This is a genomic window from Kocuria sp. JC486, assembly GCF_011602805.1.
Classification (GTDB): Bacteria; Actinomycetota; Actinomycetes; order Actinomycetales; family Micrococcaceae; genus Kocuria; species Kocuria soli.
Genome location: NZ_JAAOZS010000008.1, coordinates 57,672 through 113,339, shown reverse-complemented (window position 1 = coordinate 113,339; position 55,668 = coordinate 57,672). Strand labels below are relative to the sequence as shown.

General features: G+C 67.9%; 51 protein-coding genes and 1 rRNA gene (1 of these 52 cut by a window edge). 5 read left to right on the top strand and 47 right to left on the bottom strand.

Features of this window, described 5'->3' with window-relative positions; all coding sequences use genetic code 11:
- From GWK18_RS06300 to GWK18_RS06265, 8 genes are all read right to left on the bottom strand, one after another.
- Positions 1-67 (bottom strand): 16S ribosomal RNA (locus GWK18_RS06300); the annotation flags it as partial.
- A gap of 442 nt (positions 68-509) precedes the next feature.
- Positions 510-1,820 carry a tyrosine--tRNA ligase gene (gene tyrS / locus GWK18_RS06295; RefSeq protein ID WP_166833930.1) on the bottom strand — a complete coding sequence of 437 codons (1,311 nt, stop codon included), beginning with the start codon at positions 1,818-1,820 and terminating at the stop codon, positions 510-512.
- A gap of 94 nt (positions 1,821-1,914) precedes the next feature.
- Complete coding sequence (locus GWK18_RS06290; RefSeq protein ID WP_166833928.1) at positions 1,915-4,224, bottom strand: AAA family ATPase; 2,310 nt, start codon at positions 4,222-4,224, stop codon at positions 1,915-1,917.
- 100 nt (positions 4,225-4,324) lie between these two features.
- Positions 4,325-4,885: an adenine phosphoribosyltransferase gene (locus GWK18_RS06285; protein WP_123825732.1), complete on the bottom strand. Its 561-nt coding sequence runs from the start codon at positions 4,883-4,885 to the stop codon at positions 4,325-4,327.
- Positions 4,886-4,900: 15 nt separating this feature from the next.
- A complete protein-coding gene (locus GWK18_RS06280; RefSeq protein WP_166833926.1) occupies positions 4,901-5,605 on the bottom strand; it encodes a DNA-3-methyladenine glycosylase in 705 nt (234 codons plus the stop codon).
- Between the two features lie 8 nt (positions 5,606-5,613).
- On the bottom strand, positions 5,614-7,062 hold the full coding sequence (argH, locus tag GWK18_RS06275; RefSeq protein WP_166833924.1) for an argininosuccinate lyase: 1,449 nt from the start codon (positions 7,060-7,062) through the stop codon (positions 5,614-5,616).
- A 269-nt stretch (positions 7,063-7,331) separates the two neighbouring features.
- Entirely contained in the window at positions 7,332-8,543 is a 1,212-nt protein-coding gene (locus GWK18_RS06270) for an argininosuccinate synthase (RefSeq protein WP_348535854.1), read from the bottom strand.
- A gap of 62 nt (positions 8,544-8,605) precedes the next feature.
- Positions 8,606-10,123 carry a long-chain fatty acid--CoA ligase gene (locus tag GWK18_RS06265; protein ID WP_166833920.1) on the bottom strand — a complete coding sequence of 506 codons (1,518 nt, stop codon included), beginning with the start codon at positions 10,121-10,123 and terminating at the stop codon, positions 8,606-8,608.
- Positions 10,124-10,270: 147 nt separating this feature from the next.
- Between GWK18_RS06265 and GWK18_RS06260 the strand changes: the two genes are divergently transcribed.
- Positions 10,271-10,696: an ankyrin repeat domain-containing protein gene (locus GWK18_RS06260; protein WP_348535853.1), complete on the top strand. Its 426-nt coding sequence runs from the start codon at positions 10,271-10,273 to the stop codon at positions 10,694-10,696.
- Positions 10,697-10,738: 42 nt separating this feature from the next.
- Here GWK18_RS06260 and GWK18_RS06255 read toward each other — a convergent pair whose 3' ends face one another.
- The 7 genes from GWK18_RS06255 to argC all read right to left on the bottom strand — a co-directional run bounded on the left by GWK18_RS06255 (position 10,739) and on the right by argC (position 18,709).
- Positions 10,739-12,241 carry a long-chain fatty acid--CoA ligase gene (locus tag GWK18_RS06255; RefSeq protein ID WP_166833918.1) on the bottom strand — a complete coding sequence of 501 codons (1,503 nt, stop codon included), beginning with the start codon at positions 12,239-12,241 and terminating at the stop codon, positions 10,739-10,741.
- A 181-nt stretch (positions 12,242-12,422) separates the two neighbouring features.
- Positions 12,423-12,926, bottom strand: a complete 504-nt coding sequence (locus tag GWK18_RS06250; protein WP_166833916.1) for an arginine repressor — start codon at positions 12,924-12,926, stop codon at positions 12,423-12,425.
- Entirely contained in the window at positions 12,923-13,939 is a 1,017-nt protein-coding gene (argF, locus tag GWK18_RS06245; RefSeq protein WP_166833914.1) for an ornithine carbamoyltransferase, read from the bottom strand. The genes GWK18_RS06250 and argF overlap by 4 nt, the downstream gene beginning before the upstream one ends.
- A gap of 56 nt (positions 13,940-13,995) precedes the next feature.
- A complete protein-coding gene (locus GWK18_RS06240; protein WP_166833911.1) occupies positions 13,996-15,297 on the bottom strand; it encodes an acetylornithine transaminase in 1,302 nt (433 codons plus the stop codon).
- Entirely contained in the window at positions 15,294-16,313 is a 1,020-nt protein-coding gene (gene argB, locus GWK18_RS06235) for an acetylglutamate kinase (RefSeq protein WP_166833909.1), read from the bottom strand. Before argB ends, GWK18_RS06240 begins: the two co-directional genes overlap by 4 nt.
- A 111-nt stretch (positions 16,314-16,424) precedes the next feature.
- A complete protein-coding gene (gene argJ / locus GWK18_RS06230; RefSeq protein ID WP_348535858.1) occupies positions 16,425-17,606 on the bottom strand; it encodes a bifunctional glutamate N-acetyltransferase/amino-acid acetyltransferase ArgJ in 1,182 nt (393 codons plus the stop codon).
- Between the two features lie 50 nt (positions 17,607-17,656).
- Entirely contained in the window at positions 17,657-18,709 is a 1,053-nt protein-coding gene (gene argC / locus GWK18_RS06225) for an N-acetyl-gamma-glutamyl-phosphate reductase (RefSeq protein ID WP_166833907.1), read from the bottom strand.
- A 136-nt stretch (positions 18,710-18,845) separates the two neighbouring features.
- On the opposite strand from argC, the gene GWK18_RS06220 reads away from it, so the two are divergent.
- Entirely contained in the window at positions 18,846-19,805 is a 960-nt protein-coding gene (locus GWK18_RS06220; RefSeq protein ID WP_166833905.1) for a quinone oxidoreductase, read from the top strand.
- 74 nt (positions 19,806-19,879) lie between these two features.
- On the opposite strand, the gene GWK18_RS06215 is transcribed toward GWK18_RS06220, so the two are convergent.
- The 9 genes from GWK18_RS06215 to GWK18_RS06175 all read right to left on the bottom strand — a co-directional run bounded on the left by GWK18_RS06215 (position 19,880) and on the right by GWK18_RS06175 (position 29,464).
- Complete coding sequence (locus GWK18_RS06215) at positions 19,880-20,608, bottom strand: hypothetical protein (RefSeq protein ID WP_166833903.1); 729 nt, start codon at positions 20,606-20,608, stop codon at positions 19,880-19,882.
- A 139-nt stretch (positions 20,609-20,747) separates the two neighbouring features.
- Positions 20,748-23,327, bottom strand: coding sequence for a phenylalanine--tRNA ligase subunit beta (pheT, locus tag GWK18_RS06210; RefSeq protein WP_166833901.1), 2,580 nt, complete (start codon positions 23,325-23,327; stop codon positions 20,748-20,750).
- 1 nt (position 23,328) lies between these two features.
- Positions 23,329-24,447, bottom strand: a complete 1,119-nt coding sequence (gene pheS / locus GWK18_RS06205; RefSeq protein ID WP_166833899.1) for a phenylalanine--tRNA ligase subunit alpha — start codon at positions 24,445-24,447, stop codon at positions 23,329-23,331.
- 258 nt (positions 24,448-24,705) lie between these two features.
- Positions 24,706-25,188: an NUDIX domain-containing protein gene (locus GWK18_RS06200; RefSeq protein ID WP_348535852.1), complete on the bottom strand. Its 483-nt coding sequence runs from the start codon at positions 25,186-25,188 to the stop codon at positions 24,706-24,708.
- Positions 25,185-26,120: an RNA methyltransferase gene (locus tag GWK18_RS06195; protein ID WP_166833897.1), complete on the bottom strand. Its 936-nt coding sequence runs from the start codon at positions 26,118-26,120 to the stop codon at positions 25,185-25,187. Before GWK18_RS06195 ends, GWK18_RS06200 begins: the two co-directional genes overlap by 4 nt.
- Before the next feature lie 21 nt (positions 26,121-26,141).
- Positions 26,142-26,528 (bottom strand): 50S ribosomal protein L20, encoded by a 387-nt coding sequence (gene rplT / locus GWK18_RS06190; protein ID WP_123825717.1) that lies wholly within the window; start codon positions 26,526-26,528, stop codon positions 26,142-26,144.
- Positions 26,529-26,631: 103 nt separating this feature from the next.
- Positions 26,632-26,826, bottom strand: a complete 195-nt coding sequence (gene rpmI / locus GWK18_RS06185; RefSeq protein WP_047692783.1) for a 50S ribosomal protein L35 — start codon at positions 26,824-26,826, stop codon at positions 26,632-26,634.
- Between the two features lie 153 nt (positions 26,827-26,979).
- Positions 26,980-28,242: a translation initiation factor IF-3 gene (gene infC, locus GWK18_RS06180; protein ID WP_245192934.1), complete on the bottom strand. Its 1,263-nt coding sequence runs from the start codon at positions 28,240-28,242 to the stop codon at positions 26,980-26,982.
- A 301-nt stretch (positions 28,243-28,543) separates the two neighbouring features.
- Complete coding sequence (locus GWK18_RS06175; protein ID WP_245192932.1) at positions 28,544-29,464, bottom strand: SDR family NAD(P)-dependent oxidoreductase; 921 nt, start codon at positions 29,462-29,464, stop codon at positions 28,544-28,546.
- A 158-nt stretch (positions 29,465-29,622) separates the two neighbouring features.
- Between GWK18_RS06175 and GWK18_RS06170 the strand changes: the two genes are divergently transcribed.
- Positions 29,623-30,057, top strand: coding sequence for a DUF1844 domain-containing protein (locus GWK18_RS06170; RefSeq protein ID WP_166833891.1), 435 nt, complete (start codon positions 29,623-29,625; stop codon positions 30,055-30,057).
- On the opposite strand, the gene GWK18_RS06165 is transcribed toward GWK18_RS06170, so the two are convergent.
- From GWK18_RS06165 to GWK18_RS06135, 7 genes are all read right to left on the bottom strand, one after another.
- Positions 30,048-30,917, bottom strand: coding sequence for an SseB family protein (locus GWK18_RS06165; protein WP_123825714.1), 870 nt, complete (start codon positions 30,915-30,917; stop codon positions 30,048-30,050). The two genes, GWK18_RS06170 and GWK18_RS06165, sit on opposite strands and share 10 nt — an antisense overlap.
- On the bottom strand, positions 30,917-31,705 hold the full coding sequence (gene priA / locus GWK18_RS06160) for a bifunctional 1-(5-phosphoribosyl)-5-((5-phosphoribosylamino)methylideneamino)imidazole-4-carboxamide isomerase/phosphoribosylanthranilate isomerase PriA (protein WP_166833890.1): 789 nt from the start codon (positions 31,703-31,705) through the stop codon (positions 30,917-30,919). The genes GWK18_RS06165 and priA overlap by 1 nt, the downstream gene beginning before the upstream one ends.
- A gap of 102 nt (positions 31,706-31,807) precedes the next feature.
- The gene (locus tag GWK18_RS06155; RefSeq protein WP_166833888.1) at positions 31,808-31,975 is read right to left on the bottom strand and encodes a hypothetical protein; all 168 of its coding nucleotides are present in this window, start codon (positions 31,973-31,975) and stop codon (positions 31,808-31,810) included.
- A complete protein-coding gene (gene hisH / locus GWK18_RS06150) occupies positions 31,972-32,802 on the bottom strand; it encodes an imidazole glycerol phosphate synthase subunit HisH (RefSeq protein WP_166833886.1) in 831 nt (276 codons plus the stop codon). The genes GWK18_RS06155 and hisH overlap by 4 nt, the downstream gene beginning before the upstream one ends.
- On the bottom strand, positions 32,802-33,452 hold the full coding sequence (hisB, locus tag GWK18_RS06145) for an imidazoleglycerol-phosphate dehydratase HisB (protein WP_166833884.1): 651 nt from the start codon (positions 33,450-33,452) through the stop codon (positions 32,802-32,804). Before hisB ends, hisH begins: the two co-directional genes overlap by 1 nt.
- Positions 33,449-34,591, bottom strand: coding sequence for a histidinol-phosphate transaminase (locus GWK18_RS06140; protein ID WP_123825707.1), 1,143 nt, complete (start codon positions 34,589-34,591; stop codon positions 33,449-33,451). The genes hisB and GWK18_RS06140 overlap by 4 nt, the downstream gene beginning before the upstream one ends.
- Positions 34,592-34,701: 110 nt before the next feature.
- Entirely contained in the window at positions 34,702-35,196 is a 495-nt protein-coding gene (locus GWK18_RS06135; RefSeq protein WP_245192931.1) for a LysM peptidoglycan-binding domain-containing protein, read from the bottom strand.
- Positions 35,197-35,579: 383 nt separating this feature from the next.
- Between GWK18_RS06135 and lexA the strand changes: the two genes are divergently transcribed.
- A complete protein-coding gene (lexA, locus tag GWK18_RS06130) occupies positions 35,580-36,395 on the top strand; it encodes a transcriptional repressor LexA (RefSeq protein WP_166833882.1) in 816 nt (271 codons plus the stop codon).
- A gap of 97 nt (positions 36,396-36,492) precedes the next feature.
- Here lexA and GWK18_RS06125 read toward each other — a convergent pair whose 3' ends face one another.
- From GWK18_RS06125 to hflX, 5 genes are all read right to left on the bottom strand, one after another.
- Complete coding sequence (locus GWK18_RS06125) at positions 36,493-37,296, bottom strand: carboxymuconolactone decarboxylase family protein (RefSeq protein WP_166833880.1); 804 nt, start codon at positions 37,294-37,296, stop codon at positions 36,493-36,495.
- The gene (locus tag GWK18_RS06120; RefSeq protein ID WP_123825699.1) at positions 37,293-37,721 is read right to left on the bottom strand and encodes a cupin domain-containing protein; all 429 of its coding nucleotides are present in this window, start codon (positions 37,719-37,721) and stop codon (positions 37,293-37,295) included. The genes GWK18_RS06125 and GWK18_RS06120 overlap by 4 nt, the downstream gene beginning before the upstream one ends.
- Positions 37,722-37,747: 26 nt before the next feature.
- A complete protein-coding gene (locus GWK18_RS06115) occupies positions 37,748-38,770 on the bottom strand; it encodes a zinc-dependent alcohol dehydrogenase family protein (RefSeq protein WP_166833878.1) in 1,023 nt (340 codons plus the stop codon).
- A gap of 155 nt (positions 38,771-38,925) precedes the next feature.
- Positions 38,926-41,022 carry an ATP-dependent DNA helicase gene (locus GWK18_RS06110; RefSeq protein ID WP_123825695.1) on the bottom strand — a complete coding sequence of 699 codons (2,097 nt, stop codon included), beginning with the start codon at positions 41,020-41,022 and terminating at the stop codon, positions 38,926-38,928.
- A gap of 11 nt (positions 41,023-41,033) precedes the next feature.
- Positions 41,034-42,692: a GTPase HflX gene (gene hflX / locus GWK18_RS06105; RefSeq protein ID WP_123825693.1), complete on the bottom strand. Its 1,659-nt coding sequence runs from the start codon at positions 42,690-42,692 to the stop codon at positions 41,034-41,036.
- A 125-nt stretch (positions 42,693-42,817) separates the two neighbouring features.
- Between hflX and GWK18_RS06100 the strand changes: the two genes are divergently transcribed.
- Complete coding sequence (locus GWK18_RS06100; protein WP_233568824.1) at positions 42,818-43,456, top strand: methyltransferase; 639 nt, start codon at positions 42,818-42,820, stop codon at positions 43,454-43,456.
- Here GWK18_RS06100 and dapF read toward each other — a convergent pair.
- From dapF to GWK18_RS06045, 11 genes are all read right to left on the bottom strand, one after another.
- Positions 43,437-44,363: a diaminopimelate epimerase gene (gene dapF, locus GWK18_RS06095; RefSeq protein ID WP_166833951.1), complete on the bottom strand. Its 927-nt coding sequence runs from the start codon at positions 44,361-44,363 to the stop codon at positions 43,437-43,439. The genes GWK18_RS06100 and dapF overlap by 20 nt on opposite strands.
- 180 nt (positions 44,364-44,543) lie before the next feature.
- Entirely contained in the window at positions 44,544-45,497 is a 954-nt protein-coding gene (gene miaA, locus GWK18_RS06090; protein ID WP_348535857.1) for a tRNA (adenosine(37)-N6)-dimethylallyltransferase MiaA, read from the bottom strand.
- Between the two features lie 4 nt (positions 45,498-45,501).
- The gene (gene miaB, locus GWK18_RS06085) at positions 45,502-47,037 is read right to left on the bottom strand and encodes a tRNA (N6-isopentenyl adenosine(37)-C2)-methylthiotransferase MiaB (protein ID WP_123825748.1); all 1,536 of its coding nucleotides are present in this window, start codon (positions 47,035-47,037) and stop codon (positions 45,502-45,504) included.
- Positions 47,038-47,244: 207 nt separating this feature from the next.
- Positions 47,245-47,892: a regulatory protein RecX gene (locus tag GWK18_RS06080; protein WP_348535851.1), complete on the bottom strand. Its 648-nt coding sequence runs from the start codon at positions 47,890-47,892 to the stop codon at positions 47,245-47,247.
- A gap of 80 nt (positions 47,893-47,972) precedes the next feature.
- The gene (gene recA, locus GWK18_RS06075; RefSeq protein ID WP_123825689.1) at positions 47,973-49,073 is read right to left on the bottom strand and encodes a recombinase RecA; all 1,101 of its coding nucleotides are present in this window, start codon (positions 49,071-49,073) and stop codon (positions 47,973-47,975) included.
- Positions 49,074-49,351: 278 nt separating this feature from the next.
- Positions 49,352-49,573 (bottom strand): DUF3046 domain-containing protein, encoded by a 222-nt coding sequence (locus GWK18_RS06070; protein WP_166833872.1) that lies wholly within the window; start codon positions 49,571-49,573, stop codon positions 49,352-49,354.
- A 126-nt stretch (positions 49,574-49,699) separates the two neighbouring features.
- Positions 49,700-50,137 carry a helix-turn-helix transcriptional regulator gene (locus GWK18_RS06065; protein ID WP_166833870.1) on the bottom strand — a complete coding sequence of 146 codons (438 nt, stop codon included), beginning with the start codon at positions 50,135-50,137 and terminating at the stop codon, positions 49,700-49,702.
- Positions 50,138-50,249: 112 nt separating this feature from the next.
- The gene (locus tag GWK18_RS06060) at positions 50,250-50,768 is read right to left on the bottom strand and encodes a CinA family protein (RefSeq protein ID WP_166833868.1); all 519 of its coding nucleotides are present in this window, start codon (positions 50,766-50,768) and stop codon (positions 50,250-50,252) included.
- 4 nt (positions 50,769-50,772) lie between these two features.
- Complete coding sequence (gene pgsA / locus GWK18_RS06055; protein WP_245192929.1) at positions 50,773-51,414, bottom strand: CDP-diacylglycerol--glycerol-3-phosphate 3-phosphatidyltransferase; 642 nt, start codon at positions 51,412-51,414, stop codon at positions 50,773-50,775.
- Positions 51,415-51,418: 4 nt separating this feature from the next.
- Complete coding sequence (locus GWK18_RS06050) at positions 51,419-54,421, bottom strand: DNA translocase FtsK (RefSeq protein WP_166833866.1); 3,003 nt, start codon at positions 54,419-54,421, stop codon at positions 51,419-51,421.
- Positions 54,422-54,648: 227 nt separating this feature from the next.
- Positions 54,649-55,668: the 3' portion of a ribonuclease J gene (locus GWK18_RS06045; RefSeq protein WP_166833864.1), read on the bottom strand. The gene runs 681 nt beyond the window's last position; only the last 1,020 of its 1,701 coding nucleotides appear in the window; its start codon lies off the right edge, out of view; its stop codon occupies positions 54,649-54,651.

Sequence of the window (55,668 nt, the reverse complement as noted above, 5' to 3'; positions counted from 1 at the left end):
GTTCGACTTGCATGTGTTAAGCACGCCGCCAGCGTTCGTCCTGAGCCAGGATCAAACTCTCCGTCAAAAAATATGCTTTTAACGAAAACATCAAAACCCGGCCGAAAACCCACCCCAAAAGGTCACGGGAACGAAACCCCAGGGACAGGCATCAACCAAACAAACAAAAATTTGGTATCAACAAACAAACAAAACACTATTGAGTTCTCAAACAACAGGACGACGATTTCGGATCCCTCCGCCTTCGTCGCGGTCCGCTACGTTACGCACCCCAACCGTTTCTGGCAAATCAACCTGTCTGCCCGAAGGCATGCCAGTTGATCGTTCAGATCGATGTGTGGGTGTGGTCTCGAAGTGGACCGGCCGCTCGTTCGGGTTCTTTGCGTTCCCGCCGTCATCGCGACAGACGTCAACTGTACACACGCCCCCTGGGGGCTGCAACTCGTAGGGAGGCCCGAACACGGTGCCCTCGCTCACATCAAGCGGAAGGCCCCGTGCCCCGCGCCGACTCAGCCTTCGAGGACCACCGCAGCCATGTTCTTCTTGCCGCGCTTGAGTAGCACGTAGCGCTGTTGGAGGACCTGGTCGTCGCTGATTTTTGCCTCAGCACCGGTGACCTTGACGTTGTTGACCGACACTCCCCCTTCATTGAGGGTTCGTCGGGCCTCTGTCTTGGACGCCGACAGCCCGGTGGCGATCAACAGGTCAACCACGTCGCGCTGGTCAGCCGACACTGTGGCCGAGGGCAGTTCTGCCACCACGGCAGCCAAGGTGTCGGCATCGAGTTCCGAGAAGTCCCCGCGGCCGAAGACCGCTTCGGACGCGGCAATCGCCTGACGGGTCGCTGTTTCCCCGTGAACCAGGGTGTTGACGTCGTAGGCCAGCTGCTTCTGCGCCTCCCGGCGGAACGGTTCCTCGTCCACCAGGCGCTGGAACTCGGCGATCTCCTCCTGGGTGCGGAAGGTGAAGACCTTGAGCCGATCGATCACGTCGGCGTCTGCCGTGTTGAGCCAGAACTGGTAGAAGGCGTAGGGGGACGTCATCTCCGGGTTCAGCCAGATGGCGTTGCCTTCGGACTTGCCGAACTTGGTGCCGTCGGAGTTCGTGATGAGCGGCGTGCCGATCGCGTGCACGGTGGCGCCTTCGACCTTGCGGATCAGTTCGGTACCGGCGGTGAGGTTGCCCCACTGGTCGGATCCACCGGTCTGCAGCACGCAGTCGTAATCGCGGTACAGGTTCAGGAAGTCGTTGCCCTGCAGGACCTGGTAGCTGAACTCGGCGTAGGAGATGCCCTCCTCAGAGTTCAGGCGCTTGGCCACGATCTCCTTCTTGATCATGGTGCCCACGCGGAAGTTCTTCCCGATGTCCCGCAGCAGGTCAATGGCCGAGAGACTTGCGGTCCAGTCCAGGTTGTTGACCATGCGAGCGGCGTTGTCGCCGTCGAAAGACAGGAACCGTTCGATCTGGGCCCGGAGCTTGTCCACCCACTCCGAGACCACTTCCCGGGAGTTCAGTACGCGCTCAGAGCTCTGGCGGGGGTCACCGATCAATCCGGTGGAACCACCCACAAGCCCGAGCGGCTTGTGACCCGCCAACTGGAGGCGGCGCAGGGTCAGCAGCTGGACAAGGTGCCCCAGGTGCAGGGAGGCCGCGGTGGGGTCGAACCCGCAGTAGTACGTGATCGGGTCACCGGAGAGCGCTTCTTCGAGAGCGTCCTCGTCCGTGGAGACGTAAACCAGGCCCCGCCACTTCAGTTCCTGCCAGATGTTGGGGAAGGAGGGGTCGTTTCGCTGCTGCTCAAAGTCGATGCTTTCCGTCACCCGCACAAAAATACCAGGGCGCACCTGCCACCCGGACGCCGCCGCGGGCTCCGCACCTCAGCACGGGTCCCGGGAGCGAACCGGGCCCGCAGCCTCACGACGACGGGGTCAACCCCGCGGGCAACTCCCCCGTGCCGATCACGCGGAGCCGCTGCGTGGGTCGGGTCATGGCGACGTAGAGGGAGCCGACGCCGTCGTACTCGTCCACGATCTCCATGGGCTCCACCAGGATCACGGAGTCGAACTCCAGTCCCTTGGCGTCCCAAGTGGACAGCACCACCACCTGGTTGTCCACGCGCCGCATGCCCGCCCCGACCTTCCCCGGAATCAGCCGGGACAGTTCCGTGCCCAGGTCCTTGACCAGGCGCTCGGGTGCGATGACAGCCACCAGTCCACCTTCGACCGCGTCGATCTCCTCCCGCGTCTGGTTCGCAACCGCGGCGATCCGTGCGTCGTCGTGGTCCGCCAAGGCCTCTGCGGAGGACCCCGGGGCTGGCAGCACCGTGAGAATCGGCGCCACACCTTCGCGCACGGCCTTTGGTGCCGGGATCTCCAGACCGGCTGCGCGCGCGACGGCGACCGCGGCGTCGGCAATGGCTGCGGGCGTGCGGTAATTGACGGTCAGTTCGTCGAGCTCGAACCGGTCCTGGACGAAGGGTTCCAGAGCCGCCGACCAGGACGACGCCGCAGAAGCCGACCCGCCCTGGGCGATGTCCCCCACCACGGTGAAGGACTTCATGGGACAGCGGCGCATGAGGACGCGCCACTGCATGGGCGTGAGTTCCTGGGCCTCGTCGACCACCACGTGGCCGTAGGCCCAGGTCCGGTCCGCGTGAGCGGCCTCGGCAGCCGTCATCCGGTGCTCGGACTCCTCGTTGAAGGCGGTGAGGTCGGCCGCCGTCACCACCCCGTCCACCCCGACGTCCTCGAGTGACTGGTGCATGTTGTACAGCGCCTTCTCGGCGTTCTCCGTGGCCTTGGCCCGCTCGGCCTCGGAGGTCCGCAGGCGTACGCCCGCTTCTTCCAGATCCCCGAGCAACTCGGCTGCCTCGTCCAGGAGAGGAACGTCGGAGACGGTGAGTGGGGCATCGGCGTCGCGCTGCAGCAGATCCCGTTCGGCCCTCGAATACGACCGGAAGGCGGAGTCCAGGTAATGCCGCTTGGCAAAGAGGTGCCGCACCAGGGTTTCGGGTGACAGCGGGAGCCAGCACAGGTTGAGCGCCTTGCGGATCTCCGGTGCCTGGCGCAGGTCCTCGACCAGGTACGAACGATCGATCGAATTGCCCGAACGCTTGTTCAGGTCATCGCCCAGGGTTTCCGCCAGCTCCCGCAGCACGATCTTGACGAACGTCGCGCGGGCCTCGTTGTGCGGCTTGCCCGTGGCTCGCGCCTTGTCGCGGGCTCGACGAATCAGCTTCCGTGGCAAACGCACGGTGTACGAGTCGGCTCGCAGTGTCTGATCCGTCGCGGGGACCTTCTGGCGGTCCCGGACGGCCTGCTGCATGACGTCGGCCATGTCCAGCCCCGCCTTGATCCGGGCAACGTCACGATTCCGTTCGGGGACCCCGTGGACTCCCGGGTACAGGTCGGCCAGCGAGGACATGACCACGCCCGTCTCCCCCAGCGACGGAAGGACACGGTCGATGTACCACAGGAACGACGACGACGGGCCGACGATCAGGACGCCTGACTTGCGGAGCCGCTCACGGTGTTCGTAGAGCAGATATGCGGCTCGGTGCAGTGCAACCGCGGTCTTGCCCGTGCCCGGTCCGCCCTGGACCACGTGCACCCCGGCAAGCGGTGCGCGGATGATCCGATCCTGTTCGGCCTGAATGGTCGAAACGATGTCCGTCATCCGGCCGGTGCGCTTCGAGTTCAACGCGGCCAGCAGGGCACCTTCGCCCTGGAGCACACCGTCGTCGTCGAGCATCTCGGGGTCAAGGACGTCGTCCTCGATCGCGGTCACGTCGCGGCCGTCCAGGATGAGATGGCGACGGCGCCGGACCCCCATGGGGTGGCGGCCGGTGGCCTGGTAGAACGCAGCCGCTTCACGGGCGCGCCAGTCCACCATCAACCGCCGGTGGTTCTCCGTGGCCAGGCCGATACGGCCGATGTAGCGGGTGTGTTCGCCGTCGTCGTCTGAGCTGTCCAGGCGACCGAAGACCAGGCGGTTGTCCACGGAGTTCAACTGGGCGAGCCGGTCCTCGTAGTGCGTGGCGAAAGCATCACGCTCGGAGCGGCTCTGATGATTGCTCCCCGCATCCACGCGACGCACCTTGTCCAGCTCCGCGGACTTCTCCTCCCGGAGCTGGTCCAGACGCGCGTACAACAGGCGCACGTACTCACGTTCCAGCTCCAACTGGCGCTCCACGCGCTGCACCGCACCGTTGGCGAGTTCCGTCATGCGATCGTTCTCCTCCGCTGATTCCAGACCCACCATGGTAGACGGCTCGGGGTGAACGTGAGGTGACCTCGGGTGACGGGACTGGTCCCCGCGGCGCGGCTCAGACGCGGTAGAGAGCGCGCACGCGGTGACCGCCGAGCTTGGCCCGCCCGCGGAGGTCGGTCAGTTCCATGATGAGACCGAATCCGGCGATGTGGAGTCCTGCCCGGTGCAGCAGTTGCCCGGTCGCCTCGAGGGTTCCACCCGTGGCCAGGAGGTCGTCGACGACCAACACGCGGGAGCCGCGGGCCAGGTCATCGGTGTGGATCTCCAGGGTGGCGGAGCCGTATTCGAGCTGGTAGCTCTGCCGGTAGGTCTCGCGCGGAAGCTTGCCCTCCTTGCGTACGGGCAACACGCCGCAGCCCGCCGAGCGTGCGACGGCACCGGCCAGGATGAAGCCGCGGGCCTCGACGCCCGCCACACAGTCGAACTGGCCTTCGAAGGCCTCCGCCAAGGAATCGACGGTGCGGGTGAACCCCTGCGAGTCCGCAAACAACGGCGTCAGGTCCCTGAACAGGATCCCCGGGTCCGGGTGGTCGGGGATCTTCACGCACAAGCGGTCGATCACCTGTTCGATGGACTCGGTGGGTTGCGCGGGCTGCTGCTGATTCACACGCGACATCGTAGCCGGTGGCGGTCATCCACGACGACGATTGCGAGTGACCGCGGCTCTGTACGGTGACACCGTGGGGTCCCCCGCCACCGCGAACCGCCACGGATACTCGGGGCCGCCGCCGGGACCGGAGACTCCGGTGCGTGCAGTTGTGACGATCTCGGCAACGGGGCCCCCACGACGGAGGGTCAGCCCCGTGGCCGCCAGGTCCGAGGTGAGGAGCGCGCCGTCGTCGGCCAGTGTCAGGGAGAGTGCCTGTGCGACATTGCCGGGACCACGGGCCAGGGCGAGATCGGGAACCGGGGTGCGACGACGCACGCTGCGCCGCTGCCGGGCAAGTTCCGTTCCCTCCAGGACCTCGCCGGCGCGGATCAGACAGCCGCCCGCGGTTCCGGCGGGCCGGCAGACCAGGTTGACGGCGTGGTGCATGCCGTAGGTGAAGTACACGTACACGCGACCGGCCGGCCCGAACATGGAGGCATTGCGCGCCGTCCGCCCGTTGAAGGTGTGTGCGCCCGGGTCCGGGAGGTCGGAATCGGCGGGGCCGCCGTAGGCCTCGATCTCGGTCAGACGCAGCGTCACGGTCCCCTCCGGGCCGGTGTGCGACAGCAACGACCCCAACAGCAGAGGAGCCGCCTGCGGCGCTGGCAGTTCGAGGATGCCCAGCAGGTCGCGGTCCAGCCCCGGCTCCACGCACGGCTCCGGGCGCCCCTGTTGGCCCAGCTGCATCTCGCCGCTCAGGCCGAGACCACCGGGGTCCGGTTCTCGAAGTCGGCCACGGCGCCCACCCGCTTCTTGAGTTCCGCCAGCTGCTGCGCGACGGCGTCGGGGCCGGTTCCGCCCTGCGAGGACCGGGAGTTGAGCGAACCTTCGAGCGTCAGGACCTTGCGGACCTCCTGTGTGAGGCGGGCATCAATTGCGGTGAAGTCCGCGTCGGTGAGGTCCCACAGCTCGATACCGCGCTGCTCGCAGACCCGCACGGCGTCGCCGGCGATTTCATGGGCGTCGCGGAACGGGACGCCTTCCCGCACCAGCCACTCGGCGAGGTCCGTGGCCAGGGCGAAGCCCTGCGGGGCGAGTTCGGCCATGCGTTCCGTGTTGAAGGTGAGCGTGGCGACCATGCCGGAGACGGCCGGCAGCAGGACCTCGAGCTGGTCGATCGCGTCGAAGACCGGCTCCTTGTCCTCCTGCAGATCACGGTTGTAGGCCAACGGCAGTGCCTTGAGCGTGGCCAGCAGACCCGTGAGGTCACCGATCAGACGACCCGCCTTGCCGCGAGCCAACTCGGCGACGTCCGGGTTCTTCTTCTGCGGCATGATCGAGGACCCCGTGGAGAACGCGTCGTCCAACGTGGCGAAGGAGAACTCCTTGGTGGCCCAGGTGGTGATCTCCTCGGAGATCCGCGACACGTCCACGGAGAGCATGGCGCAGACCCACGCGAATTCGGCGTACACGTCGCGCGAGGCCGTGCCGTCGATCGAGTTGAACACGGCCGAGTCGAAGCCGAGTTCCTCCGCGACGGCGTTGGGGTCCAATCCGAGCGTGGAGCCGGCCAGAGCACCTGACCCGTACGGGGAGACCGCCGCGCGGGCGTCCCAGTCCACGAAGCGTTCGACGTCACGGACCATGGCCCAGGCGTGTGCCAGGAGATGGTGGGACAGCAGGATCGGCTGCGCGTGCTGCAGGTGCGTACGCCCCGGCATGGGTGCATACGGGTGGGCCTCGGCCTGAGCGATCAGGGCGCGCACGACGTCCAACAGGTTCTTGGCGATGATCGAGGCATGATCCCGCAGATACATCCGGCCCAGGGTCGCGATCTGGTCGTTGCGGGAACGTCCCGCGCGCAACTTGCCGCCCAGCTCGGTTCCGGCGCGTTCGATCAGTCCACGTTCCAGGGAGCCGTGCACGTCCTCGTCGGACTCTGCGGGGACGTACTCGCCGGACCGCACGTCGGCCTCCAGCCGGTCCAGGGCATCAATCATCCCCGCGAGTTCGGCGTCGTCGAGCAGGCCCGCGCGGTGCAAGACCCGAGCGTGGGCACGGGAGCCCGCAATGTCGTACGGCGCCAACCGCCAGTCGAACTGCGTGGACTTGGACAACGCCGCCAGCGCCTGGTCCGGTCCGCCCGCGAAGCGCCCACCCCACAGCGCGCCCTCGTTCGTTCCGTGCTTGACGTGCTCGGTCATGCTTCCCCTTGCGTCGCTTCCAGAAATGCTCGCCCCAGGATACGTCCCGGACGCCAGCGGTCGTGTGGTCGGGCAGGGCGGGCTGGTGGGGCTTCCTTGGCCTGCTTCGCTTGACGGCCCGCGGAAGCCCCACCAGCCCGCCCTTCCGTCAGCGGGTTCCGTGTCCGCGCCACAAGACGACGATGGTCGCCCTCCGTAGGCCGTCAAGCGAAGCAGGCCAAGGAGGGCGACCGTCGTCGTCTGGATCCGGGCCCTGGACTTGGGACGGTTTACTTGCCTTCAGCCGCCAACCGCTGGTCGCGTGCGGAAGCGACCTTGGAGGACATTCCGAACAGCTCGATGAAGCCACGGGCCTGGGACTGGTCGAAGGAATCCCCTTCGTCGTAGGTCGCCAGGTTGAAGTCGTACAAGGAGGTGTCCGAACGGCGACCCGTCACGGTGGCCTTGCCTGCGTGCAGCGTCATGCGGATGTCCCCGTTGACGTAGCGCTGGGTGTCGTCCAGGAACACGTCCAGGGACTTCTTGAGCGGAGAGAACCACTGGCCGTCGTAGACCAGTTCGGTCCAGCGCTGACCCACGGTCTTCTTGAACCGGGCCTGTTCGCGCTCGATCGTCACGTTCTCGAGCTCCTGGTGAGCGGCGATGAGCGCCATCGCGCCCGGAGCCTCGTAGATCTCGCGGGACTTGATGCCCACCAAGCGGTCCTCGACGATGTCGATCCGGCCGACGCCCTGGGCACCGGCGCGGCGGTTCATCTCCTGGATCGCCTCCAGCGGCGTCACGGGGCGGCCGTCGATGGCCACCGGGATGCCCTGGGAGAAGCTCAGCACGACCTCGTCGGGCGCCGGGGCGAACGCGGGATCGTCGGTGTAGTCGTAGACGTCCTTGGTTGGGGCGTTCCAGATGTCCTCCAGGAAGCCCGTCTCGATGGCGCGGCCCCACACGTTCTGGTCGATCGAGAACGGGTTCTTCTTGGTGGTGGCGATCGGAAGGTCGTTGCGCTCGGCGTAGTCGATGGCCTTCTCGCGGGTCAGCGCCAGGTCACGGACGGGGGCGATGCACTTGAGGTCCGGGCCGAGGGTCTGGATGCCGACCTCGAAGCGCACCTGGTCGTTGCCCTTGCCGGTGCAGCCGTGGGCCACGGTGGTCGCGCCGAACTTCTTGGCGGCATCCACCAGGTGCTTGACGATCACCGGACGGGAGACCGCAGAGACCAGCGGGTAGGAGTCCATGTACAGGCTGTTGGCCTTGAGCGCCGGCATGCAGTACTCGCTGGCGAACTCGTCGCGGGCATCGGCCACAACGGCCTCCACGGCGCCGCAGTCCAGCGCGCGCTGACGGATAGATTCCAGGTCCTCGCCACCCTGTCCGACGTCGACGGCGCAGGCGATGACCTCCGCACCGGTGGCTTCGCCGATCCAGCCGATCGCCACGGAAGTGTCCAGGCCGCCCGAGTAGGCGAGCACAACGCGCTCAGTCACGAAAGTTCTCCTTGCAGTCGTCAGGTCAAAACTCATGCATGACTATACACACCATGGTGTATTTATGCATCGCTGCCGGTTCGCACTGCGTCATCACCCAGCTCAATGGTGCGCTTGAGGATCTTGCCGGTGGGCCCCTTGGGCAGTTCCGCGACCAGCTGCCACACCCGCGGCACCTTGTAGTTCGCCAGTCGCTCCCGCACGAAGGCATCGAGTTCACGCGCCGTGGTTTCGTGATCGTCAGGCGTCTCCAGGAAAGCGACGACGGCGGCAACCTCCTGGCCCAGCCGGTCGTCGTCCACGCCCAGGACCGCGCACTCGGCCACGCCGTCGAACTCGAAGAGGACCTCTTCCACTTCTCGCGGGTAGACGTTGTAACCACCGCGGATGATCATGTCCTTCATTCGGTCCACGATGTAGAAGCAGCCGTCGTCGTCCTTGTAGCCGAGGTCCCCGGAGTGGAACCAACCGTCACGGATCGCCTCGGCCGTGGCATCCTCCCGCCGCCAGTAGCCCGCCATGACGTACTGGCCCGCGATGGCGATCTCGCCGACCTCACCGACCGGCAGCTCCTCCCCCATGGCGTCCACCACGCGCAGTTCAGCGCCGCGGACGGGCGTGCCGATCGACCCCGCCTTGCGCGGCCCGTCGAACTGGTTGAAGCAGACCACGGGGGAGGTTTCCGACAGCCCGTAACCCTCCAGAACGGTGGCACCGAAGACCTGCTCCGCGCGGGTGAGGATCTCCACGGGTAGCGGCGAACCACCGGAGATGAGCCCCCGGAGGCGCGGGAATTCCATACCACCGCGCTTGACGACCTCCTGCAGCATGGCGATGTGCATGGACGGGACGGCTGCGACCAGGCTCACGGAGTCCCGCTCGAGGACATCCACGGCCTTGACCGGTTCGAACCGACCCAGGAGCGTCACGGACGCCCCGGCCGCAGCCACAGCGTTCATGGCCACGGTCTGCCCGAAGACATGGAAGAACGGCAGCCCACCGAACAGGACGTCCTCCTCCGTGATGGAGAACAGTTCCACCACGAGTTCCGCGTTGGTCCGCATGTTGCGGTGCGTCAGCATTGCACCCTTGGGGCGGCCCGTGGTCCCGGAGGTGTAGAGCAGAACCGAGGTGTCTGAGTCCTGCTTCTCCGCCACCCCCTCGACCGGCGTCCACTCCGAGATTTCGGCCAATGACGACGCCGACAGTTCGACGACCGGTCGTTCGCCCGCAGCCTCACGGGCGGGGCCCGCGACCGTCTCCCAGACCACGACCGCCTTGGCCTCGGCGTCGTCCAGGTGGTACGCCACTTCCCGCGCGGTCAGGAGGGGATTCAGCGGGACCACCACAGCACCCAGCTTGAGGATCGCGTAATAGACCACCGGAACGTGTGGCAGGTTGGGCAGCACGATGGCCACCCGGTCCCCCACCTCGACACCCACCGATTGCAGGTGCCCCGCGAAGCGCGAACTCAGGTCGTCGACCTGCGCGTAGGTCAGGCCGTCGTCGTCGAGATGCACCATGACCCGCTCCGGGTGGGTTTGGGCGGTGGTGGTCAGCAGAGTCGCCAGATTGGTCACCGGTGGTCCTTCCCTCGACATGGACGTGACGTGCGCCACAGTCTAGAGGGATTCAAGGCTCGGCCGGGACCTGCGACACAATGGCCAGGCATTCATGTACGACGACGCCCGCGCCCAGTCCACTCCCGACCCGTCAGGAGGCTTCCCGTGACCGATCCGATCACCCCGGGTGAATCCCAACGCCCCGACCTCACCGAGGCAGAACTCGAGCTGCTGCAGACGATGTTCGACGCCGCCCGTGAAGGGCGGACGGACTACCTGGCAGCCGCCATGGAGCAGGGTCTGCCCGTGAATCTGACCAACAGCAAGGGCGACACCTTGCTCAATCTCGCGGCCTACCACGAGCATCCTCAGACCGTCGCCATGCTCCTGGAACACGGTGCGGACACGGAACGCGTGTCCGACATGGGCTTCACCGCCTTGATCTGTGCGGTGTTCCGCGGGAACGAGGAGATCACCCAGATGCTGCTGGCCGCCGGAGCAGACCAGAACAGCGGCTTCCAACCTGCCCAGGCCGTGGCCGAAGAATTCGGCCGCACCGGCGTGCTGGCCCTTCTTCGGGCCCAGGCGTAGGGAGCCGATTCGGTCCGGGGCCCTCTTCGGCTGGTGGGTCCGTCAGTCCAGGACGATTTCCCGCTTGAGGATCTTGCCCGTGGGCCCCTTGGGCAGGGCTTCCAGGACGCGATAGCTCCGGGGCCGCTTGTAGACGGCCAGCCCGTGACGGGCGGCGTCGCGCAGTTCTGTCACCACGGTGTCAACGTCGTGTCCCGGGTTGAGGACCAAGCAGGCGACCACGTTCTGTCCCACGGTGATGTCGCCTTCGCCCACCACAGCTGCCTCGTGCACGGCGGGGTGTTCGTAGAGGAGTTCCTCGATCTCGCGCGGGTACACGTTGTACCCGTTGTGCAGGATCATGTCCTTCTTGCGGTCCACGATGAAGAATCGTCCCGTTTCGTCCTGTCGCCCCAGGTCTCCCGTCCGGAAGAAATCGCCCGTGAAGGCGGCGGCCGTGACCTCAGGCTGGTTCCAGTAACCGGCCATGACGTACTGACCGCGGACGGCAATTTCACCGATCTCTCCGCGCGCGGCTTCTTGACCGGCGTCGTCGAGAACCCGCACATCCGCACCCTCGCACGCGGTGCCGATCGAGCCCGGCACGCGGTCGTTCACGGGGTGGTTGAAGCACACCACGGGCGAGGTTTCGGACAACCCGTAGCCCTCGTACAGGGGCACGCCGAACAACGCCTCGAATTCCTTGAGCACCTCGACCGGAATGGAGGCTCCGCCGGAGATCGCGTTGACGAGCTTCGGGTGTTCGGCCCGTTCCGCGCGTTGGAGGCTGTTGAGAGCGACGAACATCGACGGGACGCCGACGAGTCGCGTGACGGCGTGATCGTTGAGTTGGTGGAGGACGGCACGTGGCTGGAAGGAGGCCACCGTGCTCACACAGGCCCCCACGGCGACGACGGCGTTGAGCACCACGGTCTGGCCGAACACGTGGAAGAAGGGAAGCGCCCCCAGGAACACGTCGTCGGGGCGGTAGTCGAACATGCGGGTGGTCATCCACGCGTTGGACGCCAGGTTGTGGTGGGTCAGCATCGCGCCCTTGGGCTCCCCCGTGGTTCCGGAGGTGTAGAGCAGGACCGCCAGATCGGCGTTGTCCCGCTCGACCAATTCCGGGCGCCGGGTGGAGTCCTGCGGGCTCAGAGCGTCGCCGGCGAGCCTGATGAAGGCCACGTCGGTCGCACCGTCTGCCGTCATCTCCGCGACCACGCGCTCCGCCCGGTCGGCCACGGCGTCGAAGGCCACGACCGCGCGCACCCCCGCGTCGCGGAAGAGGCCTTCCAGTTCGCGTTCTGTGAGCAGCGGGTTCAGCGGAACCACCACGGCCCCCGCCTTGAGGATCCCGTAATAGGCCACGGGCATGTGCGGAACGTTCGGGGAGATCAACGCGACGCGGTCCCCGGGCTGCACACCGACATGGGCCAATCGCTCGTGGAACGCGTCAGCCAACGCGTTCAGGGTGCGGTAGTCGATGGCTACGGAATCCGCCCGGACGGCCACGTTCTGCGGGTCACGCGCAGCGGTGTCGGAGAGCAGGGTCGCGAGATTCGTCACGGGGGCATCCTTGGGTCAGCAGAGGCATGCGTCCACCGGACAGGATGCGGACACGGTCGGTATTCGTTCCCCCGGTGACGCTGAAAGCGTCCCCTATTGCATCACAGGATCTTCCATCACCGGATCACGGCACCGCCCGATCACCATGTCCAAGGACCGCCCGGCGCCGGGCATTTACCCGCTATTCCCGGGTCGTCAGCGCCAAGAACTTGTCCGCCAGGCCCTGCCCGCCCAGAGGGTCGCGGGTCACCACCATGATCGTGTCGTCCCCGGCAATGGTGCCCAGGACCTCCGGTAGCGTCGAATGGTCGATCACGGAGGCGAAATACTGTGCGGCACCGGGCGGTGTGCGCAGCATGACGAGGTTGGCCGAGGCTTCCGCGGTGACCAGGAGTTCCTTGCACAGGCCCGCCAACCGGGCGTCCAGGGCCTCGGTCGGGTGTTCCCCTCCCGCAAGCGCGTCTCCCGCACCGGGCTGCGGGATCGCGTAGACCAGGGACCCTTCGGCGTCCCGTACGCGCACGGCACCGAGTTCCACCAGGTCCCGGGACAGCGTGGCCTGAGTGACCTGGAGGCCGTCCGCGCCCAGGAGTTCCGCCAGCTCCGCCTGGGAATGGACGGCACCCGATCCGACCAGCGCCACGATGCGAGCCTGGCGGGCGGTCTTGGTCGCCGGGATGCTCATCGGCTGTCCTCTGGGGTTGCGGGTCGGACACTCGCGGCGTCTGCACTCCCGCCCCCTGCTGTGACCTCGCGGGTCTGCAGGTCGTAGCGGCCGGACTGCGCGAGCAGCCAGATCATGAGGGCCTTCTGGGCGTGCAGACGGTTCTCCGCCTCGTCGAAGACCACGGACTGCGGACCGTCGATGACCTCTGCCGTGACCTCGGAGCCACGGTAGGCGGGGAGGCAATGCAGGAAGACGGCATCGGGCGCGGCCTTGTCCATGGCTGCCTGATCGACGCTGTAGGCCCGGAACACCTCCGCCCGGGCGGCCTTCTCCTCCTCCTGCCCCATGGAGATCCAGGTGTCGGTGCACACGACGTCGGCACCCTCCAAGGCTTCGTCTGGATCCGTGGTCACCAGGATGCTCGCCCCGGTTTCCCGCGCACGTTCCTCCGCTGCGGCGACGACGGCGGGATCCGGCAGGTATCCCTCCGGTCCCGCAACACGAACGTCCATTCCCGCGGTGGCCATGCCCAGCAGGTACGAGTTGGCCATGTTGTTGGCCGCATCGCCCAGGTACGCGAAGGACAGGCCGTGGGTCTGCCCCTTGTGTTCACGGATGGTCTGCAGATCGGCGAGGATCTGGCAGGGGTGGTATTCGTCGGAGAGCGCATTGATCACGGGGACACTGGCCCACCGGGCCATCTCGTCCACACCCGATTGTGCGTAGGTCCGCCAGACGATCAGGGACACCATGCGGGAAAGCACCTGCGCGGTGTCCGAGATGGACTCCTTGACCCCCATCTGCGCTTCCCCGGGGTTCACCACGAGCGGTTGACCGCCCATGTCGGCAATCCCGGCGGCGAAGGAGAATCGTGTCCGGGTCGAGGTCTTGTCGAAGATGACGGTCGCTGTCTGCGGTCCGGCCAGTGGCTTGTGGGCCCACCGGTCCGCCTTGACGGCGGCAGCGAGGTCCAGGACCTCGGCTTGTTCGGCGGGGGTCAGATCGGTGTCACGCAGGAAGTGGCGGGGCACGGTGTGGGTCCTTTCGAGGCCCGCCGTCGTCAACAGCGGGACGGGGTGGAGTGAGATCAGTGGGCGGCGAGTGCCGCGTCGGCTCGTTCCAGGATCGACGGCAGTGCGGCCAGGAAGTCTTCGGCCTGGTCCTGGGTGAGGATCAGCGGTGGGGCCAGCCGGATCGTGGTGGGCCCCGTGGCGTTGACGATGTACCCGGCGGCACGGGCGGCAGCGACGACGGCGGCGCCCAGCGGCTTGGCGGGGTCCGGATCCTGGCGGGCGTCCTGGAGGTCGAAGCCGATGAGCAGCCCGTGCGAGCGCACGTCCTGCACCCGCTCCAGGGTGGCGAGTCCGTCCGTCAGGACTTTGCCGACCGAACGGGCATTCGCCAACAAGTCGTCGTTCTCGATCGTTGACAGCGTGGCCAGCCCGGCGGCGGTGGCCAGCGGGTTGCCACCGAAGGTCGTGCCGTGTTGGCCGGCCGTGAGCAGTCGGGACACGGCGTCGCCGAATGTGATCAAGGCACCGACGGGGAAACCTGCCCCGAGTCCCTTGGCCAAGGTGATCGCGTCGGGCAGTTCACCGGCGCCGAGCTGTGCGGTGCAGGCGAACCATTCACCGGTGCGACCGATGCCGGTCTGGACCTCGTCCACGATCAACAGCGCACTGTGCGCACGGGTGAGTTCCCGGGCCCGCTGGAGCCAGCCGTCGGGCAGGGCGAACACGCCCTGTTCACCGCGGATCGGTTCCACGATCAGAGCGGAGACAGAGTCGTCGACGGTAGCCTCGAGTGCTTCGAACGTGGGCTCGATGTGCACCACGCCACCGGGCAGCGGTTCGAACGGTTCGCGGTAGGCCTTCTTGGCGGTCAGCGCGAGCGACCCCATGGTCCGCCCGTGGAAAGCACCGTCCACAGCCACGACCGTGGTGCGGGGCCCGCCCGGCCCGGGATTCTCCCGGCCGTTGCGACGGGCCAGTTTGAAGGCCGCCTCGTTGGCCTCGGAACCGGAGTTGGCGAAGAAGACCTTGGAACCGGCAGGGGCCGCCGCGAGCTCCAGCAGCTTTTCGGCCAGGCCGATCTGCTGCGGTGAGGTGAAGAGGTTGGAGACATGCCCCAGCGTGGCGGCCTGATCGGTAATGGCCTTCACCCAGGCGGGGTGGGCATGGCCCAGAGCGTTGACGGCGATCCCTCCCAACAGGTCCACCAGCTCGTTGCCGTCGGCGTCCCAGACGTGCACTCCCTCGCCCCTGACCAGCACGGCCTGCGGGGCCCCGAAGACGCCGAGCAGGTGGTCCCGGTAGCTGGCGAGCAATTCGCTCTGGGTGTGGCCGGCAGGCGACGGGTCGCCGTTCGTGCTGTCCGATCCGGTGTTCATGAGTGGCTTCCCCTTGCTGCGTCGTCGAGAACCGAAGTGCTGCTTCCCGCTTCCCGTGGTTCCCGGTCCTCGAAAGGAACCACCGTGGGCGGCTGGCTGGGTGTGCAACCGTCGGGGCGGACCTCCGTGCCGATGCCACGGTCCGTGAAGATCTCCAGCAGAACCGAATGTGCCTCGCGCCCGTCCACGATCGTGGCCCGGTCCACTCCCCCGTCCACGGCGGCCAGAGCAGCCTCCATCTTGGGGATCATCCCCGACTGGAGGGACGGCAGGAGGGCCCGCAGTTCCGAGGCGGTCAGGGAGTCGATCAGTGAGTCCCGGTCCGGCCAGTTCGCGTACAGACCTTCGACGTCGGTCAGGGCCACGAACTTCTCGGCCCCCAAGGCCACCGCAACGGCCGCTGCGGCCGTGTCGGCGTTGATGTTCAGGACCTCACCGGTGACCGTGCCGTCCGCATCCACCTCCGGGGCGACAGATGAGATCACGGGAATGTTCCCGTTGGCGATGAGCCGCTTGAGTGGCTCGGGGTTCACGGAGACCACCTCGCCCACGTGTCCCAGGTCCACCTCCTGCCCGTCGACCACGGTGCCGCGACGCACGGCGTTCAGCAGAGACGCGTCCTCGCCGGAAAGCCCGACGGCGAACGGGCCGGTCGCGTTGATCAGGTGGACGAGTTCGCGCTGGACCTGCCCGGTGAGGACCATGCGGATCACGTCAATGGCCTCGCCCGAAGTCACCCGGAGGCCTCCGCGGAACTCGGATTCGATGCCGAGCCGGTCCAGCATCGCGTTGATCTGAGGGCCACCACCGTGCACGACCACGGGTTGGATGCCCACGGAGCGCATGAACACCATGTCCGCGGCGAACGCGCGCCGCAGGTCCTCGGAGACCATGGCATTGCCGCCGTACTTGAAGACCATGGTGCTGCCCGAGTACCTGGTGATCCAGGGCAGAGCCTCCATGAGCACGCCGGCTTTGACCTGGGCGGTTTCGAACCGGTCGATGGGTGAGGGCATGTTCTCTCCTGCTGTTCGGTCCGGGTTGGAATCCGGGCCTGGTGCCGAGCGGGTGATGGATGGGGCGATGAACGGTGCTGATCGGGCGCCGGCTGCGGCCGGGACGGTCGATCAGGTCGAGTAGGCGCTGTTCTCCTCGACGTAGTCGTGGGTCAGGTCGTTGGTCCAGATCGTCGCGTCGTGGGCACCGACCTTCAGATCGATCACGACCTCGACCTCGCGGGCCGCCGCCAGGTCCACGCCGTCGCGCGAATCACCGATCATCCCGTCGCGGCACACGGTCACACCGTTGATGCTCACGTCCAGCTCGTCCGGATCGAACACGGACGAGGTGGTGCCCACCGCGGAGAGCACGCGGCCCCAGTTGGGGTCGTTGCCGAAGATGGCGGTCTTGAACAGGTTGGAGCGGGCCACGCTGCGGGAGACTTCTTCGGCCTCCGCCTCGCTCACGGCGTTGACCGTGGTGACCGCGATGTCATGGGAGGCGCCCTCGGCGTCACGGATGAGCTGCTGGGCCAGGCTGTGACACACGGCGGTCAGTGCGCGCACGAATTCTGCTTCCTCCGGCGTCACTTCGGAAGCCCCGGAGCCCATGAGGACCACGGTGTCGTTGGTGGACATGCACCCGTCGGAATCGGTGCGGTCGAAGGTGCTCGCGCAGGCTTCGGCCAGACAGCGTTGCAGCACGTCCGGCTGGAGGTCGGCGTCCGTGGTGATGACCACCAGCATGGTGGCCAGCCCCGGGGCCAACATGCCTGCACCCTTGGCCATGCCCCCGACGCTCCACCCCTCCGCGCTGCGGTGGGTCGCCTGCTTGGGCACGGTGTCCGTGGTCATGATGGCCGTCGCCGCAGCCAGTCCCGCGGCGTCGTCGTCGCCCAAGGCCTCGACGACCAGCGGCACACCGTCCCGGACGGTCTCCAGCGGCAGTTGTTCCCCGATCAGGCCCGTGGAACACACGACGACGTCGCCGGCCCCGATCTCCAAGGCCTCCCCGACCAGCTCGGCCGTCGTGTGGGAGGTCTGGAAACCTTGGGGACCCGTGCAGGCGTTCGCGCCACCGGAGTTCAGGATCACGGCGCGCGCCGCACCGTCGGCGACCACCTGGCGTGACCAATGCACCGGTGCAGCCGCCACCCGGTTGGAGGTGAACACGGCAGCGGCGGCGGACCGCGGACCGTCATTGACCACGAGCGCGAAGTCCGGTTTTCCGGAGGGTTTGAACCCTGCCGTGACACCGGCGGCCCGGAACCCAAGGGCAGCGGTCACTCCCTGCTCGGTGGTCACGGGCACGCCGTGTCCCGGGGCCTGGGAGGGGTACTGGGGTGCCTGGTCGGCTGCGGTCACGGTGCGACTCCCTGCTGGGTCAGTCCCGCCTGTTCGGGCAGGCCGAGAGCGATGTTCATGGATTGCAGGGCACCACCCGCGGTGCCCTTGGTGAGGTTGTCCAAGGCGGCGACGACGATCAGCCGCCCGACGCGTTCGTCCGCGATCACTTGGAGTTGGACGTGGTTGGAGCCCACCGTGGCCTTTGTGGTGGGGATCTGGCCCTCGGGCAGTACGTGCACGAAGGCTTCGTCCGCGTAGGCCTCCAGGTAGAGCTCGCGCACCGCAGCCGCCGAGACGTCCCCGGTGAGCCGCGCCGTCGCCGTCGTCAGGATGCCGCGCGGCATGGGGGCCAGGGTGGGAGTGAAGGAAACCGTGACCTGCTTGCCCCCGGAGGCCCAGCCGAGACCCTGTTCGATCTCGGGAGTGTGTCGGTGCACGCCGCCCACGCCGTAGGCGGTCATGTTGCCCATGACCTCCGAACCCAGCAGATGGGGCTTGAGGGATTTCCCCGCCCCGGAGGTTCCGGACGCGGCCACGATCACGATGTCGGTGGGTTCGACCGCCCCCGCTGCCACCGCGGGTGCCAGAGCCAACTGCGAGCCCGTGGGGTAGCACCCCGGAACGGCGATGCGGGACTGGCCCTCGAGCCGACTGCGCTGGCGCGTCCCGCCCGGATCCACGATCATCTCGGGGAGCCCGTAGGGCCAGGTCCCGGCGTGCTCGGAGCCGTAGAACTGCTGCCACGCGTCGGCGGATTCCAACCGGTGGTCGGCGGCGGCGTCGATCACCACGGTGTCGGCCGGCAGCTGGGCCGCGATCTTCCCCGAGGCCCCGTGCGGCAGGGCCAGGAAAACGACGTCGTGGCCGGAGAGGAATTCCACGCTCGAATCCGTGAGCACGCGATCGGCGAGGGTGTGCAGATGCGGTTGCAGGTCCCCCAGGCGCTGGCCCGCGTTGGAGTGGGCGGCCACCGTCCCCACCTCCACGTCGGGGTGGGCGGTGAGCAGCCGGAGGACCTCCCCTCCCGCGTAGCCCGTGGCACCGGAGACAGCTACGGAAATCGTCATGAACCCACCATACGCAAAGTTATGCAGACCTGTCGATATTTATACAATCTGCCACCGTGTGCCGGTCCTCCAACGGGGATAGGCTCGGATCACGACGACGTACGACACGAGGCAGCAGCCCGTTAGGAGTGGATCGATGCGCGCAATCCGAATTCACGATCACGGTGGCCCGGAGGTCCTGACCTCCGAAGACATCCATGCCCCCACCCCCGGCCCCGGCCAGGTGCTGGTCACGACGTCACGCACGGGCGTGAATTTCATCGAGACCTACCAGCGGGAGGGCGTGTACGACGTCGATCTCCCCTTCCTCCCCGGGTCCGAGGGCGCGGGAGTGGTCGCCGCCGTCGGTGAAGGGGTGAGCTCCCTGTCCGTGGGGCAGCGCGTCATGACCTCTCAGGGCACCGGTACCTACGCCGAACAGTTCCTGGTCAACGCGGATCAGGCCGCGCAGGTTCCGGACAGCATCGGTGACGACGACGCCGGTGCCCTTCCGTTGCAGGGCTTCACGGCCCATTACCTGACCCGGTCCACCTACGAGGTCGGCCCTGAGACGACGGCGGTGATCACGGCCGCCGCCGGTGGCGTGGGAGGCCTGGCGATCCAGCTCATGAAGCAACTGGGCGCCACCGTGATCGGACTGACCTCCTCCCAGGACAAGGCCGAGACGGCCCGGCAGCTCGGCGCCGACCACGTCCTGCCCTACGAAGGGTTTGCCGACGCGGTCCTGGAGCTGACCGACGGTGAAGGCGCAGACGTGGCCTACGACTCCGTGGGAAAGACCACCTTCGACGAATCCTTGGCCGCGGTGAAGACCCGCGGCACTGTGGTGCTGTTCGGTGGCGCCTCCGGCCAGGTCCCGCCCTTCGACCTGCAGCGGTTGAACGCCATGGGTTCGCTCTACGTCACCCGCCCGTCCTTGAACGCCTACCTCCGGACGCCCGAGGAGCTGCAGTGGCGTGCCCGCGAACTCTTCGAGGCCGTGGACGCCGGTCTGCGGGTACGCGTGGGTGGCAGTTACTCGTTGGCCGATGCGGCCTCCGCCCACACGGACCTGGAGTCACGGAACACCCAGGGCAAACTCCTGCTGGTGCCCTGACAGCACTGAACCCGGAGGGGGTGCCCGATTCCGTGCGGGAATCGGGCACCCCCTCCGGGTTCACCAGGTGGTTCTCAGCGGTTACGACGCCGCATCCACATGGCTCCGGCCACTCCCAGGCCCAGGGTCACCACGCCGGCGACCGCCCAGAGCCAGCCCTTGAGCTGCTGCTGGGACACGGTCCGGTCCGTGACGCCGCCGTCGAGCTCCCCGTCCTTCTCCGTGGCCAGCACCTGAAGGGTGTCGTCCTCCACGCCCAGCACGATGTCTGCGCTCTGCTCGAAGTCATCCGTGACCTCACCCGTGCCTTCACCGCGCACCTCGACCGATTCACCCGGGCGGGGGAAGTACGGGTCAGCCATTCCGGAGTCGAACCGCTGATCACCGATCTCGTCGTCCTGGGGAAGGGTGATCTGGTACACGGGGTTGTACTCGGTCCCCTCGAGAGCATTGGTCATGTTGGAGTACTGGCCGCTGACCACCCAGGTCTGGTTGGCCCACCCGCGCAGCTGGTCGGCGCGTTGGAACGCGTTGTAGGAAAAGGCGAAGAGCAGCACGGTCAGCAGCAAGCCCACCACGGCAACGCCCACGGAGGACCAGGTCACGGAGGAATCCGAGGCGCGATCCGCGTCCAGCCGGGAGAAACCCTGCAGTGGGTCGTCCCCGCGTGGGTCCGGGTCCCGTGACTCGGTGGTGTTTTCCGCGGTGTCGTCCTCCGGGCTCTCCCCGCGTTCCGGCACGGCCTCTCCCCCCAGCAGGTCGGATTCCTCGCTGCCGTCGTCGAAGAGATTGTGCTTTTCCATTCAGTGCTCCTGCCGGGGTCTTGTGGACGTGGCCCGATCCCTCATGGGTCGCGCGGCTCCCGTGCACCGACCTCTGGCAGTCGATGCACGGGACCCACATTGCACCCCACGGTATCGCGCGGAGGGTGGGCGGTGGGCCTCAGCCGCGCAGGACCGCACCGTGGCGCTGGGCAGCCAGGTCGACGGCCGCCTGCCGTGAGGCCGAGGCTTCGTCCGCGGTGAGGGTTCGGTCGGGAGCACGGAAGCGCATGGCCAGTGCCACGGACTTCTTGCCGGACTCGATCCGGTCCCCTTCGTAGACGTCAAACACACGCACGTCTTCGAGCAGGTCCCCCGCCCCTTCGGCCAGGGTGTCGACCAGCGCGGCGGCCGGGAGCTCCGCATCCACCAGCAGCGCGACGTCCTGGGTGGCGGCGGTCTGCACGGACAGGCTCTGAGCCTGCACGCCATCGGCCTGGGCACCCATGACGACGTCGAGGTCGAGTTCCGCCGCGCATGTGCGGTCGGGCAGGTTCAGCTGTTGAACCACCTGCGGATGGAGTTCACCGGCCCAACCGACGTGCTCGCCGGCCGGGGTGGTCAGCTCTGCGGTCCGCCCGGGGTGGAAGGCCTGGTGCTTGCCCTGGGCCACGGTCAACCGGACGCCGAGTGCCTGCCCCACCAGCAGCGCGTCGTCCAACGCGTCCTGCCAGTTGTAGGCGTGCGCGGTGACGCCCGGGGCCGTCGCGGCGTCGTTGCCCGCGAGCACGACACCCAGGCGCAGCGGCTGATCCGGGATTCCCGCGTTGATGTCATCCAGGACGGACTGTTCCAGCTGGACGGCCCCCGGCGGCACGTGGGCCGAGCCGACCTGGCTGCCCGGCAGGAACACCAGCCCGGCTTCGAACAGGGCCAGGTCACGGAACCCGCGGGCGTGGTTGCGCCGCAGTGTGTCCAACAGGCCTGGCAGCACGGAGACCCGCAGACGCCCCTTGGCCTCGGAGATCGGGTTGTGCAACTGCACCCCGGCGACGGCCGCTTCGGTGGACGGAGCGCCCCACAGGGTGTTCTCCTCCGCTGCCACGAACGGGTAGCTGAGCACCTCGGTCAGTCCGGCCGCGGCCAGGCTGGTCAGCACGCGCTTGCGGCCGACCTGACGACGGGTCAGGCCACGCCCGGGAGGCGCGATCGGCAGACGGGACGGAATCTTGTCGTACCCGTCCAGCCGGGCGACCTCCTCGGCCAGGTCCTCGGGTGCGATCAGATCTGCCCGCCAGGACGGCGGGGTGACCAGCCAGGCCGCGTCGCCGTCGGCGCCGTTGGACTCGGCCCGCTGCACGGTGCAACCGATCCGGGTCAGCAGTTCCTCGATGCGTTCCCGGGTGTAGTCCACTCCAACGCGCTCGGTGACGTAACCGGCCGGGAGGCGGACGGGTTCGGACTGGGGACGTTCGACGCGCACCTCACCCGCGCCGGGTTCGGCCGTGCCTCCGGCCAACTCGACCAGGAGGTCAACGGCACGCTGTGCGGCCGCGGCCTGAATCTCCGGGTCCACCGAACGCTCGAAACGCTTGGATGCCTCGGAGGGAAGGCGGTGGCGCCGGGCCGAGCGGGCGATCGTGATGGGGTCGAAGTGCGCGGCCTCCACCAGGACGTCGGTGGTGTCCGCACCGACCTCGGTGGTGGCACCGCCCATGACGCCGGCGATGCCGATCGGGCCGGAAGCGTCCGTGATGAGCAGGTCCTCGGCGTCGAGCGTGCGCTGCTTGTCGTCGAGCGTGGTCAGCTTCTCGCCCGCCTGAGCCCGCCGCACCACGATCTTCTGGTTCACCTTGGCCAGGTCGTAGAAGTGCAAGGGCTGACCGAACTCGAGCATGACGTAGTTGGAGATGTCCACCGGCAGGCTCAAGGAGCGGATCCCCGCCAGACGCAGGCGAGACGCCAACCAGGTCGGCGTGGGCCGTGACGGGTCGATGCCCTTGACCACGCGGGTGACGAACCGGTCGCAGCCGGGAACGCCATTGATCGGGGCCTGGTCGGCCAGCTCCACGGGGAAACCGCCGTCGGCGGTGCTTTCCGGGGCCTGTCCGGCGGCGTCCAGGACGAAGTCGTGGAACGGTTCGTTGACCGCGTGGCAGTACTCGCGCGCCACCCCGCGGATCGAGAATCCGTAGCCGCGGTCGGGGGTCACGTTGATCTCGGCGGCTTCGTCGTGCAGTCCCAGCAGTTCGAGGGCATCCGTGCCGAGTTCGGGGTCCAGGCCGATCCGGGAGAGCACCAGGATGCCGTCGTGGTCGTCGCCGATGCCGAGCTCCCGGACGGAGGCGATCATGCCGGCGGAGGTGTGGCCGTAGGTCTTGCGCGGGGTGATGCGGAAGTCACCGGGCAGCACGGCACCCGGGAGGGTGACCACCACCTTGTCCCCGACCTCGAAGTTGTGGGCACCGCACACGATGCCCTGCACGCCGGAGGGCTCAATGCCCTTGCCCGTCAGGCTCTGTTCCTGGCCTTCCGGGACCACGCGGACCTGGCACCAGTTGACCGTCTTGCCATTGGAGTGCTCCTCCGGCTCACGGCTCAGGACCTGACCGACGACGACGGGGCCGGAGATCTCGTCCGACGGCCGGTGGACCTCTTCCTCCTCGAAGCCGACCGACACCATGGTTTCGAGCACCTGCTCGGCTGTGGCCCCCTCCGGGACCGGCGCGTACTCACGCAGCCATGACAAAGGAATGCGCATGTCAGACCTCCATTCCGAAGTGCTGGCTGAACCGAATGTCACCCTCGACGATGTCGTGCATGTCGGGGACGTTGTTGCGGAACATCAACGTGCGGTCGATGCCCATGCCGAATGCGAAGCCGGAGTAGACCTCCGGATCCACGCCCGCCGAACGCAGGACGTTGGGGTGCACCATGCCGCAGCCGCCCCATTCGATCCAGCGCGGGCCACCCTTGGCGTTCGGGTGCCACACGTCCATTTCGGCCGAGGGCTCCGTGAACGGGAAGTAGTTGGGGCGAAGGCGGATCTTGGCCTCCGGGCCCAGCATCTGGCGTGCGAAGTGCTCCAGCGTGCCCTTGAGATCCGACATGGCCAGGCCCTTGTCCACGGCCAGGCCTTCGATCTGGTGGAACACAGGCGTGTGCGTGGCGTCGAGTTCATCCGTGCGGAACACGCGGCCCGGGGCCACGATGTAGATCGGCACGTCGCGCGAGAGCAGCGAGCGCATCTGCACCGGAGAGGTGTGGGTGCGCAGGACCAGGTGCGATTCCGGCGGATCCACGAAGAACGTGTCCTGCAGCTGGCGGGCGGGGTGATCGGGCTTGAAGTTCAGGGAGTCGAAGTTGTACCACTCGGACTCGACCTCGGGGCCTTCGGCCACTTCCCAGCCCATGCCGACGAAGATCTCCGCCGCACGGTCCATGAGCATGCTGATGGGGTGACGGCCGCCGATGCGACGTCGTCGTCCGGCGGCCGTGACGTCCACGGCCTCTTCGACCAGGATCCGTTCGGCGTGCTCCGCCTCCAGGACTTCCTGGCGGGCGGCAACGGCCTTGTTCACGCGGCCGCGGGCCTGTCCCATGAGCTTGCCCGCAACGGCCTTCTGGTCCTTGGGGAGCTTGCCGATCGCGCGGTTGCCCAGGGCCAGCGGGGACTTCTCCCCCGTGTGCGCCAGCCGGGCGACCTTGAGCTGGTCCAGGTCCGTGGCGGCGTCGATGGCGGCCAGAGCCTGATCGACCGCCGCGTTCACCGCTGCTTCGTCCGTGGGATCGACGGCGGGATCCGCTGGGGCATCGGTCTGGACGGACTGGGGTTCGGCCGGGTCCTTCTCCGGTGTCGGTTCTGGCGTGCTCTGGGACATGCGGCTTCTTGACCTCTGCTTTCGGTACGCGCGCTCCGGGTGGAGCCGCCTCGGCCGTCAGAGGCCGGGTCGATTCACCGGAGTCCCCGTTGGCAGGGCGCACCACGCGCGGAATGACCCGAGGTCACTCCTGCCCCGGGCCGGACACAGTCTACCGAGTTCCCGTTCCTTCCGCCGACCACACCGTTTCCCGTCGACCGCACCCCGGACACGCGGTGTGGTCGCAACCAGCGGTGTGGTCGACGGGGAGGAAAGGGCTCAGCGGAGCCGGGCGAGCAAGGCTTCCACGATCGGACGGTCGGCCGGGATCCATTCGAGGTCCCGGGCGGCTGCGCCGTCGTCGTGCAGCGGGATCCAGCGCAGATCCAGGTGGTCGGCGCCGTCGTACTGGGGGCCGAGCATCAGTTCGCCGTCGGTGACCACGGCGGTCCAGACCCGCATGGCCGAGGACTCCTTGAGCGGCCAGCCCTGGGCGTGCGGTCCGGGGATTTCGTCCAGCAGGCGCAACTGGACGTCGAGTTCCTCGGAACACTCTCGGATCAACGCGGCTTCGCAGGAGGCATCATCGGGGTCCGCTTTGCCCCCGGGGAACTCCCACATGCCTCGCAGTGTCTCCGGGTACGCCCGCTGGGCGGCCAGGAAATGGGTGGGGTTCTCCGCGTCATCGAGGACGGCGGCGCCCACCACCTGTGTCCGGAAGACGTGCTCCGGCCCGTACTCCGGCCCGATCTCTTCGGTCACGACGACGCCCCTCTCCGCTGAGCCCTGGCGGATGCGTAGAGGCACAGCGTGGCAGCGGTCCCCACGTTGAGCGATTCGGCCCGCCCGTACAGGGGCACGGCCACGCGATGGGCTGCGGCGGCTTTCTCTTGTTCGGACAAGCCCTGCGCCTCGTTGCCGAACAGCCAGGCGGTCGGCGCCGAGAGGTCACACGGCGCGGCAGCACCGGACACGGAGGCATCCTGGAGGGTGTCCAGATCAAGCGGCGCGTATCCGTCCGCGGCCAGCAGTTGGGCCCCGGAGACACCGACAACCTCCAAGAGGTCACCGAACTCAACACCCGACACCACGGGCAGGTGGAACAGCGAACCGGCGGTCGAGCGCACGGTCTTGGGGTTGAAGAGGTCGACGGACCCGGTGGTCAGCACGACGGCGTCGGCGCCGGCGGCATCCGCCGCCCGGATGATCGTCCCCGCATTTCCGGGATCCTGGACGCGGCACAGGACGGCCGTGAGGCGAGCGCCGCCCAGGACGTCGGGGAGAACCTGGGCAGCTACGCGGCACACCGCGATCGCCCCCTGGGGTGACTGCGCATCGGACATGGCACGCAGCACCTCGTCCGTCACCAGGCGGACGAAGACCCGCTGCCCACCAGGGACATCCGAGGCCCCGTCGGAGACCGCCCGGCTCACCAGTTCCGCGATGTCGGGGTGGTGTTGCAGGCAGTCTCCCGTCACGTACAGGGCGTCCAGTTCGGGGACGTCGATCGCCGTCGTCCCCGTGCTGCGGTCCAGGTGGGCAGCCAAAGCCTCCCGGACGTTCTGCGGCCCCTCGGCCAGGAACAGTCCGTGCTTGGAACGCGCGGAACGCCTCGCCAAACCCGCTACGGTCCGGACCCGATCGGCTCGGGGGTTGGACAGAACGGATTCGGCGAGGCGTTCCGGAATGCTCACGTCAGTGCGCGCCAGAAAGGATCAGGCAGCGTCGCGCGGAGCGGAGGTGTCAGCCGGCAGAGCCTTCTTGGCCACCTCGACCAGGGCCACGAAAGCGGCCTCGTCGGTCACGGCGAGCTCGGCGAGCATACGGCGGTCGACCTCGACCTCAGCCAGCTTGAGGCCCTGGATGAAGCGGTTGTAGGTCAGGCCGTTGGCGCGGGCAGCGGCGTTGATGCGCTGGATCCACAGACGACGGAAGTCACCCTTGCGGGCGCGACGGTGGTCGTAGTTGTAGACGTACGAGTGGATGACCTGTTCCTTGGCCTTGCGGTACAGGCGCGAGCGCTGTCCGCGGTAGCCGGAGGCGGCTTCCAGAGTAGTCCGACGCTTCTTGTGGGCGTTGACCGCCCGCTTCACACGTGCCACGTGTGTACTCCTTCGATGTTCTCACCGGTTGGGGCACCGGTTGTTGGCTTGCACGTTCGGGTGCGGGACGCCGTGGCGCCCGTGGGAGCTCAGAGAGCCGGGGTCACTTACCCAGCATCTTCTTGACGACCTTGGCCTCGCCCGGGGTGACGATCTTGTCGCCGGCAAGGCGGCGGGTCAGGCGGGAGGACTTGTGCTCCAGGTAGTGGCGGCGGTTGGCCTGCTGGCGCTTGACCTTGCCCGAACCCGTGATCTTGAAGCGCTTCTTGGCACCCGAGTGGGTCTTCATCTTCGGCATGTCAGCCGTCTCCTTGTTGAATCTCACCGTCGTTCACGGTGCGTCACCGGTGTGGTGACCTGGTCTGCGCGGTGCCGCACGTGTTCGGTGCGGCACCGCCTGTTGTGCTCGATCCGTCGTCTCCCGGTCCCGGGTGCGACGGTTGAGTCTGTCTCAGCCCTGGCTAGGCCCCGGCTTGGGGCCGGGACGCGGGCCGGCACCGGGCTTCGGTGCGGGCTTGGCGGAGGCACCCGGCTTGGGCACGCCTCCTGGCTTGGGTGCCGCGCCCGGTGCGGGTGCGGGTCGTGCGGCGGGGCGCGGTGCGTTGGCGGGACGCGGGGCCGACGACGCCGGACGCGGGCCTGCCGAGCGGGCCGGTGCACCGGTCCGCGGGCCCGACGACGGACGGCTGCCCTCGGTGCGGGGAGCGGAGGACGGACGCCCACCGGGGCGGCCGCCGCGATCGGAGCTGCGCTCCGGGCGGTCGCCGCGGTCCGACCCGCGATCGGGACGATCTCCCCCGCGGGGTCCGCCACGTTCACCGCTGCGGCCGCGACCACCAGCACCACGCTCGCGACGCTCCTCCTTGGGAGCCATCACAGGCGGCTGGTCCTCGGAGACCTTCAGCGGCGGGGCACCTTCCGGCACCTCGAACTTCTGCTCGGCCATCTTCCGCAGCTCATCGGGGATGGCTTCCCCGATGCTGTTTCCACCAACCGGCAGCGCGGACTCGGTGTCGATCATCCCGGCCGCGCGGGCTTCACGCTCACGGTCACGCCGCGAGGACTTGGTCTTGAGCGGCACGCGCGACTCGGTTTCCTCCGAGTGCTTCGCACGCCGGGCGGCCGCACGGGCCTCCGACTTGTTCTTGAGCGGGCCCAGCACCATGACCATGTTGCGGCCGTCCTGGCGCGGACTGGATTCGACCTGGCCGAACTCCTCCAGGTCCTCCGCGAGCTTCTGCAGCAGGCGGACGCCCATTTCCGGGCGGGACTGCTCACGGCCGCGGAACTGGATCATGGCCTTGACCTTGTCGCCCTCGCCCAGGAAGCGACGAGCGTGACCGACCTTGGTCTCGTAGTCGTGGTCGTCGATCTTCAGACGGAAACGGACCTCTTTGAGGTTGGTGTTGGTCTGGTTCTTGCGGGACTCACGGGCCTTGACCGCGGCTTCGTACTTGTACTTGCCGAAGTCCATGAGCTTGGCCACAGGCGGCTTAGCGTTGGGAGCCACCTCGACCAGATCCAGGTCCGATTCGCGGGCAAGTCGCATGGCGTCCTCAACTCGGACGATGCCAACCTGCTCACCACCGGGGCCCACAAGACGGACCTCGGGGACTCGGATTCTGTCGTTGATGCGTGGATCGCTGATGCTTGACTCCTGATCTACAGCCGGGTTCCACCCCGGCGTCCTGGTGCTCTTCGAGTGCGATGGCAACAAAAAAACCTCCGCTGCCATGAGGGCCAAGCGGAGGTCACGGTGAACGTCGCCACGGAACCACCGGGGTTCCACCATCGCAACCGTTGCTGCGATCGTCGGTCCGTCGGGACCGTTGGGCGGACGATTCTTCGTCTCTTACCCGGGGACTGCTGCGAGCAGGTCCTTCTGCCGCTGCGTCCGCGCGGGTGGGAGTCACCTCCACTTGCGCACTGCCGACCATTATACACGGGGAGCCGCGGGACGGGCAGGGGCCGCGACGTGATCCGCCTCCCGTCGTAGGCACCGGGCGGGGCTGTGGTCACTGCCTATCGGAATCAGGTCCCAGAAAGGGTGCCGTGAGAGATTCGACGGCGTCCCAGAGTTCAGTCTCGCGGCCGATGTCATAAGACTCAGGGGAGGAATCCACGACGCGCCCACGGTCGATGTAGGCGCCATTGGGCGCTGCGTTCCCGGCGAACATGGCGTCCGTCAGCAACTCGCCGGCACGTTGCGCCGATGTGGCCAGCGGCGACAGGGTGAGCAGGGGCATGATGCGTCTCATCACGTACCTCGCCGGTGCCGCGGCTTCTCGAGCCAGGCCCGTCGCCGGCACGAAACCAGGGTTGTACGCGTGGAACGTGCCGTCACCGGCAAAGTGTCGGGAGTAGGCGTGAACCAGGTAGATCCCAGCCAGTTTGCTGGTCGAATAGGCCATGCGCCCAGCGCTGGCGCGCGCAGGGCGGGGGAAGGCTCCGGGACGGACCAGGGTCTGCGGATCAGCCCACCGCGGGCCCGGCACCATCCCGAGGTTGTGCCGGAGGTCGCCGAAGTGCGTGTCGCTGACGGTCACCACCGTGTGCGCGGCCGGTGCAGCGTCTTCTCCGAGCAGTCGGATCAAGACGTGGTTGGCCAGGACATTGACCGCAAAAGTCGATTCGAATCCGTCTTCGGTCACGGTCAGCGCGTTGGTGTGTTGCACTCCCCCGTTGAGGGCCATGACACGGATGGGAGGGACAACACCGTCGGAGACCAGTGCCGCCACATGGAAAGCAGCCGCTTGCATACTGCCCATGGACGCCAGATCGGCGTCGATCACGGAAACCCGCGCAGGATCCGCCCCGAAGGAACGCACCACGTCAGGGGTCCCGGGACGAGCCAGGACGAGCAGGTGCGACTGCGGGCTCTCGGCCAGGACTCGACGCGCCGCCACGTGACCGATACCGCGAGTGGCGCCGGTCATCAACACAGTTTGTTCCGCCATCATGTTCCGCGATCCACCTCCCGGGGATGACGTACGTCGCGAACGGCAGCACCTCCACGGCGCTGCCCGTTGCACTGTCACTTCGTTGCACCACCAGCATGCAACACCGGTACCGGTCGCCCCTTAGGCTTGCGCGTATGACTTCCGAGAACACCTTCCGCTTCGACGACGACGCCCCTTCCGACCCGCACGACCAGGGTTCCGGCGTCGGTGGATTGGAACCCGAGACGAAGGCGGCCGTGGACGAACAGATGCGTGACATCGCGGAGGTTCCCGCGATCGAGGTGATCACCACGTCGGCGGTGCACCTGATGTCTGCGGCCGCCGTGAAGTGCGGCCTGGCCGACTCCCCCGACGCGGATGACCTCAAGGACCTGGACGAGGCACGCAAGCTCATCACGGCCCTGGCGGGGTTCGTGACCGCGGCCGCCCCGGAAATCGGTTCCCAACACGCAGCACCGTTGCGCGACGGCCTGCGCTCCCTGCAGTTGGCCTTCCGCGAGGCCTCCCCCTATCCCGATCAGCCGGGGCAGGGACCGGGCGAGAAGTTCACCGGCCCGGTCTACAGCTGAGCGGTCTCCAGCGTGATCTCCAGGGAATCGACGCCGTCGGCCAACGCCGGTTCCCTGGCGATCCGCAGTTGAAAGACCTCCAGAACCGCGTTCAACCGGTCACGGTCCAGACCGGGGAGCAGCTGAAGGACCACGTTGAGTTCGGGCCCCGGCCCTCCGCCGCGCAGAGGGTTGCCGTTGGGTGCCACCGCGTTGGCGCCACGGCCGGGGCGGACGTGAGCTCCGGCCACCCCCGTCAGCCCCAGGGCGGCGTCGAGCACGGCGCGGGACACGTCGGCATCGGCGTACGACGGACGCCAGGTCTCCGCCTTGGCCACGGCCCACAGCGCGGGGCGCCTGACCACGAAGGGCTGGGCGGACCCCGGGTTCAGGACCAGTAATTCCGTGCCGTCCTTGACCGCAGCGAGCGCGATCTTGCGGACCTGCGCGGCGACCGGACGGGCTTCCTTATGCCACTGCCCGATGAGGCGGTCCGAGGTGAAGACGGGTTGCGCCTTGCGCCCGTCAGCGGCCTGCAGGGTCACCAACGACATGTCGGCTTCCTTGTCCGCCACGAGCCCGTCCTCCGTGATCTCGGCGTGGCTGACCTCCGCGAACACCGGGACGAACAGCCTGGTGTCCGCCAAGGCGGCCACCACGTCGGTCTCGTCGGCCTCCCCGACTTCCCAGCGCTCAAGGACGCGGGCCAGGGCACGGTCGGCGGCCCCGTCGTCGTCAGCGAACTGGTGGGTGTGCCCGTGCGCCAGATCACGCCCGGCCCATGCCTGACCACCGGTGTCCGTTTCGCCTCCGGCACTGCGGAGCTGAGCCGCGATGTGCGGGGGCAGCTGCCGTCCACCCGGGGTCTGTTCGGAGGCCATCAGGCGGGGGGACGGCCGGCGACGTCGAGGGCCTGTTCCAACGTGAAGCGGCCCGCGTAGAGCGCCTTGCCCATGATGGCGCCCTCCACGCCGGCGGGAACCAGCTGTCGCAGCTGCGCGATGTCCTCGAGGGTGGCGATGCCACCGGAGGCCACGACGGGCTTGTTGGTCCGCTGCGCAACGTCCTTGAGCAACTCCACGTTGGGGCCCTTGAGCGTGCCGTCCTTGGTCACATCCGTCACGACGTAGCGCGAGCAACCATCCGCTTCCAGGCGGTCGAGCACCTCCCAGAGGTCGCCGCCTTCCTTGGTCCAACCGCGCGCGGCCAGGGTGGTTCCGCGGACGTCCAGCCCGACGGCGATCTTGTCACCGTGCTCGGCGAGGACCTTCCGGGTCCATTCGGGGTTCTCGAGGGCCGCCGTGCCGAGGTTCACCCGCGCGGGGTTCAGGGACAGAGCGCGTTCCAGTGATTCGTCGTCGCGGATGCCGCCGGACATCTCGACCTTGAGGTCCAGGGCCTGGGCCACCCGGGTCAGGACGTCGATGTTCTCGCCCGTGCCGAACGCGGCGTCCAGGTCGACCAGGTGCAGCCACTCGGCTCCCGCGTCCTGCCAGGCCTGCGCCGCCTCGAGCGGGTCGCCGTAACCGGTCTCCGAGCCAGACTCCCCCTGAACCAGGCGGACGGCCTGGCCGTCGCGCACGTCCACGGCAGGCAGCAGCTCCAGGCGCGGCAGGCCCTGTCCCTGAGCGGCGAGTTCTGCCACGCGTTCGGCGGTGTTCTCAGTCATGTGTTTCCTCACGAATGTTCTCGGGTTGGTTCTCGCGGTGACCACAGTGGCGGTTCTGGGCCGGTTGGGGCCGGTTCCGGGCCGGATGGGGCACGTGAATTCTCAGGCGTTCAGGCCGACCAGCCAGGACCAGCCGCCGTAGACGATCAGCGCTGCCGAGGCCAGGGCCACCAGGCCCACGACCCACTTGGGGAACCCCTGCTGGTGGAACGAGATGACGCCTCCGGCCAGGAAGGCGCCCAGGACCATCAGAATCACGGACCAGCTCATGCTTCTCTCCCGGCAGCAGCCTCGGCCTGAGCCTGGGAGGTGGCCTCCGGCAGGCCGTCGTCGTCATGGCGCTGCTCGAGGAGGGCATCAAGGCGGCCCGTGGTCGGCAGGGTGGCGATCCAGTTGCGGAGCAACTGCAGGCCGGCCTCACCGGATTTCTCCGGGTGGAACTGGGTGGCGCACAGAGCCCCGTTCTCGACCGCAGCCACGAACGGCGCACCGTGCTCCGACCAGGTGACCTGCGGCGGGACCATGTGGCTGCTCCCGACCTCGAAGTTCCAGTCCTGCACCCCGTAGGAATGCACGAAGTAGAACCGCTGGTCCTCGATGCCCTTGAACAGTTCGGTTTCCGGCGGCGTCCGAACCGTGTTCCACCCCATGTGTGGAACCACGGGGGCGCGAAGCCGCTCGACCGTGCCGGGCCATTGCCCCAGCCCCTCGGTCTCCTCCCCGTGCTCGACCCCTCGGTCGAAGAGCACCTGCAGCCCCACGCAGATTCCCAGGACCGGGCGGCCACCCATCAGACGGCGTTCGATCAGCGGGACGGCGCCGACCTCGCGGAGCCCGTCGACCACGGCCCGGAACGCCCCGACGCCGGGGACCACCAGGCCGTCGGCGTCCAGGGCTGCCTGCTTGTCGCGCGTCAACAGGACGCGAGCACCGGCCGCCTCGAGGGCCCGTACGGCGGAGCGGACGTTCCCGGCCCCGTAGTCGAGCACGACGACGACCGGTTCCGCGTGGGTGGATCCCGTGGGCCCGGCGCCGACGGTCTCAGGGGCCGGGATGGTCTTGCCTTCGGGGGTCACACCGTCCGAGGCCTCCCGCATCACAGGGCGCCCTTGGTCGAAGGCACTCCGGTGACCCGCGGGTCCGGTTCGACGGCGGATCGCAGGGCGCGGGCCAGCGCCTTGAACTGTGCTTCCGCGATGTGGTGGGGATCCCGGCCGCGCACGAGTTCCATGTGCAGGCAGATCTCCGCGTGGAAGGTCAACGACTCGAACACGTGTTGGACCATCGATCCCGTGAAGTGCCCGCCGATCAGGTGGTACTGCTGGCCTTCGGGCTCGCCGACGTGGACACAGTACGGGCGGCCGGACACGTCGACGACGGCGCGGGCCAGCGCCTCGTCCAACGGGACGGAGGCTTCCCCGAAACGCCGGATGCCGCGCTTGTCCCCCAGCGCCTCCTTGATGGCTTCGCCGATCACGATGGCCGTGTCCTCCACGACGTGGTGCACGTCGATTTGGGTGTCCCCCGTGGCTTCGACCTTGAGGTCGATCAGGGAGTGCTTGGACAGCGCGGTGAGCATGTGGTCGTAGAACGGGACGGTGGTGGAGATCTGGTTCTCCCCCGTGCCGTCCAGACTCACCTCCACGGCGATCTGCGATTCGTTGGTCTTGCGCTCCACGCGGGCCGTACGGCCACGGGCTGCGCCGTCACGGGCGGTGGTTTCGGTGGGCTGGTCGGTGGTGCTCACACGGTCTCCGTGGGGTGCTCGGTGTCGGTCTTGCGGTCCAGAAATGCCTCGACGGCGTCCAGGAAGGCGGTGGTCTCCTGCTCGGTCCCGGACGTCACCCGCAAGTGGCTCGGGATTCCGACGTCGCGGATGAGAACGCCACGTTCCAGGAGGTGGCGCCACATGTCCCCGGAGTCGAAATCGCCGCCGAAGAACACGAAGTTGGAATCGGAATGGGCCGGTTCGAGCCCCATGCGTTTGAGCTCGTCCACGATCCGGTCGCGCTGCATCTTGATGTCTTCGACGTCGGCCATGAGCGTTTCACGGTGCCGCAGGGCAGCCAGCGCCGTCGCCTGGGTGACCGCGGACAGGTGATAGGGCAGGCGCACCAAACGCACGGCGTCACTGACCTCCGGCGCGGCGGCGAAGTAACCGATCCGAGCACCGGCCAGGGCGAAGGCCTTGGACATGGTCCGGGTCACCACCAGGCGGGGGCGACCGGGCAGTAATCGCAGGGCGGTGGCCGCGGGATTGCGGGCGAACTCGGCGTAGGCCTCGTCCACGACGACGATCGTGTTGCTCTCCTCCCCTGCCTGGTACACGGCCTCCACGACGTCGTCGTCAAGCGCTGTACCGGTGGGGTTGTTCGGGGAACAGAGGATCACGATGCTGGGGCGGTGTTCGCGCACCTGGTCCGCCGCCGATTCCGGGGTCAGTGTGAAGTCGGTTGCCCGCTGACCGGCAATGAATTCGGTGTTCGTGCCCGCCGCCAGGATCGGGTACATCGAGTAGGTCGGGACGAACGAGAGGACCGCGCGTCCCGGGCCCCCGAAGGCCTGCATGAGTTGCTGCAGGATCTCGTTGGACCCGTTGGCGGCCCACAGGTTCTCGGCCGACAGCCCGTGGCCCAGGTACTGGGCCAGCTCCTGACGCAGTTGAGTGAACTCCCGGTCCGGGTAACGGTTCAGCCCGCGCGCGGCGCGGGAGACCTCCTCCACGATCGCCTGCTGGACGTCAGCGGGGACCGGATGGGTGTTCTCGTTGGTGTTGAGCGTGACCGCCACGTCGAGCTGCGGGGCCCCGTACGGGCTCTTGTCACGCAGGTCGTCACGCAGGGGCAGGGCGTTGAGAAGTTCGGTGCGGTCGTTGGGCTCAGTCACCGGGCCAGTCTACGAGGCACGGGCCCGGGCCGCGATTCACAACGACGACGACCGTGCGACCGCACGGCGCGGCAACGGTCCGTTCGGGAGCCGCCCTCCCCTTGCGTACCTCAGTTGGCGGGGACCAGGAGCTGCTGACCGGTGGTCACGGCCTGGGACTCCAGGTCGTTGAGTTCCACGATCTCGGAGATCACCGCGCGGGTGTCCCGTGAGGAATCCACGCTGCCGGCGATTTCCCACATGCTCTGGCCGGGGTCCACGGTCACGATTTCAGTCCCGTTGCCCTCGGCGGGTTCGGTGCTCGCGGTGACCGTGGCCGGGGCGACGATGACCAGCAGGGCCACTGCGGCGGCCACGGTGGCCAGCATCACGGGAAGGCCGATGAAGAGCAAGCGGCCCCGTCGCGTCAGGTGCACCGAGCCGCTTTCCCGGCTCCGGGTGCTGGTGGCATCCGCACGTTCCTTGCGCTGCAGCACGGGCACCGACGCCGCGACCTCGCCCGCGAACGCACGGCAGCCAGAGCGTAGGCCCCGCAGGACGGGCGCCCCGCCCACACGTGCGGACGAGCCGAGCTGGATACGCGGTCCGAAACTGATGGCTGACATTGGAATGCACTCCTTCTTGCCGGGGTCTGCCTGACCTCCGAGGTCCTGACCGTTCCTCACCCGAGGCGCCGGTCCGTGAACCACTGCGGTTCCCCCGACAGATCACCCTGGGGGCTCGAACAGGTGTTCGATTCCGTTTCGAACATTTCTAGCACGTATGTACGAACGGCGTCGACACGCTTTCGAACATTTGTTTGATCACGTGAGTGAACTCCCATATCCTGAGGGGGTGTTGGCCCGTCGAGCCCGTCGAGATCGAGTCGGGATCGAACACCTCACCGGCTCCGGACAACGGAACTCCGCGTTGGGAGGTTCACCGTGGACCAGTCAACGCAGGGGGTCGGACAACACAAGGAATCCCGCAGCGCATCCAAAGGACGGCCATGGCACCCAGCGACCGCAAGACCTCTGATCCGGGGCAGCCGCAAGACCTGTCCGGGCGACGTCCCTTGTCCGCGCGGCAGCAGAAGATCCTCGACGTCATCCGCCGCTCGATCACGGAGCGCGGCTACCCGCCGTCGATGCGCGAGATCGGCGACCTCGCGGGCCTCGCCTCGCTGTCCAGCGTGACCCACCAGCTCAACCAACTCGAGCGCCTAGGGTGTATCCGGCGGGACCCGAAGCGGCCTCGAGCCATGGAGGTACTCGACCCGACCTCACCGTTGACCGCCCAGGAATCGAACACCGGGACGGAGGCGACGGATTCGAACACCGTGGAGTTCCGCCCACGGTTCACGTCCGCGCGGTCCACCGGCGACTCGTCGTCGAGCACGGCAAGCACGGGCACCGGTACGGTGTCACGGTCCTCCGATTCGTCCTCCGACGACGTCGCCTTGGTCCCCCTGGTCGGTCACATCGCAGCGGGTGTGCCCATCACCGCGGACCAGCAGGTCGAGGACACCGTGGCGCTGCCGCGTCAGCTCACCGGCCGCGGTGAGCTGTTCATGCTCAAGGTCCGCGGTGATTCGATGATCGACGCCGCCATCTGCGACGGCGACTGGGTGGTCGTCCGACAGCAGAACACGGCCGAGAACGGTGACATCGTGGCAGCGCTGCTGGACGACGAGGCCACGGTCAAGACATTCCGACAGCGCGACGGTCACACGTGGCTGTTGCCGCAGAACACGATGTACGAACCCATCCTGGGTGACCACGCAACCGTCATGGGCAAGGTGGTCTCCGTGCTCCGCAGCCTCTGACGGCCCCGCGCATCCGGAACCGTCATGACGGAACCACGGTCCGGATGGACCGTGGTTCCTGGGTTTCCCCGATATCCGGGGTTCTGGCTGTTCCGGTTCAGACTTCGCGAAGGTAGGCCTGGACCTGGCGGATGGCGTTCAACGCCGCCGGGTAGCCCATGTAGGGGAAACCCTGAACCAGCGCCGCAAGGACCGTCTCGACGTCGTTGCCGGCACGGACGGCGGCGGCCACGTGGGGCTCGAGTTGCGGGGTCAGACCGGCTGCGGCGATCGCCACGAGCAACAACAACTCCCGGGTGGCGACGTCCAGGCCCCCTCTGGTCCAGAAGTCACCGAAATGGAAATCCGTGAGGAATCCGGGGACCGCGGAGGCAAACTCCCCGGGCAGCCCCTCCGTCGACTCTGCAATCTCGTCCCCGTACAACTCGCGCTGGATCTCGAGCCCGCGGGCGTGACGGTCGTCGTCGTCGACCGTCCCTTGCGTCGGCAACGGAAGCGTTTGGCCACGCTCGGTGAGAACCTCGGAGACCACGCCTATGGCGTTGAGAGCCCGGGGAAACCCGATGAGAGGCGCCAGCTGATAGACGGTCTCCAGGAGTTCGACGGGTTTCACTCCCACGTTGAGTGCCGCCGCCGAATGTGCCCGCAACTGCGGAAGGGTCTGCAACGCGCCCAGGACACTCACCGTGACCAGTTCCCGCGTCCGGTCGTCCAAGTCACCGGTGGCGAACACGTCACCGAAGATGACGGAACGCAGGATCTGCATGAACTCCGGGTGCTTCTCCGGGGCGTGCCGGTCCCGCACCCCGAAGAGCCGTTCGAAGACCTTTTCCGATCGTTCGACACGGTCCTGCCCCGGATCCTCCGGGGCAGGACCGGGCCCGGCGGCGTTCTCGCTCATGCCCACCCCAGTTCCTTCTTGGCCACGGCCATCGCGCGGGCGTACTCGTCGTCGTCAACGGGCTCGAGCCACGTGGTCGGGTCCGTGTCGTCGACTGATTCGAGCATGGCCACGTGAGCCATGAACCGGTCGTCCAGGGCCCCGTGCCAGTGCTCCTCGTCTTCGGCCGCCCACACGGTCTCCCCCGCGCGCAAGACCATGACCTCACCGGCCCGGTTGACGACGACGCCCACGCCGTCCGTGCAGTAGAGGCTCTGCCCGAGCGTGTGGGTGTGCCAGTTGGTGCGAGCGCCCGGGGCAAAACGCACGTGCGCTGCGGTGAGCTTGGAGGTACCCGGTTCGGACACGATGCCGTCGACGTAGACGTCTCCGACGAACCGCTCTGCAGGGCCCTGGCCGGTCTGATGGTTGTTGAACCGTTCCATGGTGTTCTCCTTCTGGACCTCTGATCTCACATGCGAACGAGCGCCTTGATGGCGCGGCGTTCGTCCATGGCCTTGTAGCCTTCCGCGATCTCCTCCAACGGGACTTCCAGGTCGAAGACCTTGCCGGGGTTGATCTCGCGCTTCAGGATCAGATCGATCAGCTCGGGCAGGAAGCGCCGTACCGGTGCCGGTCCGCCGAGCAGGTGGACCTCCGCGCCGAACAGCGCGTCTCCGGGCAGGGCGACGTCGTGCGCCACGCCGACGAAGCCGACGTGCCCGCCGGGGCGGGTGGAGTGGATGGCCTGCAGCATGGACTCCTGGGTGCCGACCGCTTCGATCACGGAATGGGCCCCGTAGCCGCCGGTCATCTCCTTGATCCGGGCCACACCGTCGTCGCCTCGCTCCTCCACGATGTCCGTGGCGCCGAACTCGCGGGCCAGCTTCTGCCGCGATTCGTGCCGGCTCATGGCGATGATCCGCTCGGCTCCGAGCTGCTTGGCGGCCAGGATCCCCAGCAACCCGACGGCGCCGTCGCCCACGACTGCCACGGTCTTGCCGGGACCCGCTTCCGCGGCCACGGCGGCGAACCAACCGGTTCCCAGCACGTCGGAGGCGGTCAGCAGGGACGGGATCAGGTCATCGTCCGGCTGCCCCGGCGTGGCGACGAGCGTCCCGTCGGCCAGCGGAACCCGCATGAGTTCCGACTGCGCTCCGGTGGGGCAGGCGAACTCTCCGTGCAGGCACCGGGACTGGTACCCGTCCTGGCAGATCTCGCACGTGTTGTCGGAGGCCATGAAGGAACCGACGACGAAGTCGCCGACCTTGACGTTCGTGACCTCCGCGCCGATCTGTTCAACCACGCCCACGTACTCGTGACCCATCGGGCTCGGGTCCTTGGTCTCGTCGATGCCCCGCCACGGCCACATGTCCGATCCACACACGCAAGCCGCGCTGACCCGGAGGACGGCGTCCGTGGGCTTCTCGATCTGCGGTTCCTCACGGTCCTCGACCCGTACGTCGCCGGGTCCGTGAATGATGGCTCCACGCATGGTTGCTGCTCCTCGTGCCGAACGTATGGCGCGTCGGTCGACGCCGTCCACGTCTGAGACTAGCGCCGTGGACGGAGGCGGGGCAGGTACCGTCAGTGCCCTCGTATGGGAGAGCGCGCGAATCAGCCGCAGTCCTGCCGAAGGTCAGTGGCGGGTCAGTCGTTGTTGAGGCGGCGCAGCGCCGCGAGCACCACGTCACGGTCCTGTGTGGCCCACATGGGCGGCAGACTCGAGCGCAGGAACCCCCCGTACCGGGCCGTTGCCAGGCGTGAGTCCAGGATCGCCACCACGCCCTTGTCGGACGCGCTGCGGATGAGCCGGCCCGCGCCCTGTGCCAGGCGCACGGCGGCGTGGGTTGCGGAAACGCCCATGAATCCGTTGCCCCCCGCCTCCGCGATGGCCTTCGCGCGTGCCGTGGCCAGGGGGTCGTCGGGGCGCGGGAACGGGATCCGGTCGATCAGGACCAGCCGACACGCATCCCCCGGGACGTCGACGCCCTGCCAGAGGCTCATGGTTCCGAACAGGCACGTGGCGGGATCCTCCGTGAATTCTTTGACCAGTGAGTTGAGGGAGGCATCGCCCTGGCAGAGGATCGGGTGTTCCGTGCGTTCGCGCACGTACTCTGCGGCTTCCTCCGCGGCCCGGCGGGAGGAGAACAGTCCCAGTGCGCCGCCCCCGGAGGCCTCGATCAGGTCAACGGTTTCCTCCAGCATCGCAGGAGCCAGCTGACGCCCGGGCTTCTCCAGGTGCCGAGCCGTGTAGAGAATGCCCTGCCGGGGGTAGTCGAACGGGCTGCCGACGTCCACCCCTTCCCACCGCGGGGCACCGGGTCCCTGGAGCCCCAGGTCGCCCGCCACGGCGTCGAAGGACGCCCCCACGGACAGGGTCGCGGAGGTCATGACCACGGTCCGTCCGTCGAAGAGGCCTTCGCGCAACCGCCCAGCCACGGACAGCGGGGCGATGTTCAGCACGGCGGGGTCCGTGTCCTCCGCCGGGACGTAGCCGCGGCCCGGTTCCCACCCGCCGGTGCGGGAGAGCCACAGGACCTCGCGGGCGTCGTCGGCTTCGGTCATGCGTTCGCACAGCTCCAGGATCTCCGTGACCCGCGAGCGCGCCATCTGGCGTCCGCCGTCGGCATCGGCATCCGCCGACCCCGCACCCTTCTCCGGCTTCGAGTCCGTGAGGGCCTGGCGCGCGGCGTCGCGGATCCGCACGACGGAGGCGCCCATGCGGTCCGTGAGTCCCCGGGCCAACAACTCGGCCGGGACCCCTTCGAGGGCCCGTTCCAGATCGTCGGCCCCGGCGGAGAGATCGTCCGACTTCGCGGAGGTGTGTTTGCGGATGGAGGTTGCGGCGGCCCGTACGGCGGCTGCGGACAGCGCTCCCGTCACGGCTCCGGTGACGCGGTCCCGCAGTTCGTGCGCCTCGTCGATGATCACCACGTCGTGTTCGGGCAACACCTGCACGTCCTCGAACGCGTTGATCGCCAGGAGGGCGTGGTTGGTGATCACCACGTCGGCATCGGCGGCGCGGGCCTTAGCCAATTCCCCGAAGCACTCCTCCACGAACGGGCAGGACCGACCCAGGCACTCGCGTGCGGTCACGGAGATCTGCCGCCAGGCGGTGTCGGTGACACCGGGCAGGACTTCGTCCCGGTCCCCCGTGTCCGTGGTCTGGGCCCAGTCCCGGAGCCGTTGGACCTCGCGTCCCAGCGCCGACACCTGCCCACCGCCGGGGTGGTTTCCCTCGCCGGGGGCCGCGAACAGCGCACCGTCGTCGTCCTGGGGGTAGCCGCCTTCCAGCTTGTGCAGGCACGCATAGTTGCTGCGCCCCTTGAGCAGGGCGACGTCCATCCCTTCCGGCAGCTCACCCTCCAGGGCCGAGAGCAGACGAGGGACGTCACGGCCGACCACCTGGGACTGCAGCGCGAGTGTGGCCGTGGCGACGACGACCGGCCCCGCCCCCGCACCGCGTCGCCCGGCGGCGTGGTGCAGCGCCGGGGTCAGGTAGGCCAGGGACTTGCCGGTCCCGGTGCCGGCCTGCACCAGCAGGTGACGGCCGGTGTCCAGGGCCTCGGCCACCTTGGCGGCCATGAAGCGTTGCCCGTCGCGGCGTTGCCCGCCCAGGGCTTCCACCGCAGTGTCGAGCAGGTTCAAGGCATCCAGTGCCCCGGGGAAGGTCTCGGGACGATCCGTGATCGGGCGTCCCTCGGCGTCACGGACACCGGTTCCCGGTGCTGTGGTGGTCGGCATCGGACGTGCTCCTACCGGGGTTCCGGCGAGTCGGTCTGAGTCGTGTCAGCCTCAGCGAACTCCGGCGGGTGCTCCGGGACGAACGGTGCGAGTTCACCGGCCAGGTCCTCGCGGACCTTGACCAGCAGGTGCGTGCCCTCCGCCAGGTACTCGGTGCGCAGGATCTCCGCGTCCCACCCGTGGAGGCGGGAGACGACGTCGCCGTCGCTGTAGGGCACCACCAGGTCCAGGACGTGGTCGGGTCGCGGGATCGACTGCGAAATGAGTTCCTTGAGTTCCTCGATGCCCTGGCCCGTGTGGGCGGACACGACCGCCACGTTCTTGTGCGTGTTGCGCAACCGCTCGATCACGAACGGGTCCGCGGCGTCGGCCTTGTTGACCACGATGATTTCCGGCAGCTGGCTCGCCTCGATGTCGGCCAGCACCTCGCGAACCGCGTGGATCTGTCCCTCCGGATCCGGGTGGGCACCGTCCACCACATGCAGGATGAGGTCGGCGTCGGCCACTTCCTCGAGCGTGGAGCGGAAGGCCTCGACCAGTTGCGTGGGCAGCGAACGCACGAAACCCACGGTGTCCGAGAGCGTGTAGCCGATGCCGTCGGGCGTCGTGGCCTTGCGGACCGTCGGGTCCAGCGTGGCGAACAGCGCGTTCTCCACGAGCACCCCGGCGTCCGTCAAGCGGTTCAGCAGCGAGGACTTCCCGGCGTTCGTGTACCCCGCGATCGCGACGGAGGGCACGGCGTTGCGTCGCCGGTTCAGTCGCTTGGCCTCACGGGCGGGCTTCATGGCCGCGATCTCGCGCTTGAGCTTGGCCATCCGGGCACGGATCCGACGGCGGTCCAGTTCGATCTTGGTCTCACCCGGACCGCGGGAGCCGATGCCTTCACCCGAGGCGGCGCGTCCACCGGCCTGACGGGACAGGTTGCCACCCCAACCACGCAGGCGCGGCAGCATGTACTCGAGCTGGGCCAGTTCGACCTGTGCCTTGCCCTCCTTGGACTTGGCGTGCTGGGCGAAGATGTCCAGGATCAGACCGGTGCGGTCGATGACCTTGACCTTGACCACGTCTTCCAGCGCGCGGCGCTGGGAGGGTGCGAGTTCTTCGTCCACGATCACCGTGTCCGCCCCGGTCGCAGCGACGATGTCCTTGAGTTCCAGTGCCTTGCCCGAGCCCAGGTAGGTGGCCGGGTCCGGTGTGGCGCGGCGTTGGATCACGCCATCCAGGACTTCGGAGCCCGCTGTCTCGGCCAGCGCGGCGAGCTCGCGCAGGGAGTTCTCGGCGTCCTCAATGCGGCCCGAGGTCCACAGGCCGGCCAGGACCACCTTCTCCAGGCGCAGTTCGCGGTACTCGACCTCGGTGATGTCCTCGAGTTCGGTGGACAGGTTGGCCACGCGCCGCAGGGACTGGCGGGCGGCGAGGTCGTACTGGTCGCCGTCGGCTCCGGTGTGGACCGTGCGCTCGGAGAGTTCGCGGGCCCTGCCTCCGAGTACGTGGCCGGAGTCCTCGGCGGGTGCCGCTGCGCCGTCGGCGTCGCGTTCGGCGGCCGAACGTCCCGCACGCGCTCGGGACAGGACACGTTCGACGACGTCCTCGAGTTCCTGCGCAGAGGGCGAGTGTCCGCGGCGGTCGCCGCCGACGGGCTGTTCGGGTTGGGTGTGGGTGTTGGTCATGAATCCTTTTCGGAAGGTACTGATGGCACGGCTTCTGCCGTCCAGAACACAACGACGGCCGATGCCCGGTTGTTCCAATCGGTTACGGCACCGGAACCGGGCTGGTTCCCCCTAGGCTAGCGGGCATGATGGCGCACTACTTCACCACACCCGATGGTCCCGAGAACCGCTCGGAGCTCGAGGTCGAGATTCGCGGGCGCCGGGTACGAGTGGTCACTGCCGCCGGTGTCTTCTCCCCGGGTGCTCTGGACAAAGGCACCGCGGTTCTCCTGGACGCCGTCCCGGATCCCTTGGGTGCCGAGTTCCTGGACCTCGGCTGCGGCTGGGGGCCCGTCACACTGGCCCTCGGCTTCTCGGGGCGGGCGGACGGCGAGCGGGACGACGCGCGTCCGCGCGTCACCTCGGTGGACGTCAACGAGCGGTCTCTGGCCCTGACCCGGGACAACGCGGCCGCGTACTCGGTCACCGCAGAGGCCTACCTGCCGCAGGAGGTCCCGGAGGACCGGCGATTCGACGTGATCTGGTCGAACCCGCCCATCCGCATCGGCAAGGAGGCCCTGCGCGAACTGTTGCTCCTGTGGTTGCCGAGACTCACCCCGGGGGGCGAGGCGTGGCTGGTGGTCCAGAAGAATCTGGGGGCGGATTCGCTGCAGACCTGGCTGACCCGTGCGTTGCCGGAAGCGACCGGGGAACCGTGGTCGGTGACCCGGGATTCGACGTCGAAGGGCTTCAGGGTCCTGCGCGTCAGCCGAACGTCCCGCTAGCCACGACGGTCGCGGGACCCGCGAGCACCACGTGCTCGGCACCGTGCGGCCCTTCCACGAACGTGGCCGAGACGGCTCCACCCGGGACTTCCACGACCCATTCGTCCGGTGCGGATTCCCCCGCCCAGAAGCGGGTGGCGGCGGCCGCCGCGCACGCACCGGTGCCGCAGGACTGGGTCTCCCCCACGCCACGTTCGTGGACGCGCATCCGGATGCGGCCGATCTCCTCCGAGCCCTGACCTTCCTCGTCGATCGGGACCACGAACTCCACGTTCGTCCCGTCGGGCGGGGTGGGTCGAACCTGCGGCGCGGCGTGTAGTTGCAGCGCGTCGAGCTTCTCGCCTTCCGCCAGGGCCACCACGGTGTGGGGGTTGCCCATGGTGATGGACACGGCGGGTCGCGGGACGCGCAGTCCTTTGGCCGTCACCACGGCATCCGAACCGCGGGAACGGGCGCCGTCGCCGTCGATGAACCCCCAGGGGCCCATGTCCACGGCGTATCCGTCTGCAGTGCGGGCCACGGTCTTGACCCCCGCCCGCGTTCCGATCCGCACGGTCTCCCCGTGCGCCAGGTCCACGAGTCCCTGGCCGACCAGCACGTGGACGAAGACCCGGACCCCGTTGCCGCACATCTCGGCGATCGACCCGTCACCGTTGCGGTAGTCCATGAACCATTCAGCATCCGGGGTGTGCTCGAGCAGTTCCTGGCCCTCGGGCAGGTTGGCCGACCGGATCACCCGGATGAAACCGTCACCCCCGATGCCCTGGTGTCGGTCGCAGGCCAGCCGGACGGTGTCATCGGCCAACAGGAGGCGGCCCTCCGGGTCGACGACGACGACGAAGTCGTTGCCTGTCCCGTGGCCCTTCAGGAAAGGGACACCGGTCAGTTCACCGAAAACGCTGTCCATCAGGGACCCGTCCAGGACGTTGCCCGCCGACCTGGCATCCGACGTCGAACCAGGCGTGGTATCAGCTCGCACGGATTCGTCAGCGGTCGGGGCGTCTGGTGCATTGGTGTCCGGTGCGGTGTCCTCCGCGGTGGTGTCCTGGGGAAGGGCTTCAGGCTGGTTGCTGGTCACCGGACCATGCTAATCCGCATGTGTTCCGGAGCGGACCAACTCCAGCGCGCGATTCACCAGCAGCGGATCCTCGGCCGGCAGCCAGTGCACGCGCGGATCGGCGCAGAACCAGGTGAGTTGCCGCTTGGCGAACTGTCGGGTTCCCACCACGGTGGATTCGATCGCCCGGTCCACCGTCATGGTCCCGTCGACGACGGCCAGGAACTGGCCGTAGCCCAGGGCCTGGGACGCGGTTCGGCCCTCCCGCAAACCATGCGGAATGAGCTCGCGGACCTCGTCCTCGAGTCCGCCCCGCACCATCGCGTGCACGCGACGTTCCAGGCGTTCGTGGAGCACGGTACGGTCGAGGTCCAGTGCGATCTGCACGGCGGGTGCCACGTGGGTGCGTTCCGGCATGAACGCGGTGAAGGGCCGCCCCGTCAGCTCATGGACCTCCAACGCACGCACCAGTCGCCGGTCGTCGCGGATCTGTTCCTCCGCGGCGGGGTCGATCTGGCGCAGGCGGGCACGAAGTGGCCCGGGGCCGCCGTCGTGCAGCTCCTGTTCCAGACGCCCCCGGATGACGGCGTCCGTTCCGGGGAATTCGATACGGTCCAAGGCCGCCCGCACGTAGAGCCCCGAGCCACCGACCAGGATCGGGACCCGACCGCGCGAGCGGATCTCGGCGAAGCAGGAGCGGGCCTGCGCTTGGAACCGGGCTACGGAGGCTTCCTCCGTGACCTCCATGATGTCCAGCAGGTGGTGGGGCACGCCCTGGCGTTCGTCGACCGTGGCCTTGGCGGTGCCGATGTCCATGCCCCGGTAGAACTGCATCGAGTCGGCATTGACCACCTCGCCGCCGAGCTGCTGGGCCAGGGCGATGCTCAGCGCCGTCTTGCCCGTCCCCGTGGGGCCAACCAGCGCGACGATCGGCGTTTCCGCGCCACCGCCTCCGGAGGATTCATCGGGGTCGAGCGCGCCGATTGCGTCAGCCACGGGGTGCCGAGGGTGAGCCCGCGAGGATCGTGGGCATGCCCAGGCTGACCTGCCCGGTCGCGCCGCTGCCCGTTCCGCAGGAAGCCGCCTGTTCGCGCTCCCAGGCGTCGCCGCCGCGGGAGCGACGCAGCTCGTACTGCTCCGCGGTCGGGTCCGCGATCAGGTGGTAGGCCGCCGCCTGTGTCACGGGAACGGTCACGAAGTCACCGGGACGCGGAGCCTCGGCGCCGTCGGGAACGGAGAAATGCACGAGCCGCTGGTCCTGCGCGCGCCCGGAGAGGCGATGGGTCTCGCCGCTCTTCTTGCCCGCGTCGGCAGTCACCAACAGTTCCACGGTGCGCCCGACGATCGCGGCGTTCTCCTCCGCCGCGATGCGATCCTGCAGAGCCACCAGTCGTTCGAAGCGTTCCTGGACGACTGCCTTGGGCAGCTGGTCCTCGCGCTCCCCCGCCGGGGTTCCGGGCCGCACCGAGTACTGGAAGGTGAAAGCCGAGGAGAACCGGGAGGCCTCGACCACTCGCATGGTGTCCTCGAAGTCCTCGTCCGTCTCCCCAGGGAAGCCCACGATGATGTCGGTGGTGATCGCCGCGTGCGGGATGCGCTCACGCACCTTCTCCAGGATGCCCAGGAACTTCTTGGACCGGTAGGAACGCCGCATCTCGCGCAGGACCTTGTCGCTGCCGGACTGCAGCGGCATGTGCAGCTGTGGCATGACGTTGGGAGTCTCGGCCATCGCGTCGATGACGTCGTCGGTGAAGGCGGCCGGGTGCGGTGAGGTGAAACGCACCCGCTCCAGACCCTCGATCTCCCCGCAGGCGCGCAGGAGCTTGGAGAACGCGAAACGGTCCCCGAAGGAGACACCGTAGGAGTTGACGTTCTGGCCCAGAAGCGTGACCTCCACGGCACCCTGGTCCACCAGGGCCTGGACCTCGGCCAGGATGTCACCGGGGCGCCGGTCCTCTTCCTTGCCGCGCAGGGACGGGACGATGCAGAACGTGCACGTGTTGTTGCAGCCCACGGAGATCGAGACCCAGCCCGCGTAGGCCTGGTCGCGCTTGGTGGGCAGGGCAGACGGGAAGGTCTCCAGGGATTCCAGGATCTCGATCTCAGCCTGTTCGTTGTGCCGCGCACGTTCCAACAGGACCGGCAGGGATCCGATGTTGTGCGTCCCGAACACCACGTCCACCACGGGAGACTTCTTGAGGATCGTGTCCTGGTCCTTCTGGGCCAGGCAGCCACCCACGGCCACCTGGAAGTCCTTGTTCTTCTGCTTGGTGGGGACCAGCTGGGAGAGGTGCCCGTAGAGCTTGTTGTCCGCGTTCTCACGGACCGCGCAGGTGTTGAACACCACCAGGTCCGGGTCCTCCCCGTTCTGCACGGGAACGTATCCGGCGGTCTCCAGCAGACCCGTGATGCGTTCGGAGTCGTGGACGTTCATCTGGCACCCGAAGGTTCGAACGTCGTAGGAGCGCGGCGAGTCCAGGACCGGAATCTCGGGGGCCTCGGTCGAGGGCGCCTGCCTGGTCACGGCGCGGGACGCTCGGGCGTCGTCGGTACCGGCATGCACATCGGCGTTCTTTGTCAGGTCAACGGGGCTCGCACTCACGCGACAAGGATAGTGGCGGGGTCAAATCAGCCGCGGCCCGCTGCCCCCGAGCTCCAGAACATGCTTTCCCGCACGTTTTCGCGTGTGGATCGGTAGGAAAGCATGATCTCGAACAGGACGACACTCCGGTTACGGGCTGCCCAGTTCTCCGGGCAGGTCGTCTTCCGATTCCCCCAGCACCTGTTTGACGACGTCGAAGGCCATGCCCGGGGCGTAGCCCTTGCGGGCCAGCATGGACACGAGTCGCCGGGTCAGCTTGTCCCGGGTCTTCCGATCCGCCAACTGTTCGGCCAGCTGCTCCCCCGACGGCGCCTTGCGCCGCACCAGGTCCAGGGCGTCTGCCCGCTCGTCCTCGTCGGTACGTTGCTCGAGCGCCTGCTCGGCCAGTTCCGGGTCGATGCCCTTGGCCTGCAGGTCCCGACGCAGTGCGGGGCGGGCCAGTTTGCGGGTCTCGGCCCGGGAGCGCACGAAAGTCTCCGCGAACGCGGCGTCGTCCACGAGCCCGACGTCCTCGAAACGGTCCAGGACGCTCATGGCCACGTCCTCGGGAACACCCCGGTCGGCAAGTTTGTCCTCGAGCTGCCGACGGGACTTGGCGGAGGCCGTGAGCTGACGCAACACGATGTTCCGGGCGGATTCGTGAACCTCGGCATCCTGGTCAGCCGCCACAGCGGACGACGACGGCTCCTCCGCCTTGCCCGAACGGCGGTGACGTTCCTGTGCTCGCCGTCGGCGCTTCTCGTACGGCGATTCGTTCATGGACGTGGACTCAGTCACGCGAGGCCTCCGGGTACTCCACAGCCCCGAAAGGAATCATCACTTTCGGGGCCGGGACGCTGTTGGGGTGTGGGCTGGGCTCAGAAGGCAGCTTTGGCGGAGGCGTTGTCCGTCTCGCCGAAGTCGGCGATCACGCCGTCGTCGTCGACCTCCGGCGTGTCCTCCTCGAGGATGCCCAGCTTGGTCAGGATCTTGTGCTCGATCTCCATGGCCATCTCCGGGTTGTCCTTGAGGAACCGGCGGGCATTCTCCTTGCCCTGCCCGAGCTGGTCACCTTCGTAGGTGAACCAGGCACCGGACTTCTTGACGATGCCCTGTTCGACACCCAGGTCGATCAGGCCACCCTCCGTGGAAATCCCGTGGCCGTACAGGATGTCGAACTCGGCCTGCTTGAAGGGCGGAGCCATCTTGTTCTTGACGATCTTGGCCCGGGTTCGGTTACCCACCGGGTTCGCGCCGTCCTTGAGGGTTTCGATGCGACGGACGTCCACGCGGACGGAGGCGTAGAACTTCAGCGCCTTACCGCCCGTGGTGGTCTCCGGAGAGCCGAAGAACACGCCGATCTTCTCGCGCAGCTGGTTGATGAAGATCGCGGTGGTCTGGGAGTGCGACAGTCGACCCGTGATCTTGCGCAGCGCCTGGGACATCAGACGTGCCTGCAGACCCACGTGGGAGTCACCCATCTCGCCTTCGATCTCCGCCTTGGGAACCAAGGCGGCCACGGAGTCGATGACAACGATGTCGATGGACCCGGAGCCCACCAGCATGTCCATGATCTCCAGCGCCTGCTCACCGGTGTCCGGCTGGGAAACCAGCAGGTTGTCGATGTCCACACCGAGCTTCTGGGCGTAGACCGGGTCCAGGGCGTGCTCGGCGTCGATGAACGCGGCGATGCCACCGGCCTTCTGGACATTGGCCACGGCGTGCAGGGCAACGGTGGTCTTACCGGAGGACTCCGGCCCGTAGATCTCGACCACACGACCGCGCGGGAAACCACCGGTGCCCAGTGCCACGTCCAGGGCGATGGAGCCCGTGGGGATGACTTCCACCTTCTGCGCGGGCCGTTCGCCCAGACGCATCACGGAACCCTTGCCGTAGTTCTTGTCGATCTGGGCCAGCACCGTGTCGAGTGCCTTCTCCCGGTCGGAACCGGTGTTCGCCGAATTGGTCTTGGGGGCCATGGTTCACCTCGTGTACATCGTGGTACGGCCACTGTGGCCGCCGTGGTGGCGCGGAATGACTGTGGTGCTCGAGGAACAATCCTCAGCTCCCGCCTGAGCTGTCACCGACAACGCTAGGCAGAGGCTCGGACAACACAAGCACGGGTCCCGGGGCCGAGGGGGAAGAACTCGACCGCAGGGCAATGTTCCGCGCTGTGGAGCCCAAAGGACTTACCGCGAGCACGTCGAAGACAATACAGGTTTTTCGAACACATGTTCGGATGCGTTCCCGCGGCGTGTCATCTCTTGGGTTCCTGGTCCGGTCCCCACCAGCGCTCACGCGGGACGTCCTGGTTCTTGCACAGGGCGAACCACACGGTCTTGGGGTCCTCGCCGTCGTCGAGTGCCTGCTGGGCCGTGCGGTGCCCCAGTTCGCCAAGGACGACGTCCTGTGCCAGGAGCCGCCCCTGACCCGACCCGAACTCGTGCTCGAGCACCACGTGGACCCTGCTCAACCGCATGCCTCTCCTCCATGCTGAAACGCCCAACGGCACCGGGACCCGACGGCCGTGGCCGTCGGGTCCCGATGCTCTCACGGGTCGCACGCGATGAACGTGTTGGACCCGATTGTTCAAGTCAGGTGAAGATCAGTGCGCGCGGGCACCGAACTCACGGTGGTACTGCTCCCGCAGCTCGGCCGGAACGGTGTCCGGTGCCAGGTTGCCCTCGGCTTCCGCCACGCGATCGGCGACTTCACGCAGCATGGCGGACACGGGGACATCGAGTGCGGCGCAGATCGAGGCCAGCAGCTCCGAAGAGGCTTCCTTCTGTCCACGCTCCACCTCGCTCAGGTAGCCGAGCGAGACTCGTGCGGAGTGGGAGACCTCGCGCAGGGTGCGGCCCTGACGCTGACGGACGGAACGCAGTACCTCGCCAATTTCCTGACGCAGCACGACCGGCTTGGGTTCTGCGTAGGCAGACTCGGTGGCGGTGGTGGTCTCGACGTCCTTCCAGCGGATGACTCCGTTGACGGACACGGGGGTCTTGGTCGTCGTGATGGTTGGCTCCTCAATCGTGCGGATCATGATCCGCGTGGCCCGGAGGCTGCGGTGAGCAGCTCCCGGATGGCCCTGTGCTGGGCCGTCGACGGGTACAACCGCCGACTAAGTCTTGATTGTTCCCCACGGAAGCCGGGATTTACTGGGAGGTTTCTGAGTGCCGGCAATGCGTGGTCACGTCGCGCAGGGCGGCGAGCACGCTCTGTTCACGGATCTCTGCGCGGTCTCCGTCCAGGTGCAGTTCCGTGGAACTGGTGCCTCCGGGTCCGGCGACCGCCACGAACACGGTCCCCACGGGCTTGCCGTCGTGGGGTTCGGGACCGGCCACACCCGTCGTCGAGACGGCGACGTCGACCCCGAGCGCGCGCCGCGCGCCTCGCGCCATTTCCTCGGCGACCTGCGCATCCACGGCGCCCACGCGCTCCAACAACTCGGCCGGAACCCCCAGGGTGCGCGTCTTCACGGCGTGGGAGTAGGACACCACGGCACCTTCGAAGGCTTCCGAAGCGCCGGGGACCGACACGAGCGCGGCAGCCACCGAGCCGCCGGTCAGGGACTCCGCGGTGCCGAGGGTCAGTCCGCGATCGACCGCTGCCACGATGGCCTGCCGGGCCGCGGCAATCTGGTCGGAATCGTTCGTTCCTTCGTGACGTTCCATGACGTCAGCTGTGGTCCACGGGCCGACCGGCGGCTAATGCGTCCCGGCGCAGCTTCCAGGCCTTGATGACGTAGTCGATGCCGGTCACCACGGTGAGGATCAAGGCCAGCGCCATGAAGAACCAGCCCAACCACGCCCACCAGGTACCCACGACGGGCACGAGGGGAAGCAGCATGACCAGCAACGCGATGGTCTGCAGCACGGTTTTGAGCTTGCCGCCCTTGCCCGCGGCCATTACGCCGTAGCGAATCACCACGAAACGCATGAGGGTGATGCCCCATTCGCGGACCAGGATCACGATCGTGACCCACCACCACAGTTCACCCAGCAGGGACAGCACCACGAACGCCGATCCCGTGAGCAGCTTGTCCGCGATGGGGTCGGCGATCTTTCCGAAAGACGTGATCAGACCGCGGGCGCGGGCGATGTCACCGTCGAGCTTGTCCGTGAGCATCGCGAGCCCGAACACGACGAACGCGGCCCATCGCATCCCCAAGGACGCCTCACCGAACGCCCCACCGGCCACCAGGAACCACACGAAGAAAGGAACCATGAGGATCCGCAGGGTGGTCAGGGCGTTGGGCAGGTTCCAGTTGGAGGTCTTCGCCGGTTGCGACGGAGTCTGGGAATCAGTGGTTGTCATCATCGGATCAGCGTCCCGTCAGCTGCCAGGCGTCCTCGGACTCGGGATCCTCGGCGTCGTCGTAGTAGTCGGTGGCGGCCGGGCCCGTGGGCTCGGCGAGTGGGTCGGTCCCGGAGTCGCCCGCGGTTCCGCCGGTGCCGGCGTGCTCCTGGGCACCCACGACGACGGCGGTGGGCGGCTCCTCGCCGCGGATCACGGCCAAGGTCGCGGCAAGGTCGTCCGGGCGCACCAGGACGTCACGGGCCTTGGAACCCTCGGAAGGCCCGACGACACCGCGGGACTCCATGAGGTCCATGAGTCGGCCGGCCTTCGCGAAGCCCACCCGGAGCTTGCGCTGCAGCATGGAGGTCGAGCCGAACTGCGTGGTGACCACCAACTCCACGGCCTGCAGCAGCACGTCCAGGTCGTCCCCGATGTCCTCGTCGATCTCCTTCTTGGGGGCCTCCTGGACCACGTCCTCGCGGTAATTGGCCTTCATCTGGGACTTGACGTGCTCCACGACCTCGTGGATCTCGGACTCGGCCACCCAGGCGCCCTGGACACGCATGGGCTTGGAAGCGCCCATGGGCAGGAAGAGGGCGTCACCCTGGCCGATCAGCTTCTCGGCACCGGGCTGGTCCAGGACCACGCGGGAGTCCGTGACGGAGGAGGTGGCGAACGCCATGCGGGAGGGCACGTTGGCCTTGATCAGACCGGTCACCACATCCACGGACGGGCGCTGCGTTGCCAGCACCAGGTGGATGCCGGCCGCGCGGGCCAGCTGGGTGATGCGCACGATCGCGTCCTCAACGTCGCGCGGGGCGACCATCATGAGGTCGGCCAGCTCGTCCACGATCACCAACAGGTACGGGTACGGCTTGATCTTCCGCTTGGACCCCGGTTCGGGCTGCACCTTGCCGTTGCGCACGCCCTTGTTGAAGTCATCGATGTGCTTGTAGCCGTAGTGCGACAGGTCGTCGTAGCGTGCGTCCATCTCCCGGACCACCCACTGCAAGGCCTCGGCGGCCTTCTTGGGGTTGGTGATGATGGGCGTGATCAGGTGCGGGACGCCCTCGTACGCGGTGAGTTCCACGCGCTTGGGGTCGACCATGACCATGCGGACCTCGTCCGGGGTCGCGCGCATGAGCAGCGAGACGATCATCGAGTTCACGAACGAGGACTTACCGGCACCGGTGGCGCCCGCCACCAGCATGTGCGGCATCTTGGCCAGGTTGGCCACCACGAAACCGCCTTCGACGTCCTTGCCCACGCCCATGACCATGGGGTGGTCGTTCTTCCGCGCGGCCTGCGAGCGCAGCACGTCACCCAGCACCACGGTTTCACGGTCCGTGTTGGGGATCTCGATGCCGATCGCGGACTTCCCCGGGATGGGGGAGAGGATGCGGACGTCGGAGGAGGCCACCGCGTAGGAGATGTTCTTGGACAGGGCCGTGACCTTCTCGACCTTGGTCCCGGGCGCCAGTTCGATTTCGTACCGGGTCACCGTGGGGCCGCGGGAGAAGCCCGTGACCTCCGCGTCCACCTTGAACTGCTGCAGGGTTTCGGTCAGGGCACGCACCACGGCGTCATTGGCCTCGGAGCGTTCCTTGGCGGGAGCGCCCTGGATGAGCGACGACGACGACGGCAGCGAGTACGCCACGTCCCCGTCCAGTTGCAACTGTTCGGTGCGTTCGGGGATCGGTGTGCTCTGCGCTGCCGGGGCGACGACCTGTCCGGAGAGTGCCTCGCCGTCGGCTCCGTCGTCGCCGATCAGGGCGGCGGCACCGGATCCCGCTGCGGTGTCTGCGGCGCCGCTCGTGGAGGCTTCGAGCCCCTGCTCGCGGCGCAGTTCCTGCGCGGCGAGCTGATCGCGCGTGGGGCGCTTCTGTCCCGGGCGCAAGGAGGACGCGGGGGCGGCAGCAGGTGCAGCCGAGGGCGTCGATTCGTCGTCGTGCCGGGAGCTGCCGCGGGCCTCGTCCCCGGATTCGATGTCGAAGACGGGCACCGCGTGGCGGTTGGACCCTGAATCGGTCGACGAGCGCCCACCGGCACGCCCGGTGCGCTGATCCGCGACCACGGGCACCTCGTCGGTGGGTTCGCCGATGACGGCGGTTTCGAAGGCCTCGTCGCCGTCGTACCGGTCCAGGCGGGCGCGCTCGGCGGCCTCCTGCTTCTCCCTCTTGGCTTGCTTGCGCGCGGCACGTCGGGCAGCCCGATCGTTCACGGGCTGCGGGTCGCGGTCGTCCAGGTAGGAACGGTCGTGTTCCTCTGCACCCAGGCGATCGGTGTGGTGCTCGCGGGGTTGGGCACCGACCATGACGTCCCAGGTGTGGGCGAGTCGGGGGCCGATCTGGGCGAACGGCGTCCCGGTGATGATCAGGACGCTCAAGGCCAACACGGCGGCGCACAGGACACCTGCGCCCAGCGGGGTGATCACGGACCCCAACGGACCGGCGACCAGGTAGCCGAAGGCGCCACCGGCGGTGAGTCGGGCCTGGAAGCTCTCGGTGACGCCCGGGGCGCCGCCGATCACGTGGGCAAGACCCGAGCCCGCCAGGACGGCGACGGCCGAGCCCAGGGCGATGCGGTTGTTCGTCGTCGTCGGGACCGGCCGGCGGAAGACGTGCAGCGCGAAACCGATCAGGGCCAGCGGCAGGACGAGCGCGGCCCAGCCGATCAGGCCCGCCACGAGCCAGTGAACACCGGAGGCGACCGTGGACACGCCGGGAATGCCGGCGTCGTAGAGGCTCCACCACTCGACCAGCGCGATGACCAGACCCGCGCAGAGCACGACGAGCGCCCCACCGTCGCGACGGTCCTCGGGGTCGAGGTCGGTGCGGAGGGTGCCGATGCGTCGGACCGCGCCACCGATCAGGTGCGCGAACCAGAGCCAGGTGCCGACGAGTGCTTCGACCGCGCGTTCACCGAATCCCGTGGTGGGGGCCTTCGAAGTGCCCTTCTTGGCCTTCGAGGTGGTTGATCCGCGCGACGTCGAGGCACCCTTGCGGGCGGGGGAAGTACGAGTCGCCATACGTTCTAGGGTAAACGACGCCGCAAAACAGGCTCAGACCGGCGCACCTTGGACGCGGTTGACGGCCCTCACGTGCCGTCTCTCTCTCCCCGCCCCCCAAAAAAACACGGCGCCGCATGCCCGTACAGCTGGACACAGTTGCCGTACGGCCCCTGGGAACCGACCGGCCCGTTCACCGTGACGGTGAACGGGCCGGTCCGAGCTTGCGCTCATGCGGTTGTCCGGGGTCAGCTGTCGGAGCCGACCTCGATCACCACGGGCACGATCATGGGCTTGCGGCGCAGCTTGCGCCCCACCCACGGGCCGATGGTGCGGCGCACGATCTGCTGCAACTGGTGCGTCGTGTACTGCTTGGGCTCGTGCAGGGCGTCCTCGAGTGCACCGGTGACCTTGGGGATGATGTCGTCGAAGACGCGATCGTCCTCGGCAACGCCCCGAGCGTGGATGTCGGGGCCGTTGACCACGCGCTTGTTCTTTCGGTCGATCACCGTGACCACCGAGACGAAGCCCTCCTCCCCCAGCACGATGCGGTCCTTGAGGTCCTCCTCCGTGATCTCACCGACGGAGGAGCCGTCCACGTAGACGAACTTGATCTCGTGGGCACCCACGATCCGCGCCTTGTGGTCCTTCATGTCCACGCACGTGCCGTTCTCCGTCAGCAGGACGTTCTCCGGGGGCACGCCCGTGGCCTCGGCGAGTTCGCCGTTGGCCATGAGGTGCCGGATCTCGCCGTGGACGGGCATGACGTGCTCGGGCTCCACGATGTTGTAGCAGTACAGCAACTCGCCGGCCGAGGCGTGTCCGGAGACGTGCACCTTGGCGTTGGACTTGTGCACCACGTGAGCACCCAGGCGCATGAGCCCGTTGATGATGCGGAACACGGAGTTCTCGTTGCCCGGGATCAGGGAGGAGGCCAGGATCACGGTGTCGCCTTCACGCAGCTGTACGCGGTGATCCCCGCGTGCCATGCGCGACAGTGCGGCCATGGGCTCGCCCTGGGAACCGGTGCACATGATGACCAGTTCGTCGTCGCGGAACTGCTCGACCTTCTTCTGGTCCACCAGCACGCCTTCCGGAACGTCCAGGTAGCCCAGTTCCGCGGCGATGCCCATGTTGCGTTCCATCGAACGACCCATCAGGGCCACCTTGCGCCCGGCGGCCACAGCGGCGTCCAGAACCTGCTGCACGCGGTGCACGTGCGAGGAGAAGGAGGCGACGACGACCTTCTGGCTCGACTTCTGGATGAC

Bases quoted from the DNA above. Each gene is read 5' to 3' on its own strand.
- GWK18_RS06290 (WP_166833928.1), bottom strand. From the start codon at position 4,224: ATGACGGAACTCGCCAACGGTGCGGTGCAGCGCGTGGAGCGCCAGTTG.
- GWK18_RS06285 (WP_123825732.1), bottom strand. From the start codon at position 4,885: ATGTCGCGTGTGAATCAGCAGCAGCCCGCGCAACCCACCGAGTCCATC.
- GWK18_RS06280 (WP_166833926.1), bottom strand. From the start codon at position 5,605: ATGCAGCTGGGCCAACAGGGGCGCCCGGAGCCGTGCGTGGAGCCGGGG.
- argH (WP_166833924.1), bottom strand. From the start codon at position 7,062: ATGACCGAGCACGTCAAGCACGGAACGAACGAGGGCGCGCTGTGGGGT.
- GWK18_RS06250 (WP_166833916.1), bottom strand. From the start codon at position 12,926: ATGAGCATCCCGGCGACCAAGACCGCCCGCCAGGCTCGCATCGTGGCG.
- GWK18_RS06240 (WP_166833911.1), bottom strand. From the start codon at position 15,297: ATGAACACCGGATCGGACAGCACGAACGGCGACCCGTCGCCTGCCGGC.
- argB (WP_166833909.1), bottom strand. From the start codon at position 16,313: ATGCCCTCACCCATCGACCGGTTCGAAACCGCCCAGGTCAAAGCCGGC.
- argC (WP_166833907.1), bottom strand. From the start codon at position 18,709: ATGACGATTTCCGTAGCTGTCTCCGGTGCCACGGGCTACGCGGGAGGG.
- GWK18_RS06220 (WP_166833905.1), top strand. From the start codon at position 18,846: ATGCGCGCAATCCGAATTCACGATCACGGTGGCCCGGAGGTCCTGACC.
- GWK18_RS06215 (WP_166833903.1), bottom strand. From the start codon at position 20,608: ATGGAAAAGCACAATCTCTTCGACGACGGCAGCGAGGAATCCGACCTG.
- pheT (WP_166833901.1), bottom strand. From the start codon at position 23,327: ATGCGCATTCCTTTGTCATGGCTGCGTGAGTACGCGCCGGTCCCGGAG.
- pheS (WP_166833899.1), bottom strand. From the start codon at position 24,447: ATGTCCCAGAGCACGCCAGAACCGACACCGGAGAAGGACCCGGCCGAA.
- rpmI (WP_047692783.1), bottom strand. From the start codon at position 26,826: ATGCCGAAGATGAAGACCCACTCGGGTGCCAAGAAGCGCTTCAAGATC.
- GWK18_RS06175 (WP_245192932.1), bottom strand. From the start codon at position 29,464: ATGACCGGCGCCACTCGCGGTATCGGTCACGTGGCGGCGCGTCGAGTC.
- GWK18_RS06170 (WP_166833891.1), top strand. From the start codon at position 29,623: ATGACTTCCGAGAACACCTTCCGCTTCGACGACGACGCCCCTTCCGAC.
- GWK18_RS06165 (WP_123825714.1), bottom strand. From the start codon at position 30,917: ATGGCCTCCGAACAGACCCCGGGTGGACGGCAGCTGCCCCCGCACATC.
- priA (WP_166833890.1), bottom strand. From the start codon at position 31,705: ATGACTGAGAACACCGCCGAACGCGTGGCAGAACTCGCCGCTCAGGGA.
- GWK18_RS06155 (WP_166833888.1), bottom strand. From the start codon at position 31,975: ATGAGCTGGTCCGTGATTCTGATGGTCCTGGGCGCCTTCCTGGCCGGA.
- hisH (WP_166833886.1), bottom strand. From the start codon at position 32,802: ATGCGGGAGGCCTCGGACGGTGTGACCCCCGAAGGCAAGACCATCCCG.
- GWK18_RS06135 (WP_245192931.1), bottom strand. From the start codon at position 35,196: ATGTCAGCCATCAGTTTCGGACCGCGTATCCAGCTCGGCTCGTCCGCA.
- lexA (WP_166833882.1), top strand. From the start codon at position 35,580: ATGGCACCCAGCGACCGCAAGACCTCTGATCCGGGGCAGCCGCAAGAC.
- GWK18_RS06125 (WP_166833880.1), bottom strand. From the start codon at position 37,296: ATGAGCGAGAACGCCGCCGGGCCCGGTCCTGCCCCGGAGGATCCGGGG.
- GWK18_RS06120 (WP_123825699.1), bottom strand. From the start codon at position 37,721: ATGGAACGGTTCAACAACCATCAGACCGGCCAGGGCCCTGCAGAGCGG.
- GWK18_RS06115 (WP_166833878.1), bottom strand. From the start codon at position 38,770: ATGCGTGGAGCCATCATTCACGGACCCGGCGACGTACGGGTCGAGGAC.
- GWK18_RS06110 (WP_123825695.1), bottom strand. From the start codon at position 41,022: ATGCCGACCACCACAGCACCGGGAACCGGTGTCCGTGACGCCGAGGGA.
- hflX (WP_123825693.1), bottom strand. From the start codon at position 42,692: ATGACCAACACCCACACCCAACCCGAACAGCCCGTCGGCGGCGACCGC.
- GWK18_RS06100 (WP_233568824.1), top strand. From the start codon at position 42,818: ATGATGGCGCACTACTTCACCACACCCGATGGTCCCGAGAACCGCTCG.
- dapF (WP_166833951.1), bottom strand. From the start codon at position 44,363: ATGGACAGCGTTTTCGGTGAACTGACCGGTGTCCCTTTCCTGAAGGGC.
- recA (WP_123825689.1), bottom strand. From the start codon at position 49,073: ATGGCCCCCAAGACCAATTCGGCGAACACCGGTTCCGACCGGGAGAAG.
- GWK18_RS06070 (WP_166833872.1), bottom strand. From the start codon at position 49,573: ATGCGGTTGAGCAGGGTCCACGTGGTGCTCGAGCACGAGTTCGGGTCG.
- GWK18_RS06065 (WP_166833870.1), bottom strand. From the start codon at position 50,137: ATGATCCGCACGATTGAGGAGCCAACCATCACGACGACCAAGACCCCC.
- GWK18_RS06060 (WP_166833868.1), bottom strand. From the start codon at position 50,768: ATGGAACGTCACGAAGGAACGAACGATTCCGACCAGATTGCCGCGGCC.
- pgsA (WP_245192929.1), bottom strand. From the start codon at position 51,414: ATGATGACAACCACTGATTCCCAGACTCCGTCGCAACCGGCGAAGACC.
- GWK18_RS06050 (WP_166833866.1), bottom strand. From the start codon at position 54,421: ATGGCGACTCGTACTTCCCCCGCCCGCAAGGGTGCCTCGACGTCGCGC.